Origin of the sequence: Thalassolituus maritimus, from assembly GCF_900156675.1 — a bacterium.
GTDB classification, from domain to species: domain Bacteria; phylum Pseudomonadota; class Gammaproteobacteria; order Pseudomonadales; family Oceanobacteraceae; genus Thalassolituus; species Thalassolituus maritimus.
The window spans coordinates 461,371-507,362 of the sequence record NZ_FTOH01000002.1; the positions used below are offsets into that span (position 1 = coordinate 461,371).

Consider the following 45,992-nt stretch of genomic DNA (forward strand, 5'->3'; position numbering starts at 1 on the left):
ATTTTCCAGGACTTTCGCGTTATTTGCCTGGTCGCCTTCACCGGAGTAGCGAGCGCTGTAGATTCCTGGGGCACCGTCAAGTGCATCAATTTCAATGCCCGAATCATCGGCCAGAGCGGGCAGTCCAGTGACCTGACAGGCGTGACGTGCTTTTATGATGGCATTTTCAACGAAGCTCAGGCCTGTCTCGTCGGCGTCAGAGACATCCAGTTCTGTCTGCGGAATCAGCTCAACGTTGTCATTCGCAAAGTGCTCTGAAAACATGGCTGAAAATTCACGCAGTTTGCCTTTGTTTCCACTGGCAAGAACGATTCGGGTCATGATTATTCCTGATAAAATTTCTGGCTGAACTTCACGTCAAAAGTACGGTTGCTACTGTCTGGGGTGACGTCCAGATCAATGCGATATACTTCATTTTTATCGAAGCGGAAGGTCGATACGTAATAGACCGCATTGGTTTCTTTGATTTCCCGGAATTCGATACTGCGGCTCTGACCAATAAGATTTTTGATCGTGCCCGTCAGTTCTGCGGTGACTGGAGCTGGCACATCATTTTTGACCTTCTTCAGTACCGAAATGCTCAGGTACGCCAGCGAACGGGAGCGCGGAATATCATAGGCTTCGGCAACATCTTCAGGCAAAAAGCTGGAGTTGAGGCCGATATAGTGAACCTCATAGTCGCCGAACACCTGCTTCTGTTCACCGCGATCTGCAGATACCTGCAGGGACACGATAGAAAGAGCCAGTATTAGGATAGCGTTGATCTTACTCAGTGCGTTCATACTTACCTCCTGGTGATGTGGTAAACCGCGATTTCACCCAGCATGGCTGGCCAGAGGCGAATGCTCCAGTGTTCGCGGTGTTGATCGTCGACTACGGTTTTATTAAGTATACGTATGCCTTTTTCACGGCACAGAATTTCAAAGTCGCGGAAGGTGCACATATGAATGTTCGGCGTGTCGTACCAGTTGTATGGCAGCGTATCCGACATCGGCATGCGACCTTTCAGTAAAAGATAGAAACGTGTTTTCCAGTAACCAAAGTTCGGAAACGTCACTATGGCTTCTTTGCCGATACGCAGCATCTCGTCGAGCAGTTCATCCGGTCGCTGCACCGCCTGCAGTGCCTGAGTCATCACAACGGTATCGATGCTCTGATCTTCAAAGTTACCGAGACCATTATCCAGGTTCTGTTCGATGACATTGACGCCATTACGGATGCAGGCTGTCAGCTTCTCCGGATTGATCTCCAGACCATAGCCGTGAACGTTTTTCTCATTCTTCAAATAGCTGAGTAATTCTCCCTCGCCACATCCAAGGTCAAGGATTTCACTTTCTGGTCGAATCCACTGCTGAATAATACTCAGATCAGGACGCAGTTCACTCATGACTTACCTCCGAAACTACGTGCTGCCACACCTTCCATATACGCATGAAAGATATCCAGGTAGCGCGGAATAGGAAGCAGGAAGGCATCGTGGCCGTTGTCAGACTCAATACAGGCATAGCTGACGTCTTTGTCGGCGTGGATCAGTGCATTCACGATTTCTTCCGAGCGCGCTGGGGCAAAACGCCAGTCGGTTGTGAAGGATACGACCAGAAAACGACATTTCGCCTGACTCAGGCATTTACGCAGATCATTATCGTGGTCGCGTGCCGGGTCAAAGTAGTCCAGTGCTTTGGTCATCAGCATGTAGGTGTTGGCATCGAAGCGTGTACTGAATTTCTCGCCCTGATAGTGCAGGTAGCTTTCTACCTGAAACTCAGGAGCAAAACTGAAGTTCAGCTTACCCTCACGTAATTCCCGGCCAAATTTCTGCCGCATTGCATCGTCTGAAAGGTACGTCAGGTGCCCAAGCATCCGCGCTTGCATCAGGCCTGCTTTAGGCAGTGTTCCTTTCTCCTGATACCAGCCATCGTGAAAGTCGGGGTCTTTGGCGATGGCCTGTCGGGCGACTTCGTTAAAGGCGATATTCTGCGCTGAAAGTTTGGGGGCAGAAGCAATAACAACGGCGTGTTTCAGGCGCTCGGGAAACTGTATAGACCAGCGAAGCACCTGCATGCCACCGAGAGAGCCGCCGACAACGGCAGCCCAGACATCAATACCAAGAACATCGGCAAGGCGAGCCTGGCTGTTCACCCAGTCACGGACCGCCATGATAGGGAAGTCGGGCCCGTACGCTTTGCCGGTTTCAGGGTTGATACTGACCGGGCCAGTGGAGCCAGAGCAACCACCGAGGTTGTTCAGCGAAACGACAAAGAATTTATTCGTATCAATAGGCTTACCGGGGCCGATGCAGGTATCCCACCAGCCGGGCTTTTTGTCGTCCATGCTGTGATAGCCCGCGGCGTGATGATCGCCGCTCAGAGCATGGCAGATCAGGACAGCATTGGAGCGGTCGGCGTTGAGTTCGCCATAAGTCTCGTAGATCAGGTCATATTGTTCTAACACTCGTCCGCTGCGTAATGTCAGGGGCGTGTCGAAGTGCTGAACCTTGGGTGTGATCAGTCCGACCGAGTTTTCTGGAATAACGTCCGGCATCGGAGTCAGGTATCCATTTGCAAGCTAGTAATACAGCAAGTTTATCAGGCTTAGAGCTGGCTTGGCACTGGCTGTGCCTGTCGGGAAAGGTAATGGTACGTTGGCGGGGGAGGGCCATTCGCACTGAGGTTCACGGTTGGTTATTTATACATCAGATACGCGACAACAGAAGGCCTGTTGCCGCGTAGAAAATCTTAGCTTACAGACCCATGATCAAGCCCGAAGGCACCTGCAGAACCTGTTTCAGTGGGTACAGAATCAGGATCTCAGCGAGCTGAATGCCAAGGATGACTACCAGTGGCGACAGATCAAGGCCACCCATGTCCGGCATGATTTTGCGTACTGGCCGGATGACCGGTTCAAGCAATTGGTTGATCAGGATCAGCGCCGGATTATACGACCCCGGAGCAACCCAGGAGGCGATTACCATAATCAGCATGCCCCAGAAATAGATACTGATCAGCAGCTTGATAATACCGACAGCGGCCCAGCCGATCATGGCGACAAAGGGCATGCCTGTTCCGTAACCCGCGAGCATCAGAATCAGCGCCATGATGACGTACTGGATGGCCAGTGCGAGTACCAGTGACGCCATGTCGAGACCTCCAAGGCCGGGAATCACTCTGCGCAGTGGAATAAGCAGTGGATTGGTGAACTTCACAATCATCTGTGACAGGGGGTTATAGAAATCAGCGCGGACAAGTTGAAGCAGGAAGCGCAGCATAACGATCAGCAAGACAAGGCTTCCGATGGCGTTGACGAGCAGCAGACCCGCCTGTGTGAGTGGTGAACCCATGAATACTCCAGTTAAAATTGAGCGGCCTTTGGGCCGCACGGTACGATCTTGTTAACCCACTTGTTATCTCAAGTGCTTATCTTCTCAATTACTTATTACCTCAGATGGGGACGCCTGAGAAAATTTCACCCCCTGCTGAGTCAGGATTCAGCCATTGCCCAGTTCGTCGCTGAGCTCAGCGGCTCTTCTTGCGGCGGCGTCCATGGCGGCTTTAACGATATCGCGCAGGTGCGCGCCTTCGAACGTCGCGATTGCCTGTTCAGTGGTACCGCCCGGAGATGTTACCCGGCGACGTAATTCATCCGGGGCAACATCCGAACTGCTCGCCATTTTTCCTGCGCCCAGAGCCGTCTGTAATGTCAGGCGACGTGCGGTTTCTTCGCTCAGTCCGAGCTTGATGCCAGCGTCGATCATGGATTCCATCAGCAGGAAGTAGTAAGCCGGGCCACTGCCAGACAGCGCCGTGACAGCGTCAATTTCAGCTTCGGTCTGTACCCACATAGCCAGGCCTGTGGCGCCGAGCAAGGTATCCGTCAGATTACGCTGGTCCAGCGACACTTCTTCACTGGCAAACAACCCGGTAGCGCCGAAACCTGTCAGCGCAGGCGTGTTCGGCATTGCGCGTACGACGGCTGTACATCCACTCCATTCTTTAAGCGTTGGCAGACTGATACCCGCTGCAACAGAAATAAGTAGCGGCTGGCGGGTGTTCAGCGTGGCCTGCAGCGGTTCCAGTACGGCTTTCATCATCTGTGGCTTTACTGCAAGGATAACCACGGTCGCGCTGCTGATAGCGTCGAGATTGGACTCATGGGTCACAATGCCAAAATCGCGGGTGAGGCGTTCCCGTTGCTCTGCGCCTGGGTCACTGACGTGAATCAGATCCGGGCTGACTGCCCCCTCTCTGATCAGGCCGCCGATGATGCTGGTGGCCATATTGCCACCGCCAATGAATGCTATCTGTGTCATTGTTGGTTCCTGCTTCTGAATACCTTCACTGAGCGCCCGGGATGTCCCGCGCTCCGAATATGTCTGTGCCGATACGAACTTCCGTTGATCCACATGCAATCGCGAGTTCAAGATCGGACGACATGCCCATCGACAGCGTGTCTGCGTCCGGGCATAGTTCCTTTAATTCCTGCCACAGCCTATGCATTTTGAGGAACTGATCTCGCAGTCGCTCCTCATCGCTGGTTGCTTCCGGGATACACATCAATCCCCGAACTTTCAGTCTAGGCAAGGATAGGAGAGTCTGCGCAAAACTCGTGACGCTGTCTGTCGCGATGCCACTCTTCTGCTCTTCGTTACTGATGTTGACCTGAATAAGTACGTTCAGCGGCGGCAGATCGTCCGGGCGCTGTTCATTCAGGCGACGGGCGATCTTTTCGCGATCCAGCGTTTCCAGCCAATGAAAGTGCTCGGCGACCGGGCGTGTTTTGTTTGATTGCAGCGGGCCGATAAAATGCCACTCGATATCGGTCAGCTCCGACAGCGCTTCAATCTTGTCGAGTCCATCCTGCAGGTAATTCTCGCCGAAGGCGCGCTGACCCAGTTCATAGCAGGTGCGTACCATACTTGCGGGCTTGGTTTTACTGACCGCCAGCAGGCGAACGCTGTCAGGCTCGCGTGAAGCGTTTGCACAGGCCGCGTTAAGACGCTCACGGATCCGTTGATAGTTCTGTTCGACAGTAGACATTACGCTTGCTTGGTTTAGGATTAACTTGATTGTTGCTGTAGTGACGCTGTTCATAGAAATTTGTTCAACAGCGATTACATTACATCATACACCAGTCGAGGGATTGACCGCTTCATCCGACTGGTCACATCACTAATATTTTGGCATTTATAGGGCTGTCCGGCAGAGCTGGCGCATCTGGCCCAGGATCATAGAGAGGATCACATGGATATTACCGAGTTATTGGCCTTTAGCGCGAAGCAGGGGGCCTCTGACCTCCACCTGTCGGCAGATATGCCTCCTATGATCCGTGTCGATGGAGATGTCCGTCGTATTAATTTACCGGCGCTGAGTCACAAAGAAGTGCACGCCCTTGTGTACGACATTATGAACGACAAGCAGCGAAAAGATTTCGAAGAATTTCTGGAAACTGACTTCTCGTTCGAAGTGCCTGGCGTTGCCCGTTTCCGTGTGAATGCCTTTAACCACAACCGCGGTGCGGGCGCTGTGTTCCGTACCATTCCGTCGAAAGTTGTGACCATGGATCAGTTGGGAATGGGGCAGGTGTTTAAAGATCTCGCCATGATCAGCCGTGGCATTGTACTTGTGACTGGCCCAACCGGTTCAGGTAAATCAACCACGCTGGCGGCCATGGTCGATTACATCAATGAGACCAAGTTCGATCATATCCTCACCGTCGAAGACCCGATCGAATTTGTTCACGAATCGAAAAAGAGTCTGATTAACCAGCGTGAAGTGCATCGCGATACGCTGGGCTTTAATGAAGCGCTACGCTCAGCGCTGCGTGAAGATCCTGACGTGATTCTCGTGGGCGAGCTGCGTGATCTTGAAACCATCCGTCTGGCGTTGACCGCTGCCGAAACCGGCCACGTAGTGTTCGGTACTCTGCACACGAGCTCCGCGGCGAAAACCATTGACCGTATTGTCGATGTATTCCCGGCGGAAGAAAAATCCATGGTGCGTTCGATGTTATCTGAGTCGCTGCAAGGCGTTGTGTCTCAGGCGCTGCTGAAAAAGAACGGTGGCGGCCGGATTGCAGCCCATGAGATTATGGTTGGCACCGCGGCGATCCGTAACCTGATTCGTGAAGACAAGGTTGCGCAGATGTACTCTGCCATTCAGACTGGGGCAGCGCACGGAATGCAGACCATGGATCAATGTCTGCAAAGCCTGGTCAGCAAAGGCCTGATCAGTCGTGAAATCGCTCGTGAAAAGGCAAAAATGCCAGAAAACTTCTGAGGTAACTGATTGTGTCAATGGATAAGTTTCTGCGGTTAATGGTTGAAAAGACCGCATCCGATCTCTTCATTACGGCGGGCGTTCCGCCGTCCATGAAGGTCCATGGCAAACTGGTTCCTCTCAACAAAACGGTCCTCAGTGCCGAGCAGGCGAAAGAAATTGTCTACGGCCTGATGAATGACAGGCAGCAGGCCGAGTTTGAAGAACGGAAAGAGCTGAACTTCGCGATCAACGCCACGGGGATTGGTCGTTTCCGTGCCAGTGCGTTCTTCCAGCGTAATGTCGCTGGGATGGTGCTACGCCGGATTGAAACGCGAATTCCGAACATTGATCAGCTCGGCTTACCTGAAGTTATTAAAGAATTATCGCTCGCTAAACGCGGCCTTGTGCTGTTTGTGGGGGCAACAGGGGCGGGTAAATCGACCTCGCTGGCGTCGATGATTGGCTACCGCAACCGCAACAGTAAGGGTCATATTCTCAGCATTGAGGACCCGATCGAATTTATTCATCAGCATGAAACCTGCATCGTTACTCAGCGTGAAGTTGGTCTGGATACGGACAGTTATGAAATTGCGTTGAAGAACTGCCTGCGCCAGGCACCGGACGTGATCATGATCGGTGAGGTACGTTCGGCTGAAACGATGGAACACGCGATTACCTTCGCTGAAACAGGCCACCTGTGTCTTGCCACTCTGCACAGTAATAACGCTAACCAGGCGCTTGATCGTATCATTCACTTTTTCCCACCGGAGAGACATTCTCAGATCTGGATGGACCTCTCTCTGAACCTGAAAGCGATCGTGGCGCAGCAGTTAATCCCGACGCCTGATGGTCGTGGTCGTCGTGCTGTTGTCGAGGTCTTACTGAATACACCCCTGGTGTCGGACCTGATCCGTAAAGGCGATGTGCACGAGCTGAAGAGCCTGATGGCACGCTCGACAGAATTGGGTATGCAGACCTTTGACCAGGCGCTGTACGCACTCTACGAGCAGAGTGAGATTACCTATGAAGACGCGATCGCCCATGCTGATTCGCCGAACGATCTGCGCCTGATGATTAAACTGGGTAATGAAACCAACGCTGACCGATTAGAAGGTGCAACGCGTAACCTGCGTCTGCAGGACTGATCCGATGTTTGGTTTCAGTCCGGGGCGCTCCAGCGCGCCCGGGCTGTCTGATCTTTTTCTCTTGCCTCAACCCAGTGCTCACCAGATCGGGTGATTTCTTTTTTCCAGAAAGGCGCTTCAGTCTTCAGGTAATCCATGATGTAACGGGCAGCTTCGAAAGCAGCTTCTCTGTGCGCACTGCTGACACCAACAAACACAATCTGATCTTCAACGGCCAGTGAGCCGATTCGGTGGATGACACTGATACGTTGAATGTCCCAGCGCTGCTGGGCTTGTTCTATGATGCGTTTTAATGATTTCTCTGTCATGCCGGGGTAGTGCTCTAAAAAGAGCCCGGTGACATCAGGTTGCTCACTGAACTCGCGGACACGCCCGGTAAAGGTGACGACAGCCCCGGTTTCTGGGGCTTGATTGCTCAAAAAATTATTTTCTTTTTCTATCGAAAAATCACTTTTCTGAATGGATATTTTAATGTTTTCAGTAGGTGTCTTGTTGCTCATTCTAGCCTCCTGTGACTGGAGGGAAAAAAGCAACTTCATCATTACTCTCTACACATTTTTTATCATCAGATAATTCCTGATTTACTGCGCATATCGAATAGTCGATGCTGAACAAATATTTGTGACTGTTAAATTCAGAAATCAATGAATTTCTGATTTCAGAAACGCTGCAGGGTGTTTTTATATCCAGATCAAAAAAATCAAGAGAAAGTTCTTCTTTAATTTTTGCAAAAAAATATATACGTATCATCAGGATCTCTCCCAGTGACCGGTCTTTCCGCCTGATTTTTCAAGTACTTTTATGCCTTCGATGATCATTCCGGGGTCGACGGCTTTACACATATCAAATAGGGTCAATGTTGCAACTGAAACCGCAGTGAGCGCTTCCATTTCAACGCCGGTCTGCCCTGTTAGCCGACAAAGACTATGGACCCGTATTCGCGAGTTATCTGGCTCTACGTCAAAATCCACCGCCACTTTGCTCAGCATCAATGGGTGGCATAACGGGATAAGCTGACTGGTCTGCTTTGCCGCTTGAATGCCTGCGATACGCGCTACGCCAAACACGTCGCCTTTGTGATGATTACCCTCGACGATAGCCTGCAATGTGGCCGGCTGCATGGTGACATAGCCCTCTGCTCTGGCTTCGCGAACGGTGGGTTCTTTGCCCGATACATCGACCATAGAGGCCTCTCCACGGGCGTTGACGTGGGAGAACTCAGTCATCATTGGGTTACCTTTTTCAGGCGCATGGCGAAGTTGCACGGCTTGTGGCGGCTATCGAGTTGCTGGCAAATGATCTGCTCCCAGGCCTGACGGCAGGCGTTCGTTGAGCCTGGCACGCAGAAGATCAGAGTGTCATTGGCTAAACCGGCCGTTGCCCGGCTCTGAATGGTCGAGGTGCCGATGGTTTCGTAGGAAAGCTGGCGGAACAGTTCTCCAAATCCGTCGATCTTTTTATCGAAGAGAGGTTCTGCGGCTTCGGGTGTCGAATCCCGCTCGGTGAAGCCTGTACCTCCCGTGACGATAATGACTTGTGTCCGGTCATCGGCGATCCATGTAGAAAGCGATTCGCGAATTTTATAAATATTATCGACAACGATTTTTTTCTCAACAGAGTTGTGCCCTGAACTCTTGATTGAATCGACTAAAAAATCACCGCTTGTATCATTTTCTTCTGTTCGTGAATCAGACACTGTGAGCACAGAAATATTAAGACGCATAAAATCATCGTTGAACATTTTTACCATCGTTTAATTCCTATAATTATTTAGTAAATTGCATGCATCATTCCAGGATTCTGGTGTATTGCAGCTCTTGAGTTGGACTGTATTTTTTGAAGATATAAAATCGCATTTCATATTTTTCAGAAAAGAACGGACTGAAGGATTCTGGTCACTCGATAAAATATTTTCAGCGACTTCTTTTGCTTGTTCCAGATTGCGAATGATCAGTGGGAAAAAGCTCTGGTCAAATGCAGTCGATTGACTACTCTTCAGCAGGCTGGAGAATACATCGCATTTCAGCAGGGGCATGTCGCACGGAACAACGATCAGGGAGTCTGTGTCTGGCTTGCAATGAGCAAGGGCTGAGTGAATGCCTGCCAAAGGTCCTTTTTCAGGGTAAATATCCTTGATGCTTTTCAGTCCGTTTAAACCGGCACCACTGACTAAAATATCTTCGATGCCAGCTTCTCTCAGGCAATCGGCGGTAAATGACAGCTGCGAGCGGCCGTCAGGCCGAATCAGCTGCGCTTTGTCGCGTCCCATCCGCTCTGACTTTCCACCTGCAAGGATAACGGCGGTAATCTGCTCGCTGGCTGCAGTTGCTGTTTGTTTCATTAGTGGGCCCTCAGCTTAACTGGCAATTCAGCCACCAACTTAGCCACCAATGCCCGCGAAGTGCGTTCGCACTCCGGTATCACCATCGTGCAAGGCATGTGTCGCTTTCTTCTCGTTCAGGCTGTCCTGAAGGAATGCGATGACGTCGGTGATCTGCTCGTCCCTGCCGAGCAGGTGACGGAAGTCGTAGCCCTTGTCACCAAAGAGACATAGATGAAGCTGTCCGTTCGCTGACACCCTGAGTCGGTTGCAGCTGGAGCAGAAGTCTTTGCTGTAGGGCATGATCAATCCGATGCGCCCGGCGTAGTCCGGGTGCCAGAACTCCTGAGCGGGGCCATCGGTGGACTTACGAAGTGCCGCCTGCCAGCCAGAATCGAGCAGTTGAGCTTTGATGCTGTCACCGCTGATATGGTTCTCTTCGAAGAACTCCTGATTGTCGCTGGTCTGCATCAATTCGATAAAGCGCAGTGACACAGGGGTCGTCCGGATCCAGTTCAGAAAGTGCGGTAGCTGGTCGGCATTGTGGCCACGCATCAGTACGGCGTTTACTTTGATGTCGTCGAACCCCCTCTCATGAGCCATCGCCAGTCCATCGAGCAGATCCTGAAGGCGGTCGTGACCCGTAATGGCTTTGAACTGCCGTGGGTCGAGACTATCGATACTGACATTAAGGCGTGTCAGGCCAGCATCAATCCAGCCGGGAAGGAAGGTGGGTAACTTCCAGCCATTGGTGGTCAGTGCGATGTCGTCGATACCCGGCACGGCTGCGACTGTGCGGATAATCTCTGGGAGATCGCGGCGCACGGAGGGTTCTCCGCCGGTAATGCGGATCTTCCGGGTGCCCTGGCGGGCGAATGCGGTCACGACGCGACGTATCTCATCCACCGACAACGGGGGCGTGCTATCGCTGCACTGGTAGCCGTCTGGCAAACAGTAATTGCAGCTGAAATTGCACACGTCCGTCACCGACAGGCGCAGATAGTTAAAGCGCCGACCGTGATGGTCCTGCAATGTCATGGGTACACCTTTCCAAGCGCGGGAGGCCCGTCAGTTTCCCAACGAACCCGGCGAACCTGCAGAGCTGAGGCGGATTCCTCAGTCCGGGTCGCGGCCCGTCAACCATATCCATATGGGATGAAGGTTGCCGGGCTTCGGCGTAAATCTGGGATCAGTGTACGCCTTCCATGCACTACGGACAATTGTTGGCCGGTGCACATGTTCGTTTCACCGAGTGATCCGGTCAGGGTGACATCCAAGCGGATATGCTTAGTTCGTATGAGACATATGCATGATTGTGGCGTAACAGGGCTTTGTGTCGTGGTGGATATCGCATCGCAGTGGACAATCGTCATCTGTCGTCCATTGACACTCTCAGTCGTAGTGCGTCTGATACCTGTGTTGTGTTTTACAGGACGTATTTATGGAAGCAATCACATACGACTCAATGGAATCTCTGCTCGGCCAGCAAGTGACTTTATCGGACCAGGCTGACAATTCCGTGCGCCTGACCATCTCAGAGGTTGAGCGTACTGCGCTGGATGGTGATGACTGGGAAGCGTTTGCGGTCTCGCTTGAGGGGCAGGATGATTTTCGGGTACCGCAGGGTATGTATCGGCTCACGCACGAGGCGATTGGCAGTGGCGAACTCTTTATTACTGCGCACGGCCCGACCGAGTATCAGGCAGTGATCAGCAGGAAGCGTTAGGAATCATCTATGCATGGATGCAGATCAGACAGACATCAATTCGGGCGTCGTCTCCATCAGAACATAGACCTCATTAAAGCGGCTGACCTCCTTGAAGCCCAGGCGCTCATAGAGTTTTTTCGCCGGATTATTCTGCTCAACGTGAATTCTCACCGGCAGGCCTTTCTCATTACCTTCTTCGATTATGTTCTGCAGCAGGTAGCTGCCTGCGCCAGAGTCCTGGTGTTCTGGAAGGATGGCAATATCAACAATGCGGATTTCATTGCTCCAGTAATCAATAAAGAAACGACCGGAAGGTCGACCATCAATTTCAATAATACAGAAATGATCGCTGCAGTAATGACTGTGGTAGTGCTGTGTCTGTGCCGAAAACTGCTGCTGAATAAAAAGGTTTTTTTGTTGTTCGTTAAAGGGCGTCATCGCCAGTTCCGCTTCGCGGGTGGTGCGGTACAACGACTCCATAAACGAATAATCACTGTCGCGGACAGAACGGAGTGTGATGCGGCTTTCCCAGGCTCGGTTGGTCATTGGTAGTTCCTTGATTACCAGGATCATTCTTAGGAAGAAAGTGTGGGTAAAACCACGAATAAAGTAAACAGAGGGAGATCAGAATGGCAGAACCTTTTTTGAGTGAAATCCGCATGTTCGGATTCGGCTGGCCGCCGCGTGGCTGGGCCGAATGCGATGGCCAGATTTTACCTATTAATCAAAATCAGTCTTTGTATTCATTGCTGGGTACGACTTACGGAGGCGATGGGCGTACGTCATTTGCACTGCCTGACCTCCGTAGCCGGACACCAGTGGGGATGGATGCAAGCTTGCGCCAGGGTCAAGGTGAGGGGGTAGAAACCGTGACCCTCACGGGTGCCAATATGCCAGCACACCGACATCCATTGAATGCGACGACAGAAGGCGGCACGACCAAGTCCTTTGATGGCAATATATTAGCGTCCGCAGTCGATGATGGTTCACCAACGGATTACTATGCAGAGCCTCAGAACCTGGTCTCGTTCGCATCGCAATCGGTGTCTTATATTGGTGGTTCTATGTCGCACAATAACGAACAGCCATCCCTCGTCGTTAATTTCTGCATTGCGATGCAGGGCCTTTTCCCATCGCGTAATTAAGGAGCCAGTTATGTCAGAACCATTTGTTGGCGAGATTCGTATGTTCGCCGGAAATTTCGCTCCGCGTGGCTGGGCTTTCTGTGATGGTCAGCTGCTGGCTGTCAGCCAGAATGATGCGCTGTTTTCATTGATCGGGACGATTTATGGCGGTGATGGCCGCACTACATTCGCTTTACCGGATATGCGCGGTCGCTTGCCTGTACACCAGGGGCAAGGGCCGGGGTTAAGCCCGCGCCGCCTGGGTGCGCGTTACGGCAGTGAGAAGGTGAACCTGACCATCAATCAGATTCCCAGTCACAATCACGAATATCTGGGGTCGGCCAATATCGCTGATAGCAACAACCCGGCAAGTGATGTTGTAGCGTCTCATAATGATGGTGACCTTCCTTACGTTGAGGTGCCATCAGTCGACAAAATCAAAAGCCTCAGTAGCGATGCAGTCAGTGCGACGGGTGGCTCACAAGCGCATGAGAATATGATGCCGTCACTGTGCATTAATTACATTATGGCCCTGGTCGGTATTTATCCCTCGCGGCACTGAAAAGGAGTTTTATTATGTCTGAACCATTTATCGGAGAAATCCGTATTTTTGGCTGCAACTTTGCCCCTCGTGGCTGGGCCTTCTGTCAGGGGCAGTTACTACCCATTGCTCAGAATACGGCATTGTTCTCAATTCTGGGTACAACCTATGGTGGTGACGGTCGTACGACACTTGCCTTGCCGGACCTGCAGGGCCGTGCGCCGATGCATCCGGGGCGAGGTCCTGGTCTGACGGCGCGTCGCCTGGGAGAAACAACCGGCGTTAATGAAGTCACGCTCACAGAGGCCGAACTTCCCAACCATAAGCACGTCGTCTACGGGGCTCAGACAGTGGGTACAGAGGCGTCACCATCGAATACCAGAATGATGGCGATAGACAGACCGTCGACTGGCGACAATATCGTGTACCTGAACACCGCATCGACGAAAAATACAGTGATGGCAACCGAGGCCATCGGTTCGATGGGGGGGAGCCAGGCGCACGAAAACCGTCAGCCTTTGATGGGCATGAATTTTTGTATCGCGCTGGTGGGGCTCTACCCAAGTCGCAGTTAATCGCCAGAGTTAACGGTAAGGATTAACGGCGAGGCTTAATCGCGATAAGTGATGTGTGTACGAGTGAGGGGCAGGGAGGCCCCTCTTTCAGTTTGATTGGTTAGAGAAATAATGCGTAGTTTACTGTTGTTGCTCGTTATATTTTCGTCCCCTTCAATGGGGTGCGAATTGCCATTCCCGAATCTCGGTAAGGTCTGGTGCTTAGTGCCTTCCGCCAATGACTCCCAGGCAGGCGTGTACCGGGTCAGTGGCAAAGATTTGCAGGTAAGTTTGTCTGATCGCCTGATTGTTCGGGCAAATGGCTTTACTCGCGAATCCCTGCAGGCGCTTGATTCGCGTATCGAGGCTGTCAGTGAGCTTTACCTCATGGACGACGCCGTCTACTACTCCGTTAATGTCGGAATAAAAGACCGCCTTCCCGGAGTGATCCGTTCGTTGTCTAAGGTTCAGGGCATCAGTCTGGTGCAGCCAGATATCCTGCAACTGCGGGAGAAGCATGCAACAGACGTCCCGGCGCCGACTCCTCCCGCCTATCTCACTCAGCTCGGTATACCTGAGTTGTGGCCGGCGACTCCTCAAGGGCGAGGGGTGCGCGTTGCCGTTATTGATGATGGTTTTGATCTGGAGCATGAGGAGCTCACGCACACTCAGGTGATTTTCAGTTACGACACGGCCAGCCGTTCACAGGATGTAAGCCCAGGGGGAGGGGATGACTCGCATGGAACCAGAGTCGCGGGCACGATATTCGCTGCTCATAATGGCGTCGGCATTGACGGAATCGCGCCGCAGGCGAACCTGATAGCTATCCGTCAGCCGGATACCTGGACGAGTCATACGATCCTCAGTTTCTACCTCTCTAAACTGTCTCAAGCTGACATTGTTAACGCTAGCTGGCGCTCTCAATGGTTATTGGAGCCTGTCGCTGATATTGTTGCAGACTTGGCGCAAAATGGCCGCAGAGGAAAAGGCTCTGCTGTGGTATTTTCCGCCGGAAACAGTGGCGTGGAACTGACTGGGGATGACTCGGAATCCCAGTTGCAGGTCGCTGTGGTTATCGGCGCAGGCAACGGACAGGGACAAAGGACGAGGTTCAGCAACTATGGACAGTCAGTGGATGCATACGTTTATGGCAAGACCGCACCTGCAGTGGTGCCGGGCGGCTATGGACGTTTCAGTGGCACTTCCTTGTCTGCGGCTGTGGTCAGTGGCTATTTTGCCCTGCTTCTCTCACAAGACCCGTCGCTTACTCTTGATCAGTTGGTTGCGCGACTGCTCCAACGCTTGTCTCAATATCAGTCCAGTCTGCAGGGGCCAGAATCATGACTGATACGCCCCAAACGCAGAAGCCGCAGGAAGATTCTGCACAGAAGGACACTGCGCAGAGCGCGACTGATTTCTCGTTTACGTATTCGGGAAATATCCCCGCGATCCTTAAGCATCTGAATATCTCTCTGGCGTTTACTTCCTATCAGGCCGGTCGTCTGATGCTGGTTCGTACAGACGGAGAAAGCCTGGAAATCAACTTTAAAGAATTCCCCCGACCAATGGGCCTGACGGCAACCGATCAGGGGCTAATACTCGGTACCTTTACTCAGATTATTCAATTCCAGCGAGAAGACGGCCTGCTTGAGCAGATTAAGAAACCCCTGCCGGATATTGCTCAGGACATCACTGCGCCCCGAGCCCATAAAAACGACGAAGAGAAACAGGCCGACGCCGAAAAGCGGCTGGCGAATAAGATCTATGTTGAAAAACTGAAACCGGTCGACGCACGCGTCGATGCTTGTTTTATTACCCGTTCAACTCACTACACCGGCATGATTAATATCCATGACATCGAATGGGGAAGCAGTGGTTTGTGGGCGGTTAATTCAAGTTTTTCATGTCTCTGTACTATCGATCCTTCCTACAGTTTTGTGCCTCAGTGGAAGCCCCCCTTTATTGAAACGCTGACGCCAGAAGACCGTTGCCACTTAAATGGCATGACGCTCCGCGATGGTGAACCTGCGTATGTCACCACCTTCTCCCAATACGAAGACCGCAAACAGTGGCGTGACAGCGACAAGCATACGGGCACGCTGATTGACGTAAAACGCAATGAAGTGGTGGTCAGTGGACTGGCAATGCCTCACTCACCGCGTTGGCACAATGGCCGGGTTTATTTCTGTCATTCGGGTCTGGGTCATCTCAATTGCTATCACCCTGACACGGGTGAAATGGAAGTGATTGCAGAATTGCCGGGCTTTACCCGGGGGATCGATATTTACGGCAGCATTATGTTTGTCGGCCTATCCCGCAAGCGTCAGAGTGATGTGACCAGCCCCGGTCTGGTGACCGAAGACTCCGAGAAAACCTGCTCAGGTATCTGGCTGTTTAACCTCGATACGCACGAAGTGATCGGCACCATTAAATTTCAGGGCAATGTTGATCAGATATACGACATCGCCATCTTATATAACACCAGCTTTCCGGAAGTGATCGAGCCTGATCACCCGAGAATGCGGAACCACTTTTCTCACCCAGGCCTCCCAACCTGAAGGATTTATTATGGATAACAATCCCAATAAGAAACGACCAGGAACGTCGGCGCCATTGAAAGCTATCGCGCCTGTGATTGCCATGGCTGTGCCTTTCTCTGCGCCTTTTTCTGCATCAATGGCCAATGCATCTTCGCGTTTAGCCAGTGTGAGTCGGAATGGCCTTAATAAGCGCGCTGTTGTTTCTCAGGTTGAGCAACACCATCGTCCAGAGGCGGCAGGAGCATTCTCCGCGTTTGGGGGCGGTGCAAATGCGCGGGCTGTTTCTCGAACGGTTGATCAGGACGCGCTCGCTTTTCTGGCCAGCAATGATTTGTTATCGGTTGGCGATGAAAGGGTCGGATATGAAAGTGGCGACCTGGATGATCTGACCGGCAGAAAGGATTTTCTTAGCTGCACGAAAAGTGGAGCACCGTATTACTTCTCAACCGGTTTCCCTATTACTACTTCGTTTTTTTGTACCAGTATTTACAATGCCAACTGGAATCCTGGTCAGGACACTCAACCCCCGTTTTTCAAATTCCGCCCTGAGCACGAGAAGCTGGAGGACATGACGATACTCCCTGGTAACTCTGGCTCTCAGCTTTTTGAAGTCGTTGATAAAAACCAGTCTTCTGTCGGTTTTTCAGTTGCATCCAGTAATGAGGCAGCGGTTCGTGCTGAGGATATATCGGTAGCGCGAATTGGTACGGGTGCTTCCGATGATTATCGTATTACTATCAGTAATGTGGTCGGTGGAGGTGGCGCGACCATTACCGTAACGGCTACCGATGGCAATGGTAATTCCCGGAGTGACACTTTCTTTATCGACACGGGTGTAGCGCCAGATCCACTGGAAATGACTGGCGGTGACAGCGCAGTGCCGCTGAGCATTCTTGAGGATGCCGGGCTTACCGCACTCAGCGCTGCGGATTTCGCTGCGGCAACCGGTGCAACAGGTACGCTGAGTTGGTCAGCGAGCGGGGCAACAAAAGGCACCGCCAGCGCAACGGGGTCAGTGTCGGCGCCGACGACCGGTGCTTCACCTACGTCGGTCACATACACACCGAACGCCAATGCCACAGGCAGTGATACCTTTACCGTTACCGTCAATGACGGATCTGCGACCGACAGTCGTGCTGTGAATGTCACTATTACTCCAGTGAACGATGCACCAACGCTGATTGTTCCGTCGACGCAGCGTGTCAGTGGCACAGGAGGCTCACAGCGGTCCATTCCGGGGTATGCGACAGCGCAGCCGGGAGGCGGTTCTGATGAAGCTGGCCAGACGTTTACCTATTCGGCGGTAGAGACACTTGATGCGAATAATGTCGTGTCTGGTGTATCCATTACGCCGGCGGGAGAACTTCACTTTACTCCCGCAGCAGATGCGGAAGGCTACGCTTACTACTCCGTCACTGTGACCGATAGCGGTGGTACCGCTAATGGTGGGGTAGATAGCTCGGCACCTGTTACTGTGACTTTGAGTATTGATACTCTGGCTCCGGAACTCACTCTGGTCACCCCAGTTACATCACCGACCACTGATCACAGTCCGGAAGTCACCTACTCCTCGAACGAAGCCGGCTACCTGTCGGGGGGCGGTTCGTGTGGCGTGGCGGATGCCGGGCTGAAAACGCCCGGAACTTACACTGTACGCCTGACGCAGACCGACAATACCACGCCATTGGCTGACGGCACCTACAGTGACTGTACCTTGATAGTGGAAGACACCAAGGGTAATGCCAGTACATTGGCTCTGGGCACCTTCGTTGTGACGTCTGATCTGACGCCTCCAATGGTCACCACCGTCGATGTTCCCGCCTATGGCACCTATGGCCTTGGCGACACGCTGACCTTCACAGTGAACACCAACGAGGTCGTTAATGTGACCGGCAGTCCGGCAATTAACCTGGAGGTTGGTCATTCGACCGTCAAAGCGACCTACAGCAGTGGTTCTGGTACACAGTCGTTGGTATTCAACGCAGTTATCGGTCCAGGTCTGCTGGATACCGATGGTGTTGAAGTGCTCCAGCTGGTGTTGGACGGCGGTACCATGACGGATGCCGCAGGCAATGCGATGCAACTGGCGCTGAACGGCCGTGACCCGATGTTCGGCATTCTTGTCGATAGTCTGGCGCCCGTTGTCAGCAGTGTCTCTGTGCCGGCGGCGGATACGTACACTGTGGGTGATGTATTGACCTTTACGGTCACGGCATCGGAAGCGCTGACCATTTCGGGCGGTACGCCTTCTCTTGAACTGGTCATTGGCTCAACCGTCCGGCAGGCATCAATGGTTAGTGCTTCGGGCACAGATATGACCTTTACTTATACCGTCACTGCAGGTGATCTGGATAGTGACGGCATCTCCGTTAGCACTGTTGTGGCTAACGGTGCGACCCTGCAGGACGCCGCTGGAAATGATCTGGCTCTGGGAGTGGGTGCGGTTGATAGCAGTGGCGTGCTTGTTGATGCGGCCGGGCCGGAAGTGCAATCGGTCAGTTCGCCGGCCGCTGCCAGCTATATTGAAGATGATGTATTGAACTTTACGGTCAGCCTGTCTGAGGCAGTGACGGTATCGGGCGGAACGCCAGTGCTGAGCCTTATGATTGGAGGAGTAGCGCGTGAAGCCGCACTTGTCTCTGGCAGTGGTTCATCAGACCTGACATTCAGCTATACCGTCGACACAGGTGATCTGGATACTGATGGTATTACTGTTTCCGGTATTAATCTCAAGGGTGCTTCAGCCGTCGACGGTTCAGGTAACTCATTGGTGACAACGCTCAATGGCGTTGCTGATACGTCTGGCGTTATTGTCGACGCGGTAGCTCCGACCGTGACAACCGTGCAGGCTCCGGCGGACGGGTCTTACTCCACAGGTGATGAGCTGCGAGTCAGCCTGACGTTCAGTGAAGACCTGTTGATCAATACTGCTGGTGGTACCCCAGCGATTTCTCTGACGATCGGCAGTACTTCACGCAATGCAGCCTATGTGGCGGCGGAGAGTTCGGGCAGCACTGCTGTATTCGTATACACAGTCCAGACGGGCGATAACGATTCTGATGGTATTGCCATCGGATCGCTGAATCTGAACGGTGCAAGTATCAGAGACGGCGCCAGCAACCCGGCGAATCTCAGTTTCATGGCGCCAGACACCTCTGCAGTCACTGTGGACGCGTTGGCTCCGGAGATCAGCAGTGTGTCTGTTCCGGCAGATGACACTTATGGCGAGGGGGATACACTCACCTTTACGGTAAACACCAACGAAGACGTGACGGTTTCAGGGACGCCTGAACTGGCGCTGACTGTGGGCTCCACTGCGCTCAATGCGGTTTACTCAGGCGGTGACGGCACCTCTGCTCTGACCTTCAGCGCAACCATACCTGTGGGCTTGCTTGATACAGATGGCATTAGTGTGGAAACGCTCAATCTTGCGGGTGGCTCGCTCGTTGATGCGGCTGGCAACCCTCTGAATCTGACATTGAACGCGGTTGCTCCAACGACGGACGTGCTGGTGGATAGCCTGGCGCCTGTGGTCACTGCTGTTGCGGTGCCTGCGGACGGCACTTATGTTTCAGGCACGACGCTTGAATTTACTGTGAATACCGACGAACCGATCACGGCAAACACCGCAAGTGGTGTGCCATCACTGGAGCTCTCAGTGGGTTCTGTTACGCGCTCGGCAGGTCTGAGCAGCGTCAGTGGAAATGCGATGACCTTCAGCTACACAGTGCAGAATGGCGATTCTGATACGGACGGTGTCAGCGTCGGGGCACTGGCCCTCAACGGTGGTGCACTGACCGATGCGTCAGGCAATACACTTAACCTGACGTTGAATAATGTTGCTGATACTTCTGCAGTACTGGTCGATGCTATCGCGCCAGAGGTTCAGTCGGTCTCCGCACCAACGGCAGGAACTTACGTAGCTGATGACACGCTGAACTTTACGATGACTGTTTCAGAAGCGGTCAACGTATCAGCCGGAACGCCAGCTCTGACTCTCGATATCGGCGGGGTCACGCGTGAAGCGGCACTGACCGCAGGTAGCGGCACTGCCAGCCTGACGTTCAGTTACACCCTGGTGATCGGCGATCTGGATACCGATGGTATTTCTGTGGTGGGTCTGAATCTGAAAGGTGCCAATGCGCTGGATTCTGCAGGTAATGCAATAGTTACCACGCTGAATGGCGTTGCGGACACATCCGCTGTACTGGCCGATGCAGTGGCACCGACGATGACAGCCCTGACAGCGACCTCCTCAGGCGTGATCACCGAGGGAGATTCACACACCTTTGTACTGACCTTCAGTGAAAGTGTGAGTCTCAACAGCGCCGGCGGAACCCCGCGTCTGGTGCTTGATGTCGGTGGCGTCACGCGCTACGCAATGGCGTCAGCGCCTGTCGCAGCCAATATGACCTTTACTTATACCGCTCTGGCCGGCGATCTCGATGCCGATGGCCTCAGTGTTACGGGCATTGAAGCCAATGGTGGTGTTATCTCCGATGCGGCGGGGACTCTTGCCGATCTGAGCGGCCTGCCAACGGCTGACACCTCAGCTATGACAGTCGATGCCATACCGCCTTCAATTACAGCACTTGAAGTGACGGCGCCGAGTTATGCGATGGCGGGCGAAACTATCACCATCACCGCGGTTGCCGGCGAAGCAGTAACTGTCTCCGGAGCGCCTTCCATTGCTCTGGACATCGGTGGCTCAACCGTTGCTGCGGTGTACAGCGCTGGTACTGGCTCTGACCGTATCGCCTTCAGTTACACGGTACAGCCGGGAGATAACGACAGCGACGGTTTTGCTATCGGAGCGATCAGCCTCAACGGCGGAAATATGACTGATGCCGCAGGCAACGCGCTGGATCTGACGATCACGAGCGTGCCTGATACGTCAGCTAATCGTGTGGACACCACGGCACCGGTAGTGCAATCGATCAGTCGCTATAACCCGCTGGCCGAAACCACCGCCAGTGACTCTCTGACCTGGCGGGTACAGCTCAGTGAAGCAGTCTCCGGTGTTGGAGCAGATGACTTCTCACTCGCCGGTACAACTGCAGCGATTGCTGTTGCACAGATCTCCGACAGCTTGTATCAGGTAACCGCCAGCGGTGGTGATCTTGCAGCACTCGATGGAACGGTTGGGCTTAACCTCGCTGCAGCGTCGGGGATCACTGATTTAGCGGGCAATGCACTGCCAGCGACTGAGCCTGCGACGGATGAAACCTACACCGTCGATAACACGGCTCCTGCGGTGAACATTCAGGCGCCATCGGCGACACTGACATCGAATACCGCCATCACCTACGTGGTTCAGTACACCAATGCTGACAGTATCAGTCTGAGTGCGGATGACATCGCCCTGACGTCCACGGGAGATGCGGCCGCCGGAACAATTACCGTGACAGGAAGTGGACCAGCGTCGAGAACCGTTACTCTGAGCGACTTCAGTGGCGACGGTACTCTTGCTATTGATATCGCCTCCGGTAGCGCCGAGGATAGTGCGGGCAACGCCAGTTCAGCTCCGGCCACGTCTGCCGCCTTTACGGTCGATACTACAAAGCCAACCGTCAGTATTACTGCACCGACGGCGTCACCTGACCCATTCGATATTACGGTGACCTTCAGCGAGGCAGTGTCTGATTTTGTGGCGGGGGACATCACGATAGCAGGCGGTAGCCTGAGTGAGTTTGCCGGTTCTGGCACGACCTATACTGCGAAAGTCACCCCAAATGTAGTCGGTTCTCCGGTGAACCTGAGTATCGCTGCAGATGTGGCAGAAGACGCTGCGACCAATGGCAACGAAGCCTCCGCGTCTGTCTCTGTCGATACTAATAACGTACCGACGATTGCGATTAGCGGTGATGAGATTGAAGGCCAGACTCTGGCCGCTCAGCTCTCAGACAGCGATGGCGTCAGTGGAGCCGTTACCTACGACTGGGTGTCTGACGGAAACAGTGTTGGCAATGCCGAAACCTACACACTGCAAGCCAGCGATGTGGGGAATCAGTTAAGCGTTAACGCTGTATATACCGATGACGCAGGCTATGCCGAAAATGTCACATCTGCTCTGACCGGTGTGATTATCAGCATCGAGCAGAACGCCTGGAACAACATCGGCGACAGTGTTGGCTCTCCGTCGACGCCAGCGTCGTTTGATGACTACCGTAATGTTGGTCTGAGTGGCCCGACGGATGACGAACTGAACCGCATTATGTCGATTCTGAATCGTGCCGTCAGTCAGCAGGTAACGATGACCGATATTGATGAACTCAGCGAACTGGAAGCGTTGGTCGATACCATTATGGAAGGTCAGGACGATGACGAAGACGGCCTGCCGAATCTGGTTGAAGACGATGGCCTTAAGGACACCGACCGTGACGGCATCGATGATCGCGACGATGTCGATGCCGATAATGACGGTATTCGCGATAACCTTGAAATCGATGCTCTGGTGGAAATGGATGACGATGATGCCGACGGCATTGTAAATCTCTTCGACTTTGATCGGGACGGCGATGGCTATCCAGAGTCAGGAGACTTCAGCGATGCCAACCTGGATGGTGTGATCGACGAGCTGGATACTCTGGAAGAGCTGGTGGATTACTTCGCGGCTGATACGACAAGTACACCAGTAGCTCCAGGTGCGGTTTCCGGAGCGGCCTCGGTTCTCGCAGCCAAAACTGCCGAAGTCGACACCGACGGTGATGGCCTGATCAACTCTCTGGATATCGATTCGGACAACGACAGTGTGCCGGATGTCATAGAAGCCGGCCTGAACGACAGCAATGACGATGCCCTGGTCGATGATGGCACTGCCCTTATTGAGGATGCCAATGATCTGCCGGATACAGACAGCGATGGCCGTGCAGACGTCCTGCAACTACTGAGTAATGGTACAGACCGTGATATCAGCCAGTCTGCCGTTTTCACAGCAACCATGATCGCGGCACTGGATCAGGACGGTGATGGTCAGCTCGATAGCACAACGGATGTTGATCTCGATGGCTTAATGGATGTTGTTGATAACGCGATCGGCGCCTTTGGCTCTGCCAAAGACTTCGATGGCGATGGTATCCCGAATCACCTTGATCCGGATGATGACAACGACAATATCTCAGACATCGAAGAAAACGCTGAGCTTGCGCAATTCTTCACTGGCGAAGATGCCGACGGTGACGGTATTGATGACGGCTTTGATGCCGAAATCAATGGCGTGACCTATGGTACCGACACCAACAACAATGGTGTGCGTGATGATCGTGAACTACCCGACCTCGATGGCGACGGGCTGGTCGATTATCTTGATGACGACGCAGACAACGACGGTATTCACGACAGTATCGATGATGATATCTCGTTGCCGGTTGATCCGGGACCAGGTAATGGTCAGGCACCGGGCAACAATGATGCCGACGGTGATGGGGTGGATGACGATGTTGATGCTTCAGTGAATTCTGATAACGACGTTGAAGTATCGACTGGTGTCGGCAGTGCTGGTCTGGCCACCTTGTTTGCGCTGGGCTTAGTGCTGGTAGCTGTGCGTCGTCGCCCAGTACTGGCTGCTACTCTGCCTCTACTGCTGGCTGCTCAGGTTGCCAAAGCAGAGCCGGACAACAGCCATTGGAGTATCGGTACTGCGGTGGGTCTGAGTAAATACGATACGAACATCGTTGGTCCTGATCTTGACCTGACCGACCGCGAAGGCCTCGGGTTTCAGCTCAACGCCGGTTATCACCTGAACAGCGAGTTGAGTGCTGAAGTTGCTTATACCGAACTGGGTGATGCGGGTGTTGGTACTGGCTGGGTCAGTTATCAGAGCCAGGCGGTGTTCGTCGGTTATCGTCCAGAGGCGATTCAGTACGCTGGCTTCCGTCCTCAGGTAAAGGTGGGAATGAACCGAATGAAATACGAAGGGTACAAAGGCCTCAATATTGATAAAGAATCTGCCACGATGCCGGCCTGGAGCCTGGGGGCCGATTACCCTCTTGGGCGAGAGGGGTTCGTGGAGTTAATGTTCACAGCATTCTCGGAAGAGGTGAACTTTTACAGTGTTGGCTTCCGTCAGCGCTTTTGATCTGAACGCGGAGAAAGCGCCTGCCCAAGGGCGGAGAAATAACAAGCGAAGGCCTGGTTGATTCTCTGCCGCTGGGGGCCGGAGGGGTATAAGCCCAACTCCGCCTCACGTGACTTTATTGTGCCTTTGACCAGAAAGTTATTCTTGATGGGCGCGTCCTGAACGAAGGCTTCAAACGCTCTGGCAGTCATCTCCTCTGGGCGGGAGTAGTAAAGAATGCCTGATGAGCGGTCGGCTTTTGCAGAGGCGCTGAAAAGATCGCTGGGGGCGTCGCCGGTAGGGTCGAGGATGACCGCCCGGAAGCAAGCGAATAACAGGTCGTTGAGAGGGTGAGCTACTGGTGTGGCTTTCTGGTTGAGCCATTCTGGTGATGCGAAACTGTTCGTCGGCAGGTCTGAGAAGGCCTGTTGTGCAATGTAATGGTCGAAGGCGTGAAACCATTCGTGGGCGATACTGCCCGGCCCGGCATTTTTGGCCAGAGCAAAAGCACGTTCCTGAGGGCTGTAGTGTGCTGCAACGCCGGGGCGACCTCCGGTGCCGAAATGCAGCGCAATGGAGCCCCTCAGAGAAATGACAGGCTCGGGAACTCTTAGGATATGCATCAGGTCACAGAGTGCATCGTAAAAATGCACCGCGGCTTGCCCCTGTTCTTCAGCAGTGACCCATCGACCCGTTTTTACCGCATAGAAGCCGAACCTCTCGCGTACCTCGCGAAACGAAATGTACTCGTCTAAGGAGCGATGTAGCGGGCCGTTACGGGTGATCGGGTACTTCATGGTAGTGCCAGGTTAGGTTGATCGGAATTTGGTATAAGTTATACGATAGTTGTACGGAGTTTAATGGCCTCTCTGGACATGTTGTCAGGGGCGTCTATAGTTCATGGGCCGGGTGCGAGCAACCCAGAAGGAATTTGATCCCCACCGAGTGAAAGGTGGCCAGCAGGGATAGTGCTATAAGGGATGACTAATGTGAACCGTAGAACTGACCATCAGTTGAGGCAATCCATCTCAAACCTAGAGAAGCTGCTGTTGAGCTCTCAGGGCGCTGATACTATTTTGTCTCGTTGCCTGCAGGAGCTGGGGCACTTGCTGAAAGCCGAATTTGGCTACGTCTATGAAGTGCAGCCGATGGAAGGGGGTGATGTTCACTGGGATCTTGCTGGCTATGGCAGCCTGGATACCAATTTTGAACTTGAACCGGCCATCACAACCGCCCGGACTATTCCTCACGCGTTGTTATTTCAGTTTCGGAGTGGACGCTTTATCGCATCCGATGATGGTCTTCCTGAGGGTCACCCGATGTTAAGTGGTGATCATCCCATTGATAACGTTTTATGTATTCCGCTCGCTGACGTGCGCAATTTATACGGAGTAGTGTATCTCTGTAACCTTCCCGAGAATCCAGAGAATCTGGTCACAGAGCGGCTAAGACCGTTCGTCACGGCTGCCTGCTGTCTATTGAGAATGAGCTGGTCCCAGACGTTGAAACAGAAATGCCCTGAACCTGTGGCCAAGTCGTCTGAAGTGTCGATGGAGAAGTTGTTTAATTCACTCTTTAATGGCGTAGTTCTGGTGGACGGACATGGCAAGGTTATTCGTTGTAATCGGGCGGCATCAGAGATTTTGCAGCTCCCGCGGGATCAGGTCAGCGGGCGCTCTGTAGAGGAGTTTTTTGATTACTCTGTCGTGAGTCTGGTCAATGGCACGGGTTTGTTAAAGGCCAGCGCGAAAAGTAAGGCTGCTCTTTCGGTGATCCGTGGTGTTACCGTTCGGTCGGCGAATGGATCGAAGAAACTGGCGGATTTACGTGTATTTCCGTGTGGGGTTTTTGGGAGCGACTGCCGTGGGATCGTTATTGATGATATTTCGGAGCAGATGCGATCGGCGTCTGAATTCCATGAAGCTCAGCAGCGCTTACGTGCCCTGACGACGCTTGCACCCGTTGGAATTCTGCAACTTAACCGAGCCTGGGAATGCACCTACGCCAATGATACCTGGTGTGATTTCGTTGGTATGACCTCAGATGAGGTTATGGGGGTGGGTTGGGTAAATGCGATACATCACCTTGATTGTGATCGTTTTCTGGACTGTGTGCGAAAAGAAGCGGCCGGCCATGGGCGTTATACGGGGGATATACGCTTTCAGACTCCCTTAGGCGATGTTCGCTGGGCGTCGGTCAGCGCTTGCATGCTCTACGACGAAACGGGTGGCATAGACGGCCTGTTGATGACCCAGAGTGATATCACAGACTACCTGCGAAAAGAACAACGACTGCGCGAAATTGCAGAACATGATCAGTTAACCGGCCTGACAAACCGCGCCAGCTTTCACGCGCGCCTGACCTCTGCGCTTGAAGAGTCCGAGCGCTATGGCCCCGTCGCCCTGATGTTTATCGACCTCGATAATTTTAAGCACATTAATGACACCCTTGGGCATGATGCGGGTGATGAGCTTCTTATTCAGGTTGCGCAGCGCCTGCGGGATCAGATCCGTAAAGTGGATACTATTTCGCGAGTGGGTGGTGATGAATTCACAGTGATTCTCACCCATCTGAGTAATCAGACTGCGGTGAAAATGGTTGCAGAAAAGTTACTCAAAGCGCTGGCGGAACCCTTTGCTCTGGGTGAGAAAAATGTCTATGTCACCTGCAGTATCGGGATCGCTGTGGTCGAAGAGATGACTGATCGCAAGCAGTTTCTGAAACATGCCGACATCGCTTTGTACAAGGCCAAAGAATCGGGTCGGAATCAGTACCGCTTCTATACGTCAGAACTGAATCGCGATGCTCACATGATGATGAACTTACGGCAAAGCGTGAAAGCGAGTGTCGAAGATGACTTCAGTATCGTTTTTCAGCCCTGGTTCAGTGCCCGTAGTGGTGGAATTATTGGCATCGAAGCTCTGACCCGGTGGAATACCGAAGTCGGTAATGACGTCAGCCCTTCTGTATTTATTAAACAGATTGAAGAGTCTGGTCTGATTATTGATTTTTCACGTTGGTTGTTTGGAGAGGTGTTCAGGCAGAGTCAACAGTGGCGCGTTCAGCTTGAACATGGTCTGAAGATATCGATCAACCTGTCAGAACGGCAGTTTCTTAATGACGAATTGACCGATGAAATCATACGTCTCGCCCATAAATACAACCTGGACCCTTCCTGGTTTGTTCTTGAAGTGAAAGAGAAAGCCTTGTTAGCGGACCCTGAAAGAGCCGCACGGGCTCTGGATAACCTTAATCGCCAGGGGTTCAGTATTCACCTTGATGATTTTGGCACAGGCTATTCTGCACTGATGCATCTACAGAATATGCCGATATGTTGCATCAAAATTGATCAGTCCTGCGTTAAGGATCTGATGGCTCTTGAAAGTAAGCGGCGCATTATGCGCGCTGTATTGAGCCTGGCTGAGTCACTGGAACTGGGGATTATTGCTGAAGGTGTTGAAGATAAAGACACCAGTGAATGGTTGCTTGAACACGGCTGCGTACTGCAGCAGGGCTTTTTATTCTCGCCACCGGTTGAGCCAGTTGAAATCTCAGGTATTCTAGATGAGCTGCCAGTGCAAGAACCTGATTAACTGAACCTCCCGGATGGACCCAGATGAGCAACTCCCCTGACGCTGTATCCCCAACTCATTATATCGGAATCGGCGCATCGGCCGGGGGGCTTGAGGCACTTCAGGATCTGTTTGCGAATACACCCTCAGACACAGGGGTGGCCTATATCGTCGTGCAGCATCTGTCGCCAGACTACAGAAGCATGGTCCCTGAATTACTGAGCCGCTACTCTGACATGCCTATTCAGCAGATCTCTGACACTACTGAGATTTACCCTGATCATATATATCTGATGCCACCGCGTAAGAATATGATGATCGCCGATGGTAAGCTGTTGTTGACGGATGCGGTGCCAGAGTCACCACCGCAGATGCCCATCGATTTCTTCTTTAAGTCACTCGCAAAGAATTATGGTCATCGTGCGGTAGGCATAGTTCTGTCGGGCACGGGGAGCGACGGCACGCGTGGCATTAAAGCGCTGAAAGAAGAAGGTGGCCTGGTTATTGTTCAGGAACCAGACTCCGCTAAATTCGATGGTATGCCGCGCAGCGCATTGAATACTGGCCTGGCTGACCTGATTCTACCGGCTAAAGAGATCGGTGAAAATCTGGTTCGCTTCTTTCAGCACCCCTATATCTCAGGTAGCCAGCCTCAGCGAAGTGAAGATGAGGAAGACAATCAGGTCTACTCGGATATTTTTAAACTTCTGAAGCGCCAGTCATCAATTAACTTTTCGCAATATAAAGCTTCTACCGTTGCCAGACGTATTGAGCGTCGTCTTGGGATTAACCAGCTTAATGGTCTTAATTCTTATCATCGACTATTGGTCGAATCACCTAAAGAGCTACAGATTCTGAGTAAAGAGCTGCTGATTGGTGTCACCCGATTTTTCCGTGATGAAGAGATTTTTGATTACATCAATGGACGGGTGATCCCTGATCTGGTCGCCAGTGCTATGGGGCGAGACCAATCCTTACGTATCTGGGTTGCGGGCTGCTCTACCGGCGAAGAAGCTTACAGTCTGGCAATCCTGTTCAGAGAATATATTGAGAAAGAAGAGCTCGATTGCAAAGTTAGTATTTTCGCAACAGATGTAGATTCCAACGCCATTGCAGAGGCCAGTACAGGCTTCTACTCAGAAGATATTCAGTTCGATGTGTCTGAAGATCGCCTCGAAAAATACTTCGAAGTTCGCCCCGGCGGTTTCCAGATTGTGCGCAGTATCCGTGAGTCAGTGATCTTTGCGACCCATAACATGCTTGAGGATCCTCCGTTTTCAAATATTGATCTGGTGACTTGTCGGAACGTACTGATCTACTTTCAGCAAGGGGCTCAGAAACGCGTACTGTCGTCGCTGTTTTTTGCACTTCGTTATAAAGGTTATCTGTGGCTTGGTCCCTCTGAAAGTATGGGCGACCTTAAGTCTCACTTTGATCAGGTCAGTGATCGCAATAAACTATTTCAGAAAATATCTAACCAACGTGTTCCTATCGGTAGCTCTCCTCCGGGCATTACTCTTCCAGGAAAATCTCCGGGTCAGGTTGCAATGCAGCCTTTTAATAATGTTGCTCGTGCAGCTAAGACTCTTTCTGGGTCGCTATCTCTGGTCCAGGACCGATTGTTAAAAGAGTTTGTACCAGCCTGTATTGTTCTTAACGATACTTTTGACGCGGTTCATGTCTACGGTGATGTTAGTCGTTTTGTACGCCCAATGGGTGCAGGAAAAGTCAGTAACAATATTAATGACATTATTCATGAAGACTTATCCGTTGCCGTATCTACGGCATTATATCGATGCGAAAAATGCCAGGAAGACATCTTCTATACCGACGTTATTCTGCATAACGATAACGGTGACGATTTTAACCTGAATCTCTCGGTGTTGATCGTTCGCTCGGGGGAGCGTGAATCACCTATGGCATCAACAAATTATGTGATCCAGTTTCAGGTTAATGAAAATGCCGGACGGGTTGTCCAGAAAACTGGTGTTTCTTTCGATGCACAGGAAAGTTCGCGTCAGCGCATCATGGACCTCGAAGCTGAGTTAGTTAAAAAACAGGAGCATCTGCAGGTCACCATTGAAGAGTTGGAAACCACGAATGAAGAGTTGCAGTCAGCGAACGAAGAATTGATGTCCGCGAATGAAGAGCTGCAAAGCACTAATGAAGAGCTGCAGTCAGTCAACGAAGAGCTTTATACCGTTAACAGTGAATACCAGGAAAAAATCACTCAGCTCACCGAATTGAATGATGATCTTGATAGTGTGATTAATGCGACGAATATCGGCATTGTTTTCCTTGATGAATCATTGTCTATCCGTAAATTCACATCGGTTGCGAACCAATATATTCATCTGATGGATAGTGATGTCGGTCGTCCTCTGCACCATATTTCGCATGATTTGAAGTACGATGAACTGATCAATGATGTCGCCTCAGTCAGCACGAACGGTGAGGCAATCGAACGGGCGGTTTATACCCGTTCAGATAGCGCCGTTCTGGTTCGTATTCTTCCTTATCGAAATTCAGGTGGCCGCATCAGTCGCGGTGTTGTTATGACGTTGACGAATATTTCGCGTCAACGTTTTGTTGAGGCTGCTCTTGAGCGCGCTCAGAGTCAGCTGCGTGATGTTGTTCTGGATGGCGGTGCTCCATTAATGATCGATAGTGACCGTGATGAACTTTCCATCTTGTTACTGGAGGACGATGAGGTCGATCAGCTCCGTATTCAAAGAATGCTGACCGATATCGGCGAGCGTAGTTACAGAATACAGGTGTGTGGTCAGATAGACGAAGCAGTTAAAGCCGCGAGCAGTTCAGAGTTCGATGTTTGCTTGCTGGATTATCGCTTACCGGGGGGAACTGCCAAAGATTTCCTCGAACGGGCGGGTGAGCATATTCAGGTGACGCCATGCATATTGATGTCGGGATATTCTGAAGACGATGTTGATCCATTTTTTCTTGAGCCTGGAGTCTTCGATTTCCTTAATAAAGATGAATTGACTACACAGCTGCTTGTAAGAAGTATTGATTACGCTATCGAACGGCGAAAAGTGCAGGCTTCTATTGAGGATATGAGCACGTCGAGCGATACCTGATCTTTATGAACAGGTATTTCCCAGGGGCCAGGTAAACGAAAATACGTTGTTGTATCTTATATTCGTAATGTCTTGGTCCGTAGGGGCGGGTCGGTAAGTCAGAGATCCTCCCATGCCATTGACGATCCTTTCTGCGATAGCCAGCCCCATGCCGCTGCCCTCGACCTGGTCCCGGGGACGTAAGGTCTGAAACATCTCAAAAATGCGCTGGCGATACTCCTCGGGTATCTGCGGGTTCTGATCCATTACCTCAATACTGACGCGACCATTTTCTTCAGCGGTTGTTACAAGTAAATGTTCTGAATTATCACCCCTATGCTTTATTGCATTACTTAACAGGTTCTGTAGCACCTGAGACAGTTTGACCGGCGACGGTACCTTCTGTGCTCTGATGCCGGTCATATTCAGTGTAAGAGTATCGTCAGGGCAAAGAGAGTCGAACATTTCGCGAATGAGTGAGTCAAAATCTACTTCTTCAATCGGGTCGTGGGTGTCAGAGCCAGACCGGGAGTAGGCGAGGATATCCTCAAGTAGGTGCTCCAGGCGAGCGACTCGTTTATTCATCATGTTGATATGATTTCTGACGGTTTCCGGTGGCTCCGGAAGATCTTCTTCTATCCAGGATGCAAGCTGGCGAATGCCACGTAAGGGGGCTTTAAGGTCGTGAGAGGCGACATAAGCGAATCGCTCGAGATCGCGGTTAGAGCGCTCAAGTTCCTGTTCCCTCAGCTTTTCTTCCGTGATGTCCCAGTTCGCACCTCGCATTCGCAGTGGCTCGCCAGCGTCGGTATAGAAGATCTCTGCGGCAGACTTGATGTAGCGCATGCTGCCATCACGGAGTGGCACTCGAATCTCTGTTTTGAAGTAGCGATCGCCATGGGTCGCAGCTAGCATACGCTGTTCGATGTCTCCGATATCATCGGGGTGGACCGCACGTCGCCAATCTTCGTAGGTTAGCGGCTGCTCGCGCTTTTCCAGCTGGTAGAGATCGATCATGGTGTCATCCCAGACAATCCCGTTGGTAGTCAGATCCCAGAGCCAGATGCCGATGCCAGCAGTTTCTAACACAACCTTGTTGGTTTCACTGACGTCTTCGAGACTGGCCTCAAGTTCCTTACCAACGGCAACCAGCTGTTCCCGAGCCTGCATCAGCTCAGTCAGATCAGTATGAGCGCCAAGCATACGTGCTGGTTCGTTGTTGTCGTCGCGGATGATCAGCCCGCGACAGCGTATCCAGACGGTGTGACCATCCTTGTGGCGGTACCTGACGACCTGATCGTAGGGATGGTTTGGATCGGCTTTGTGCTTCTCAAAATTGTCCAGAACGCCAGGCAGATCGTCAGGAAAGATGTTTGCTTGCCACCAGGCGGAGGTATGCGGGATTTCGTCGTTTTTATAACCAAAGACTTTTTTAAACTGCGGGCTAAGCCATTCGTGCTCCGGGTCGGTCAGATCCCAGTACCAGAGGCCATCCGTAGCGCCCAGTTCGAACCAGTCGAACAGGTCTGCATCTTCTCTCAGTTTATTTGAGAGCTCTGTATAGAGGTAATGGGTTTCCTTTGGCATGGCGACTCCCTGTAGCTTCTTCCTGTGAACTCTTTTATCAGGTGACTCTTATCTCATGTGAGTCAGGCGCTGGCTTCTTGTAGTTTTACGCGGTGGTAAGCTATTGTGGTGTAGTACTCTGAGGGTGACAACCGGATGTCTGAGATAGATGAAATTTTTCTGGTCGATGACGACGACGTTGACGTTATGGCGATACGCCGCGCGCTGCTGCGTATCAGTAATCCGCCAAAGCTCATCGTTGCGAACGATGGTGAAGAGGCGCTCAACATTCTTAGCGAAGGTCGTTTGAGTCTGTCAGCCGTCATTGTGCTGGATATCAATATGCCGCGCATATCGGGATTTGAGCTTCTGAAGAAGCTCCGTTGCAATGATGAGCTGAGGTCCTATCGGGACCTGCCTGTCTGGGTAATGACGACATCGGAGGCCGATCGCGATCTGGAACGCGCCGATGAGTATGGTGTGGCTGGTTACATCCGTAAGACGTTTCAGAGCTCGGATGTGAATATGATTCTGCATCGAATATTGGGTGAGGGATCAGCAGGTGCAGGCTGAGAGGTAATGCGAGTGACAGGTTCAGATCCCCATTTTTCCACAGAAGATTTATCACGAATCATTGAGATGGCCTGGGAAGACCGAACACCTTTTGAGGCAATTGAAGCACTTTTCGGGTTGCCTGAAAAAGAGGTTATTACTCTTATGCGCAGAGAGATGAAACCCTCATCTTTCCGCATGTGGCGCAAGCGAGTAAGTGGCCGGGCCACCAAGCACCTTGCATTGCGGCCGACAGGTATCGACCGGGCGTACTGCCCGACTCAATACAAGCATCGCTGACAGATATGCGCGGCGTAGAGTAGTAGTTTGAATAGTCTTTCAATCTTTGGTGCCAGCTTCCCTCTGATTCCTTTCCTCGGGCTGAGCGCATTATTGCTGATGGCCGTTGTGAATCGTGTTTTGCCTTCCGGCGTCCCTGGTCTGGTTGATCGCATTATCTCAAGGGTGTTTATCGCACTGGTGATTTCGCGCATGGTATTCGTGGTCCAATACCGTGATCAGTACTTTGCCGTAGAAGCCCCCGCATTCGCCATTGTTGATATCCGTGACCGAGGATTTGAACCTGTCGCATTTGTCGTTGTGATAGCACTGGGTCTCGGCCATATGCTGTTGAGAGAAGTGGCCTGGCGCAAGCCACTGACCGTAATGGTGGCGATCGCTCTGCTATGGATGGGCGCAGGATTCAGCTTGTTTAAATTTACTCATAGCTCGCCAGAAATGTGGCCGGAATACAGTTTCAAAGATCTGACGGGTAAGTCTCTACCGCTCAGATCTGATGTTACCAATGTCACGGTTGTGAATCTGTGGGCGACCTGGTGTCCGACGTGCAGGGCTGAGATGGAAGTGTTTGAACAAGCCCAGCAAGCCTACCCACAGGTGCGTTTTGTTATGCTCAACCAGGGCGAGAGTAGGGCGGACGTTCTTCGTTTTATAGAGAGTAAGGGCTACCAGTTCGATAATTTGTGGTTAGACCCTCAGTCCCAAATGGGGCGATGGTTGGGGCAAAGTGCACTGCCCGTTACCCTGGTTTTCGACCGGCGCGGTGCGCTGATCTCGGGACATATGGGAGCAACTTCAGGAGCGGTTATTGCGCAGCTGCTTTCTATCGGTCTGAACAGCGAGCCCGTAAAGTAGTGTCATTCTCGCAATGCACACATTGAAGATGATAAGTATTATCATTAATATCCGCCTCCTTGTGATCTGCTCTGACAAGGGGCCTCCATGTTTTCTCTCTCCGAACCTTGGTTTCTGACCGCCCGCATACTCGCCGCCACCGTCGGTGGATACCTGTTATCAATGGTGATATGCCTCCTGCTACTGATGCTGACTGGTGTTGATGGGCGTGATGCACGCATGCTCACTGGCATGGTTTTCTTTGTTTCCTACCTCGTGATCGTGGTGATTCTTTTTTCAGTATCGACTCATCGTCGGGCAATACTTCTGGCGCTTGCCAGCAATAGTGCGCTCTGGACTCTCTGGTACTTTATGGGAGGCCAATTATGAAAGGTGGGTTTCGCAAGTCGATGACCTGGCTCCATACATGGAGCAGCCTGGTTGTTATCTGGGTGTTATTTGCGATATTCCTGACTGGCACACTGTCTTTCTTCCGAGCGGAGATTACCCATTGGATGACCCCGGAGCATCATATATCTGCTCGGGCTGAAAGCCCTGTGCTTATGGCAACCAGTTATCTTCAGTCGGTCGCGCCCTTTGGTGAAAGTTGGCAAATCAGCCTGCCAGACTCCCGCAGCCCTGTGCTTGGTGTGAACTGGCTGGCGGAAGGTGAAGAAAGGCAGCGTCGGCGGGGTGCCCGGGCTGTTATCGATCCCGTGAGTGGAACAGCGATAGAAGATGCCCGTGAAACCGCGGGGGGTAATTTCCTATACCGCTTCCATTTTGAACTCTACGGCATCCCACGAAGTGTGGGGCGATGGATAGTAGGTATTGCGTCCATGTTGATGTTTATTGCCATCATCAGCGGCGTCATCATACACCGTAAAATCTTTGCTGATTTCTTCAGTTTTCGTCCGGGAAAGAAGACGGCATCCTGGGTCGATGCCCACGTACTTGGCAGTGTGTTGGCGCTTCCTTTTCACATCATGATCACTTTCACCGGGCTTTTTCTGTTGGCTGGCACACTTCTCTTCTGGCAGGGAGGAAATGAGCGCGGCGGGCAGCAGGGGCAGAACGCGAACAGAGGGCATGCAAGCGAGGAGCAGCGAGAAGAAAGGGCGCAGGCTGAGAAGCCTTCCTCTCAGCGCGAGATTGTTTCTCTTAATATGAATGCCATTTATCTGGAGGCTGAAAGCTTACTTGGGCAGCCGATCTCAGATATCACGATTTCAAAACCCATGACCCATGAGGCGGAAGTCACCTTTCGAGGCTCAGAAAAAAGTAGCCTGAGTCACTTCAGGGGAGGTACTCCCGAAGTCACCTACAACGTAAAGGGTGAGTTGATCAAAGAGAACTTCCCTGCGGGTGCTGAAGGCCCAATTGCGACTACCTATGGTGTTTTACGCTCTCTTCATGAAGGCCATTTTGCTGATGTTCTGACACGCTGGTTGCTGTTTTTCTCTGGTGTGCTTGGCACCGTTATGGTGGGAAGTGGCGCTCTGTTGTGGAGCCAGAAGCGGGAGCGTCAGCAAGTCGGTAAGCCGGGCTACGAAGTAGTCAGTGCCCTGAATCTCGCAGGTATTGCCGGGCTTTTCGTTGCTCTGGGTGCTTACTTCTGGGCCAATCGCCTGGTACCAGCTGGCATTGATGGGCGCGCTGATTGGGAAATCATTATCTTCTTCTGCAGCTGGCTTGCCTGCATTTTACATTCAGTCCTTCTGCGTCAGAGACATGGGTGGCTATTGCAGTTAGCGGCAGCTGGCCTGATGTTTCTCCTGTTGCCTGCTCTTGATGCATTAACGTCTCCGGTGGGATTGGTCGCAGCTACGACCGCAGGTGATTGGGTACGACTGAGTTTCGATTTTGTCTCACTTCTGACCGCAGCTGGTCTTTGGGCTGCTGCGTATTTTGTACTTTCAAAAGGGCGCAAATCACGAGCCCGACGAAATTCAGTATCCAACAAAAAGGGGAAGGTATGACGCTTCTTGCTTTGCTTCTGATTATTCTTGGCTTTATCCATTTCTCAGCGTCGACCCGTGCTTCCTTCAAGGTGTTCTTCGGACGAGGTCGCCCACAGACAGATTTACGTAACTGGTTACATATTGTCGGTTATCTGTATCTCATTGCGGCACTTCTACCCTGTCTGGCCGGTTGGAATTTTCAAATGGCGATTGTGGTTTGGCTGGGGCTGCTTCACGTGGGGGCGGTTGGTGTGACTCTGATGCTGACGTATTCTCCGGGGCTTGTGCGCCGTCTTTGGTTGTGGGGTTGTCTTGGTAGGCTCGGCAAGCCGTTTCTTCCTAAGGCGTCGAATTAATAGCGCCAGCGTTATCCTCAGAGAAGCCCGGAATGATCCGGGCTTCTCTTTTTGGTGCATCTGGCCTGTATCTTGCTCTGTTAGTGCACAATAAAGTGAATACAATCGTGGATACATAATTCAGACCATGTTGCAGGCTGTAAAAAACGTTCGACCCGGATGGCAAGCCGAGATGAATATGCGCCTTGAAAAGCGAGGCGAGCGAACCGTGATGGCTGGTCTGACGCACCGAGGCCCCCTCCGCGTGCAGCGCCCCTTCTACCCTGAGGGCGAAACCAGTCACATTTATCTTCTGCATCCACCGGGCGGCGTTGTGGGCGGAGATGGCTTATCGATTGATATTGAATGCTGTCAGAACGCTCATGGTTTGTTTACTACGCCGGGAGCTACCAAGTTCTATCTTAGTGCAGGCGCGACCGCTGATGTGACACAGATGCTTCATATTGGTGCAGGCTGTGCACTGGAATGGTTCCCTCAGGAGAGCATTTTCTTTACCGGCGCTAAGGTAAAAGCAAAAACTCAGATCGACCTTGAAGACGACGCTCACTTCATGGGCTGGGAAATCAGCTGCTTCGGTCGGCCGGTTAATAAAGAACGCTTTCTGCATGGCAAGGTGCACTCGAAGTTTTTTGTCCGACGCAACGGACGTCCATTGTTGAGTGACCACCTGTTGGTCTCTGATCCTAAGCATCTCAGTGCGGCGGCAGGGTTGCGTGACTATCCGATGCAGGGGCTGTTTGTGGCGACTGGTGGTACTGAAGAGTTACTGGAGGCGTGCCGTGATGTTCTGGCTGAGGCGCAGACAAAACTTACAAATTCACTTCCTGCTGGGCTGACCCTGCTGGATGATCTGATTGTTCTGAGAGTGCTGGGCATCAGCACTGAAAAAATGCAGTCGTTAATGATTCCGGTGTGGCAACTGCTGCGCCAGAAAGTATTGAATAAAGGGGCGGAAATTCCGCGAATCTGGAATACCTGACAGGCAGACTTATGGAACTGACACCAAGAGAGAAAGACAAGTTACTTATTTTTACCGCTGCTCTGTTAGCCGAGCGTCGTATGGCTCGGGGAGTAAAACTGAATTATCCGGAAGCCGTCGCCTTTATTACTGCAGCGATTATGGAAGGCGCTCGTGATGGTCGGACTGTCTCTGAATTAATGGGGCATGGCCGGACTCTCCTTACCCGCGATGACGTGATGGAAGGTGTGCCAGAAATGATTCACGAAGTGCAGGTTGAAGCCACTTTCCCGGACGGTACTAAGTTAGTCACAGTTCATAACCCTATTGTCTGATCACGGCAGTTTAACGGATTGAGGAGCACGCAATGATACCTGGTGAAGTTAAGGCTGCAGAAGGCAGTATCACACTCAATGAAGGTCGTCAGACGTTAGAAATAGAAGTGGCGAATACAGGCGATCGCCCTATTCAGGTTGGATCTCACTATCACTTTTACGAAGTGAATAATTCACTGACGTTTGATCGTGAAAAGACCCGCGGATACCGACTCAATATTCCTGCCGGAACTGCAGTACGCATTGAGCCGGGACAAACACGTACTGTGGAACTAGTTGAGTATACCGGTGCACGGAAAGTGTATGGATTCCAGGGCAAAGTGATGGGAGACCTGTAATGACTGACAGCAATAAAACGATTTCGCGTCAGGCCTATGCCGATATGTTCGGGCCCACAAAGGGCGATAAAGTGCGCCTTGCGGATACTGAACTCTGGATTGAAGTTGAGAACGACTATACGACGTACGGCGATGAAGTAAAATTCGGCGGTGGTAAAGTAATCCGTGACGGCATGGGGCAATCACAAAGCACCTCAGAAAAAGTCATGGATTGTGTCATGACGAATGCTCTGGTCATCGATTACACCGGAATTTATAAGGCAGACATCGGTATTAAAGGTGGGCGTATTGCCGCCATTGGTAAAGCCGGTAATCCAGATGTTCAGCCGGACGTCACCATTGAAGTTGGTCCGGGTACCGACGTGATTGCCGCAGAAGGTAAGATCGTCACGGCGGGTGGTATCGACTCTCATATTCACTTTATTTGCCCACAGCAGATCGAAGAAGCACTGGCATCCGGTGTCACGACCATGCTGGGAGGTGGCACAGGCCCGACAACAGGCACCAACGCAACAACGGTAACGCCGGGCCCCTGGAATATGGCGCGCATGCTTGAAGCTGCTGACGAATTTCCGATGAACCTTGGTTTTCTGGGTAAGGGTAATGCCAGTCAACCGGAAGGTCTGCGCGAGCAGATCGCAGCGGGAGCCATTGGTCTTAAATTGCACGAAGATTGGGGAACAACGCCAGCATCCATTGACTGTGCACTTACGGTGGCAGAAGAAACCGACACCCAGATCGCGATTCACACCGACACCCTGAACGAGTCGGGCTTTGTTGAAGACACCATTGCTGCATTTAAAGGCCGTACCATTCACACCTACCACACTGAGGGTGCGGGTGGTGGTCACGCGCCGGACATTATTAAGGCCGCCGGGCTGTCTAATGTGTTGCCGTCGTCAACCAACCCGACGCGCCCGTATACTGTAAATACAGCAGACGAACACCTCGATATGCTGATGGTGTGTCACCACCTTGATCCAAGCATTCCAGAAGACGTTGCCTTTGCTGAGTCACGTATTCGTGTTGAAACCATTGCTGCGGAAGATATTCTTCACGACCTGGGCGCATTCTCGATGATTTCGTCAGACTCTCAGGCGATGGGGCGTGTTGGCGAAGTGGTGACCCGTACCTGGCAGACCGCGCACAAAATGAAAGTACAGCGTGGTAATCTCCCTGAAGACCCGGAAACTCATGATAACTTCCGGGTAAAACGTTACATCGCGAAGTACACCATTAACCCTGCCATTGCCCACGGTATGTCGCACGAAATCGGTTCCGTCGAAGTCGGAAAACTTGCTGACCTGGTGATCTGGAGCCCGGCATTCTTTGGTGTTAAACCCGACCTGATTTTAAAAGGCGGGTTTATTGCGATGGCGAAAATGGGTGACCCGAATGCTTCAATCCCTACGCCACAGCCTGTCCACTACCGTCCGATGTTTGGTAGTTATGGTAAAACCCGTAACGCAACCAGCATGACCTTTATTTCTCAGGCGGCGCTGGATGCCGGTGTGCCGGAGAAGCTGGGTCTGAAAAATCTGATTGGTGTGGTGAAAGGCTGCCGTACTGCAACCAAGGCGAGCATGGTTCTGAATGACTGGCAGCCCGATATTTCGGTCGACCCTCAGACATACGAAGTACGTGCAGACGGTGAGTTGCTGACCTGTGAACCTGCGGAAGTATTGCCGATGGCGCAGAGATATTTTTTATTTTGAGTACAGGCGCAGCCGTTTTGTTTTAACTACAGGCGCAGCCGCTTTTTAAAAAGCTTTTCTAAATTGAAGAAAAACATGATTGAACTGATTAAAAAATTAACGAAAGATGAAATGCAGAGCACAGACCTTTCTGCCAGTATCGAGCTGAGTCTGCCGATTGATCTACGCATTAAGAGTCGTCAGCGCGTGAGTTTGTCGGATGGCCAGGAAGCAGGCCTGTTTCTGGAACGCGGTACTCTGTTGCGTGGTGGTGACATCATTACTGATGGGCAGGGCACCTTGGTACGAGTAGTGGCTGCCGATGAAACAGTATCCACCGTTCGCTGTGCAGATCCTCTGTTACTGGCAAAAATCGCCTATCACCTGGGCAACCGTCACGTCCCTCTTCAGATCGAGTCTGGCTGGTTGCGCTTTCAGCATGATCATGTCCTTGAAGATATGGTGCGTCAGCTACCGGGTGCCGCTGATGTGGCTGAAGTTGTCTGTGAGCAGGCGCCTTTTGAACCTGAGTCGGGCGCCTATCAGCAGGGCGGTGGTCACCACCACCATGGACACGACCATGATGACCATTCACATACACATAGCCACTCGCACTGAAGGCGAGTGGTTGAAATATCGATTGGAGATTTGAAATGAAAAAATTAATGGCAGGCCTCGTAGCCTCTGTAGTGTCTACTGTCGCGTTCGCGCATGAAGGCGATCACTCCGGCGAATCTTTGGGTGGTCTGGTGCATCACTCTTTATTTGATGCCGACCACCTGTTGATGTTGCTTGGCGCTGTACTGGTCATCGGTAGCGGTGTGGCAATGTTTGTACGCAGCCAGAAAGCGCGTGCCAATGCTGAAAAAGCAGACAAGTAATACGCTATGTCCGCAGCCTACTTTCGCTTGCAGCAACTGATCAGTCCGTCATTGCCTATTGGTGCATTCACCTATTCGCAGGGGATGGAGTGGGCGGTAGAGAGCGGCTGGATTAAAGATGCAGAAAGCTTGTATGCGTGGTTGGACTCTGTGCTCAGTGGCACCATGGTGACGATGGAATTACCCCTGCTTATGAGGATCGCAGACTGCATTGAATATAAAGATGCGCAGGGTTGCCATGACTGGTCGGCTTATCTTCTTTCCTGTCGGGAAACCAGTGAATTGCGCGCGGAAGAACAGCAGCGGGGGCAGGCATTTTCTGCTCTGCTGGATAAGCTGCCTGAAGCCGCTGTCTGGCCAGAGTTAAGTGACCCGGTCTGGCGCGGTGCAATGGATATCAGTCAGCTCTCAGGCTTCGCACTCGCTTGCCACAAGTGGAATATATCCCGTGAAGATATGCTCAGAGGGTACCTCTGGAGCTGGCTTGAGAATATGGTTATCGGAGCCGTTAAGTTGATCCCACTCGGGCAGAGTGATGGGCAGCGTGTTCTGTTTCGCTTTACGGATTATCTGAGCACGGCCTGTGAAGAGGCGTTCGATGTTGAGGATGATGACATCGGGGCGTCATCACCAGCGCAAGCGATCGCCAGCAGTCTGCATGAAACACAATATTGTCGTTTGTTCCGCTCATAAGAATAGCGGGAAAACCAGAATTAAAGAATTGATAAAACAGGAACTAAAAATGGCTGATTACAAATCTCCACTCCGTGTTGGTATTGGCGGCCCGGTGGGCTCAGGAAAAACTGCACTGTTAGAACAGCTCTGTAAAGCCATGCGCGACGATTATCATATTGCCGTGGTAACCAACGATATTTACACCAAAGAAGACCAGCGCATTCTGACCCAGGCTGAAGCGTTGGAGCCTGAGCGCATCGTAGGTGTTGAAACCGGTGGCTGCCCTCATACGGCTATCCGTGAAGACGCATCGATGAACCTCGCAGCGGTAGAAGCGCTGGCAAAGAAATTTGGTAATCTGGATGTCGTGTTTGTTGAAAGTGGCGGTGACAACCTCTCTGCAACCTTCAGCCCGGAACTGGCGGATCTTACTATCTATGTGATCGACGTAGCTTCCGGCGAAAAGATCCCGCGTAAAGGCGGCCCGGGCATTACCAAGTCCGACCTGCTGGTGATTAATAAAATCGACCTGGCTGAGCTGGTGGGTGCGAATCTTGAGATCATGGACTCCGATACTAAGCGTATGCGTGGCGAGAAGCCTTACGTGTTCTCAAACCTGCGTACTGACATCGAAGGACTTAACGACATCATTAGCTTTATTACCCGCGAGGGGATGCTGAAGAGTCATGCGGAGAAGATGGCCGGTTAATTGTCTTCAGTCTCCAAATACGCGAACAAACAGATGGTTCTCTGAGCCATCTGCGGGTTCGTAAAGTGTTGCAGGGCGACCTTTTCCACCCTCAGGTACACCTTCCCCTACTTCTTTGAGTAGGTCAGCATTCAAAATTCTTCGTCGGAAGGATTTCTTCTCAAGCTGGGTATCCATAAGTAATTCAAATGCCTTTTGCAGTTGGGTCAGTGAAAAAGGGCGCTTGAGTACGTGCATTGGAAGTACGGTGTAAGCTGTTTTACTCTTAAGGCGTTCACGCGCAAAATAGAGTAGTTCTTTGTGATCAAAAGCTAGCTTTAGCTGATCAGTCTCGTCGATTGGTACCCAGCGGGCTTCATTAACAGCTTCAATAAATGCAGATGTCGGGGCGTATGGAATTAACGCCATATAGAGTGTAGTAATACTCCAGTGTCTGGGATCGCGTTTAGCGTTACCAACCGTGGTTACCTGTTCCAGCAGCGGGGCATTTACTCCTGTTTTCGAAACCAGCTTCCGGCGGGCTGTTGCGTTAATGTCGCTATCTTTTTTCAGGTCAACAAAACCACCCGGCAGTGCCCAATAGTCTTTGTAAGGGTATTCGTTGCGCTCCACCATAAGCACTTTCAGTTGGCCCTCATGGAGGGTGAAAATAGCTATATCGACCGAGTAAATTGGGGTATCGAAATCTTTCGGGTTATAGCTGTCGAGGAATGACTGCTCGGATGATTTGGACATGAGAGTGACTTGACAATAGTGGCGATTAGCCAATAATACAGCGCTATCCACGAGAAGATCAATTTAGATGGTGGATTCATTTGCCGGATAGACCGGCAGTAAGATTATCAACGGCAAGGAGCTTGCTGTATGTCCATTGACAAAGAATTCGATTTTGCGGTCTTTATTGGCCGCTTTCAGCCCTTCCATGAGGGGCACTTACAGGTCATCCAGTCCGGATTAGAACAGGCTAATAAGCTGATCGTGTTGATTGGCTCGTCCTGGCAGGCACGGAATCCGCGTAACCCCTGGTTGCACAGTGAGCGAGAACACATGATTCGTGCCTGCTTGTCAGACGATGAGAACCAGCGCCTGATCTGTGTTCCTCTGATGGATGTACCGTACAACGATGAAGTCTGGGTGCGTAATGTGCAGACCACAGTTTCAGGGTTGGTAACCGCTCACTATTCGACGCCTCATAAGCCTGCAAAGATCGCGCTTATCGGCCATAAGAAAGATCAGACGGGCTTTTATCTCAGTTTATTCCCGCAGTGGCAGAGCATTGGTGTGGATAACTATCGAAGCATCAGCGCAACCCCTATCCGCGAAGCATTCTTTTCTCAGGGGAAAGAGCAGGAATTGGGTGCGATGATCAGTGACGGGTTGCTGCCAGCCCCTGTGGTCAGTTGGTTGGATGAGTTCAGCCGCTCCTCGCCAGGCTACACGCAGATCTGTGAGGAAATAGCCTTCGTTCGCAAGTATAAAACGGCCTGGGAGGCAGCCCCTTACGCCCCTACCTTTGTAACTGTGGATGCCGTACTGGTGCAGTCCGGGCATATTCTTCTGGTTGAGCGACGTGCGAATCCGGGCAAAGGCTTGTGGGCACTGCCAGGTGGATTTGTTGATCCGCATGAGCGCTTGCTGGATGCTTGCCTGCGAGAGTTGCGTGAAGAAACGCGTCTTAAAGTTCCTGCGCCAGTGTTGAAAGGCTCTATCCGTAAGCAGGCGGTGTTTGATGATCCTTACCGTTCTGCGCGCGGACGCACTATTACCCACGCCTTCTACATCGAGCTAGAGCCCAGTGCATCGCTACCGAAAGTGAAGGGCAGTGATGATGCCCGTCAGGCCCGCTGGGTGCCTCTGGGAGACCTGAAACCTCAGGATATGTTTGAAGATCATTATTTTGTGATTCAGGACATGCTGGGTACTGGCTAAACACTGCTTCGGCACTGCCAACGCGGGGTTGTGAAAAGATCCGGAAACGTTTTCGGATTTTTTTGTTGACAATATAGTGGCTGTGCGCCACTATATTTTCATCGGCAGCGGGAACCGCTACCTGACAAAGAACAACAACACTGGATAGACCGGCGTTGTTTCATAAAACGACTGGAGGAGCTCCGTCATGAAAAACCTGATTCTGAATACCGATTCTTACAAGGCCTCTCACTTCGCTCAGTACCCACAGGGTGCCGAGTTTGTTTCCAGCTATATCGAGTCCCGTGGTGGCGTATATAGCGAGACTCTCTTCTTCGGCCTGCAGGCGTTTATTAAAGAATATTTAGCCACGCCATTTACCGACGCAGATATTGATGAGGCTGACGCTATCTTTACTGCACACGGTGTTCCGTTTAACCGCGCTGGCTGGGAATACATCCTGAAGACGTATGACGGTTACCTGCCGCTCGAAATTCAGGCGGTCAGAGAAGGCACTATGTTGCCAACCGGTAACGTCATGGTTCAGGTAATCAACACAGACCCTGAATGTGCCTGGTTGACCAGCTATATCGAGACAGCGCTGCTCCGCGCTGTCTGGTACCCAACAACGGTTGCCACGGTATCTAAAGAATGCCGAAACATTATTGCCCGTTACATGGACGAGACCGCCGGCAATACTGATGGTATTGAATTTAAACTGCATGACTTTGGCGCCCGCGGAGCGAGCTCTGAAGAAACAGCAGCGTTGGGTGGCGCTGCACACTTAGTTAACTTCTCGGGTACCGACACGCTTTCTGGGATCATCGCAGCACGTCGCTCGTATGGAGCAGATATGCCGGGTTTTTCGATACCTGCGGCGGAGCACAGCACTATCACGAGCTGGGGCAAAGACGGCGAATCCGACGCGTACGCCAACATGATCGCGCAGTTCGGCGGCGAAGGGCGCTTAGTCGCCGTCGTTAGCGACTCCTACGATATCTGGAATGCCATCGACAATATCTGGGGTGGCGAGTTGAAAGATCAAGTTGAAACCATGGGAGGTACCCTGGTGGTGCGCCCTGACTCTGGTGAGCCGGTGGAGATTGTTCCTGAAGCCATTGAGCGTCTAATGGTGAAGTTCGGTTGTCGAGTTAATGCGATGGGATACCGGGTATTACCAGATTGCATTCGCTTGATTCAGGGCGATGGTGTCAATGCGGCATCAATCGAGGCAATTCTTGAAGCACTCAAATTACGAAAAATCAGCGCCGAAAATATCGCTTTTGGTATGGGGGGAGAGTTGCTTCAGAAAGTAAATCGGGACACTCAGAAGTTTGCCATGAAGGCATCAGCGATCAGCATCAATGGCCAGTGGCGAGATGTATACAAAGATCCGATTACTGATCCCGGCAAACGCTCGAAACGAGGTCGCCTTGCCTTAATTCGTGATAACGAAGGTTTTCGTACTGTTCGTGAGTCTGATCTCGGTGACCGGACTAATGAGTTAGTCACCGTTTATCGTAACGGTGACACGCTCAATCAGGTCTCATTTGATGAAGTCCGCGCACGTGCAGCGCAGCAATAAACAGTAAAGGAGTGCTGATGATGTTGAATATCCGATGTTACAAAGCAGAACCAACGACTTATGTTTTTCGCTATCGAAAAGGTGCAATAAAACAACAAGGGCGGGAGGGTGTTCTCAGATGGCATAGTGCCAGTTTAATGCAGGGATCTATGTGATTATTCGACTTGCGAAACAGCAGGGTTATTTAGTTTCGCAATGAAAAAAGGAAGCTGGAATGAGGGTAACTAATGTCACAACAAGAAAATAATCGCGCATCAGTATCGCGTGTAAAGAACTTGGTCGATCAGGGTTTATGGTTCCCTGACTCCGAGTATTCAGTTAATGACGATAATAAGAAAATTAAACTTTCCGACATAACAAGCGACTGTGGTTCAACCGTAGCTAAATAATTATTCATAAGACCACTCCTGACCATTCCGGATCATCGCATTCAGGATGGTCAAAAACTT

General features: G+C 51.8%; 44 protein-coding genes and 1 riboswitch (1 of these 45 running past the window's edge). Of the genes, 27 read left to right on the forward strand and 17 right to left on the reverse strand.

Translation table 11 applies throughout. From position 1 onward, the window contains the following. From rdgB to BW941_RS04840, 7 genes are all read right to left on the reverse strand, one after another. On the reverse strand, positions 1-324 hold the 5' portion of the coding sequence (gene rdgB / locus BW941_RS04810; protein WP_217693568.1) for an RdgB/HAM1 family non-canonical purine NTP pyrophosphatase. It extends 276 nt beyond the left edge of the window; 324 of the gene's 600 nt are visible here — the first part of the coding sequence; its start codon is at positions 322-324; the stop codon falls past the left edge of the window. Beyond that, entirely contained in the window at positions 324-782 is a 459-nt protein-coding gene (locus BW941_RS04815) for a DUF4426 domain-containing protein (protein ID WP_076514501.1), read from the reverse strand. Before BW941_RS04815 ends, rdgB begins: the two co-directional genes overlap by 1 nt. Before the next feature lie 2 nt (positions 783-784). Then, complete coding sequence (metW, locus tag BW941_RS04820) at positions 785-1,378, reverse strand: methionine biosynthesis protein MetW (RefSeq protein ID WP_076514567.1); 594 nt, start codon at positions 1,376-1,378, stop codon at positions 785-787. Between the two features lie 5 nt (positions 1,379-1,383). Continuing rightward, complete coding sequence (gene metX, locus BW941_RS04825; RefSeq protein WP_076514502.1) at positions 1,384-2,541, reverse strand: homoserine O-succinyltransferase MetX; 1,158 nt, start codon at positions 2,539-2,541, stop codon at positions 1,384-1,386. 199 nt (positions 2,542-2,740) lie between these two features. Continuing rightward, complete coding sequence (locus BW941_RS04830; protein ID WP_076514503.1) at positions 2,741-3,337, reverse strand: YggT family protein; 597 nt, start codon at positions 3,335-3,337, stop codon at positions 2,741-2,743. A 147-nt stretch (positions 3,338-3,484) separates the two neighbouring features. Continuing rightward, the gene (gene proC, locus BW941_RS04835; protein ID WP_068436323.1) at positions 3,485-4,306 is read right to left on the reverse strand and encodes a pyrroline-5-carboxylate reductase; all 822 of its coding nucleotides are present in this window, start codon (positions 4,304-4,306) and stop codon (positions 3,485-3,487) included. 25 nt (positions 4,307-4,331) lie between these two features. After that, positions 4,332-5,033: a YggS family pyridoxal phosphate-dependent enzyme gene (locus BW941_RS04840; RefSeq protein WP_076514504.1), complete on the reverse strand. Its 702-nt coding sequence runs from the start codon at positions 5,031-5,033 to the stop codon at positions 4,332-4,334. 204 nt (positions 5,034-5,237) lie between these two features. On the opposite strand from BW941_RS04840, the gene BW941_RS04845 reads away from it, so the two are divergent. Both BW941_RS04845 and BW941_RS04850 read left to right on the forward strand, forming a co-directional pair. Next, positions 5,238-6,272, forward strand: a complete 1,035-nt coding sequence (locus tag BW941_RS04845; protein ID WP_068436327.1) for a type IV pilus twitching motility protein PilT — start codon at positions 5,238-5,240, stop codon at positions 6,270-6,272. 17 nt (positions 6,273-6,289) lie between these two features. Continuing rightward, on the forward strand, positions 6,290-7,399 hold the full coding sequence (locus tag BW941_RS04850) for a PilT/PilU family type 4a pilus ATPase (RefSeq protein WP_076514505.1): 1,110 nt from the start codon (positions 6,290-6,292) through the stop codon (positions 7,397-7,399). Between the two features lie 14 nt (positions 7,400-7,413). Here the strand turns inward: BW941_RS04850 and moaE are convergent, their stop codons facing one another. The 6 genes from moaE to moaA form a co-directional block, all read right to left on the reverse strand. Continuing rightward, a complete protein-coding gene (gene moaE, locus BW941_RS04855; RefSeq protein WP_076514506.1) occupies positions 7,414-7,899 on the reverse strand; it encodes a molybdopterin synthase catalytic subunit MoaE in 486 nt (161 codons plus the stop codon). Position 7,900: 1 nt separating this feature from the next. Next, positions 7,901-8,149 (reverse strand): MoaD/ThiS family protein, encoded by a 249-nt coding sequence (locus BW941_RS04860; RefSeq protein WP_076514507.1) that lies wholly within the window; start codon positions 8,147-8,149, stop codon positions 7,901-7,903. Further along, positions 8,149-8,625 carry a cyclic pyranopterin monophosphate synthase MoaC gene (moaC, locus tag BW941_RS04865; protein WP_076514568.1) on the reverse strand — a complete coding sequence of 159 codons (477 nt, stop codon included), beginning with the start codon at positions 8,623-8,625 and terminating at the stop codon, positions 8,149-8,151. The genes BW941_RS04860 and moaC overlap by 1 nt, the downstream gene beginning before the upstream one ends. Next, entirely contained in the window at positions 8,625-9,149 is a 525-nt protein-coding gene (moaB, locus tag BW941_RS04870) for a molybdenum cofactor biosynthesis protein B (RefSeq protein ID WP_076514508.1), read from the reverse strand. The genes moaC and moaB overlap by 1 nt, the downstream gene beginning before the upstream one ends. Before the next feature lie 3 nt (positions 9,150-9,152). Beyond that, a complete protein-coding gene (mobA, locus tag BW941_RS04875; protein WP_076514509.1) occupies positions 9,153-9,740 on the reverse strand; it encodes a molybdenum cofactor guanylyltransferase in 588 nt (195 codons plus the stop codon). A gap of 39 nt (positions 9,741-9,779) precedes the next feature. Then, entirely contained in the window at positions 9,780-10,757 is a 978-nt protein-coding gene (moaA, locus tag BW941_RS04880) for a GTP 3',8-cyclase MoaA (RefSeq protein WP_076514510.1), read from the reverse strand. After that, positions 10,747-10,909, reverse strand: a riboswitch (molybdenum cofactor riboswitch). It overlaps the preceding gene by 11 nt. A 251-nt stretch (positions 10,910-11,160) precedes the next feature. Between moaA and BW941_RS04885 the strand changes: the two genes are divergently transcribed. After that, on the forward strand, positions 11,161-11,445 hold the full coding sequence (locus tag BW941_RS04885) for a DUF6916 family protein (protein ID WP_076514511.1): 285 nt from the start codon (positions 11,161-11,163) through the stop codon (positions 11,443-11,445). 24 nt (positions 11,446-11,469) lie between these two features. Here the strand turns inward: BW941_RS04885 and BW941_RS04890 are convergent, their stop codons facing one another. Further along, positions 11,470-11,973, reverse strand: coding sequence for a GNAT family N-acetyltransferase (locus BW941_RS04890; protein WP_076514512.1), 504 nt, complete (start codon positions 11,971-11,973; stop codon positions 11,470-11,472). 83 nt (positions 11,974-12,056) lie between these two features. Here BW941_RS04890 and BW941_RS04895 point away from each other — a divergent pair, with 83 nt between their 5' ends. The 6 genes from BW941_RS04895 (at position 12,057) to BW941_RS04920 (ending at position 24,263) form a co-directional block, all read left to right on the forward strand. Further along, positions 12,057-12,572 carry a phage tail protein gene (locus BW941_RS04895; RefSeq protein ID WP_068436344.1) on the forward strand — a complete coding sequence of 172 codons (516 nt, stop codon included), beginning with the start codon at positions 12,057-12,059 and terminating at the stop codon, positions 12,570-12,572. 10 nt (positions 12,573-12,582) lie between these two features. Further along, positions 12,583-13,113 carry a phage tail protein gene (locus BW941_RS04900; protein ID WP_076514513.1) on the forward strand — a complete coding sequence of 177 codons (531 nt, stop codon included), beginning with the start codon at positions 12,583-12,585 and terminating at the stop codon, positions 13,111-13,113. Positions 13,114-13,127: 14 nt separating this feature from the next. After that, positions 13,128-13,667 (forward strand): phage tail protein, encoded by a 540-nt coding sequence (locus tag BW941_RS04905; protein WP_076514514.1) that lies wholly within the window; start codon positions 13,128-13,130, stop codon positions 13,665-13,667. Between the two features lie 111 nt (positions 13,668-13,778). Next, positions 13,779-14,990 carry a S8 family peptidase gene (locus BW941_RS04910; RefSeq protein ID WP_084188637.1) on the forward strand — a complete coding sequence of 404 codons (1,212 nt, stop codon included), beginning with the start codon at positions 13,779-13,781 and terminating at the stop codon, positions 14,988-14,990. Then, positions 14,987-16,204 (forward strand): TIGR03032 family protein, encoded by a 1,218-nt coding sequence (locus tag BW941_RS04915; RefSeq protein WP_076514516.1) that lies wholly within the window; start codon positions 14,987-14,989, stop codon positions 16,202-16,204. Before BW941_RS04910 ends, BW941_RS04915 begins: the two co-directional genes overlap by 4 nt. 10 nt (positions 16,205-16,214) lie before the next feature. Next, on the forward strand, positions 16,215-24,263 hold the full coding sequence (locus BW941_RS04920; protein ID WP_076514517.1) for an Ig-like domain-containing protein: 8,049 nt from the start codon (positions 16,215-16,217) through the stop codon (positions 24,261-24,263). On the opposite strand, the gene BW941_RS04925 is transcribed toward BW941_RS04920, so the two are convergent. Next, positions 24,251-25,039: a CLCA_X family protein gene (locus BW941_RS04925; protein ID WP_076514518.1), complete on the reverse strand. Its 789-nt coding sequence runs from the start codon at positions 25,037-25,039 to the stop codon at positions 24,251-24,253. The two genes, BW941_RS04920 and BW941_RS04925, sit on opposite strands and share 13 nt — an antisense overlap. Before the next feature lie 192 nt (positions 25,040-25,231). Here BW941_RS04925 and BW941_RS04930 point away from each other — a divergent pair, with 192 nt between their 5' ends. Both BW941_RS04930 and BW941_RS04935 read left to right on the forward strand, forming a co-directional pair. Further along, the gene (locus BW941_RS04930; protein WP_175607866.1) at positions 25,232-27,835 is read left to right on the forward strand and encodes a sensor domain-containing protein; all 2,604 of its coding nucleotides are present in this window, start codon (positions 25,232-25,234) and stop codon (positions 27,833-27,835) included. A 23-nt stretch (positions 27,836-27,858) separates the two neighbouring features. After that, positions 27,859-30,912 (forward strand): chemotaxis protein CheB, encoded by a 3,054-nt coding sequence (locus BW941_RS04935; RefSeq protein WP_076514520.1) that lies wholly within the window; start codon positions 27,859-27,861, stop codon positions 30,910-30,912. A gap of 3 nt (positions 30,913-30,915) precedes the next feature. Here BW941_RS04935 and BW941_RS04940 read toward each other — a convergent pair whose 3' ends face one another. After that, positions 30,916-32,478: a PAS domain-containing sensor histidine kinase gene (locus BW941_RS04940; RefSeq protein ID WP_076514521.1), complete on the reverse strand. Its 1,563-nt coding sequence runs from the start codon at positions 32,476-32,478 to the stop codon at positions 30,916-30,918. A gap of 135 nt (positions 32,479-32,613) precedes the next feature. Between BW941_RS04940 and BW941_RS04945 the strand changes: the two genes are divergently transcribed. The 14 genes from BW941_RS04945 (at position 32,614) to ureG (ending at position 42,050) form a co-directional block, all read left to right on the forward strand. Next, positions 32,614-33,030: a response regulator gene (locus BW941_RS04945; RefSeq protein WP_076514522.1), complete on the forward strand. Its 417-nt coding sequence runs from the start codon at positions 32,614-32,616 to the stop codon at positions 33,028-33,030. A 12-nt stretch (positions 33,031-33,042) separates the two neighbouring features. Beyond that, the gene (locus BW941_RS04950; RefSeq protein ID WP_281251172.1) at positions 33,043-33,309 is read left to right on the forward strand and encodes a TIGR03643 family protein; all 267 of its coding nucleotides are present in this window, start codon (positions 33,043-33,045) and stop codon (positions 33,307-33,309) included. 27 nt (positions 33,310-33,336) lie between these two features. Further along, on the forward strand, positions 33,337-34,164 hold the full coding sequence (locus BW941_RS04955) for a TlpA family protein disulfide reductase (protein WP_076514524.1): 828 nt from the start codon (positions 33,337-33,339) through the stop codon (positions 34,162-34,164). 87 nt (positions 34,165-34,251) lie between these two features. After that, positions 34,252-34,533, forward strand: a complete 282-nt coding sequence (locus BW941_RS04960) for a hypothetical protein (protein WP_076514525.1) — start codon at positions 34,252-34,254, stop codon at positions 34,531-34,533. Beyond that, positions 34,530-36,122, forward strand: a complete 1,593-nt coding sequence (locus tag BW941_RS04965; RefSeq protein ID WP_076514526.1) for a PepSY-associated TM helix domain-containing protein — start codon at positions 34,530-34,532, stop codon at positions 36,120-36,122. The genes BW941_RS04960 and BW941_RS04965 overlap by 4 nt, the downstream gene beginning before the upstream one ends. Beyond that, positions 36,119-36,460, forward strand: a complete 342-nt coding sequence (locus tag BW941_RS04970; protein WP_076514527.1) for a DUF3325 domain-containing protein — start codon at positions 36,119-36,121, stop codon at positions 36,458-36,460. Before BW941_RS04965 ends, BW941_RS04970 begins: the two co-directional genes overlap by 4 nt. Before the next feature lie 178 nt (positions 36,461-36,638). After that, entirely contained in the window at positions 36,639-37,439 is an 801-nt protein-coding gene (locus tag BW941_RS04975; protein ID WP_175607867.1) for an urease accessory protein UreD, read from the forward strand. A gap of 11 nt (positions 37,440-37,450) precedes the next feature. Continuing rightward, complete coding sequence (gene ureA, locus BW941_RS04980) at positions 37,451-37,753, forward strand: urease subunit gamma (protein ID WP_068437063.1); 303 nt, start codon at positions 37,451-37,453, stop codon at positions 37,751-37,753. 32 nt (positions 37,754-37,785) lie between these two features. Beyond that, positions 37,786-38,091, forward strand: coding sequence for an urease subunit beta (locus BW941_RS04985; RefSeq protein ID WP_068437061.1), 306 nt, complete (start codon positions 37,786-37,788; stop codon positions 38,089-38,091). After that, positions 38,091-39,806 (forward strand): urease subunit alpha, encoded by a 1,716-nt coding sequence (gene ureC, locus BW941_RS04990; RefSeq protein ID WP_076514529.1) that lies wholly within the window; start codon positions 38,091-38,093, stop codon positions 39,804-39,806. Before BW941_RS04985 ends, ureC begins: the two co-directional genes overlap by 1 nt. Before the next feature lie 75 nt (positions 39,807-39,881). Then, positions 39,882-40,403, forward strand: a complete 522-nt coding sequence (gene ureE / locus BW941_RS04995; protein ID WP_076514530.1) for an urease accessory protein UreE — start codon at positions 39,882-39,884, stop codon at positions 40,401-40,403. Between the two features lie 35 nt (positions 40,404-40,438). Then, positions 40,439-40,666, forward strand: coding sequence for a hypothetical protein (locus BW941_RS05000; protein WP_076514531.1), 228 nt, complete (start codon positions 40,439-40,441; stop codon positions 40,664-40,666). Between the two features lie 6 nt (positions 40,667-40,672). Further along, positions 40,673-41,359 (forward strand): urease accessory protein UreF, encoded by a 687-nt coding sequence (locus BW941_RS05005; RefSeq protein WP_076514532.1) that lies wholly within the window; start codon positions 40,673-40,675, stop codon positions 41,357-41,359. A gap of 49 nt (positions 41,360-41,408) precedes the next feature. Further along, positions 41,409-42,050, forward strand: coding sequence for an urease accessory protein UreG (ureG, locus tag BW941_RS05010; RefSeq protein ID WP_076514533.1), 642 nt, complete (start codon positions 41,409-41,411; stop codon positions 42,048-42,050). Positions 42,051-42,056: 6 nt separating this feature from the next. Here the strand turns inward: ureG and BW941_RS05015 are convergent, their stop codons facing one another. Continuing rightward, positions 42,057-42,785 carry an NUDIX hydrolase gene (locus BW941_RS05015; RefSeq protein ID WP_076514534.1) on the reverse strand — a complete coding sequence of 243 codons (729 nt, stop codon included), beginning with the start codon at positions 42,783-42,785 and terminating at the stop codon, positions 42,057-42,059. Positions 42,786-42,914: 129 nt separating this feature from the next. Here BW941_RS05015 and BW941_RS05020 point away from each other — a divergent pair, with 129 nt between their 5' ends. Continuing rightward, positions 42,915-43,979 (forward strand): bifunctional nicotinamide-nucleotide adenylyltransferase/Nudix hydroxylase, encoded by a 1,065-nt coding sequence (locus BW941_RS05020; RefSeq protein WP_076514535.1) that lies wholly within the window; start codon positions 42,915-42,917, stop codon positions 43,977-43,979. 187 nt (positions 43,980-44,166) lie between these two features. Beyond that, positions 44,167-45,543, forward strand: a complete 1,377-nt coding sequence (locus BW941_RS05025) for a nicotinate phosphoribosyltransferase (RefSeq protein ID WP_076514536.1) — start codon at positions 44,167-44,169, stop codon at positions 45,541-45,543. Positions 45,544-45,992: the final 449 nt, after the last annotated feature.

Coding starts and splice junctions, on each gene's coding strand:
- BW941_RS05015 (WP_076514534.1), bottom strand. CDS start 42,785: ATGTCCAAATCATCCGAGCAGTCATTCCTCGACAGCTATAACCCGAAA.
- BW941_RS04965 (WP_076514526.1), top strand. CDS start 34,530: ATGAAAGGTGGGTTTCGCAAGTCGATGACCTGGCTCCATACATGGAGC.
- moaC (WP_076514568.1), bottom strand. CDS start 8,625: ATGACTGAGTTCTCCCACGTCAACGCCCGTGGAGAGGCCTCTATGGTC.
- moaE (WP_076514506.1), bottom strand. CDS start 7,899: ATGAGCAACAAGACACCTACTGAAAACATTAAAATATCCATTCAGAAA.
- BW941_RS04920 (WP_076514517.1), top strand. CDS start 16,215: ATGGATAACAATCCCAATAAGAAACGACCAGGAACGTCGGCGCCATTG.
- BW941_RS04900 (WP_076514513.1), top strand. CDS start 12,583: ATGTCAGAACCATTTGTTGGCGAGATTCGTATGTTCGCCGGAAATTTC.
- BW941_RS04895 (WP_068436344.1), top strand. CDS start 12,057: ATGGCAGAACCTTTTTTGAGTGAAATCCGCATGTTCGGATTCGGCTGG.
- BW941_RS04860 (WP_076514507.1), bottom strand. CDS start 8,149: ATGATACGTATATATTTTTTTGCAAAAATTAAAGAAGAACTTTCTCTT.
- moaB (WP_076514508.1), bottom strand. CDS start 9,149: ATGGTAAAAATGTTCAACGATGATTTTATGCGTCTTAATATTTCTGTG.
- BW941_RS04960 (WP_076514525.1), top strand. CDS start 34,252: ATGTTTTCTCTCTCCGAACCTTGGTTTCTGACCGCCCGCATACTCGCC.
- BW941_RS04905 (WP_076514514.1), top strand. CDS start 13,128: ATGTCTGAACCATTTATCGGAGAAATCCGTATTTTTGGCTGCAACTTT.
- BW941_RS05020 (WP_076514535.1), top strand. CDS start 42,915: ATGTCCATTGACAAAGAATTCGATTTTGCGGTCTTTATTGGCCGCTTT.
- BW941_RS05025 (WP_076514536.1), top strand. CDS start 44,167: ATGAAAAACCTGATTCTGAATACCGATTCTTACAAGGCCTCTCACTTC.
- BW941_RS04830 (WP_076514503.1), bottom strand. CDS start 3,337: ATGGGTTCACCACTCACACAGGCGGGTCTGCTGCTCGTCAACGCCATC.
- mobA (WP_076514509.1), bottom strand. CDS start 9,740: ATGAAACAAACAGCAACTGCAGCCAGCGAGCAGATTACCGCCGTTATC.
- BW941_RS04945 (WP_076514522.1), top strand. CDS start 32,614: ATGTCTGAGATAGATGAAATTTTTCTGGTCGATGACGACGACGTTGAC.
- BW941_RS04985 (WP_068437061.1), top strand. CDS start 37,786: ATGATACCTGGTGAAGTTAAGGCTGCAGAAGGCAGTATCACACTCAAT.
- ureA (WP_068437063.1), top strand. CDS start 37,451: ATGGAACTGACACCAAGAGAGAAAGACAAGTTACTTATTTTTACCGCT.
- ureE (WP_076514530.1), top strand. CDS start 39,882: ATGATTGAACTGATTAAAAAATTAACGAAAGATGAAATGCAGAGCACA.
- BW941_RS05000 (WP_076514531.1), top strand. CDS start 40,439: ATGAAAAAATTAATGGCAGGCCTCGTAGCCTCTGTAGTGTCTACTGTC.
- BW941_RS04970 (WP_076514527.1), top strand. CDS start 36,119: ATGACGCTTCTTGCTTTGCTTCTGATTATTCTTGGCTTTATCCATTTC.
- proC (WP_068436323.1), bottom strand. CDS start 4,306: ATGACACAGATAGCATTCATTGGCGGTGGCAATATGGCCACCAGCATC.
- ureC (WP_076514529.1), top strand. CDS start 38,091: ATGACTGACAGCAATAAAACGATTTCGCGTCAGGCCTATGCCGATATG.
- BW941_RS04915 (WP_076514516.1), top strand. CDS start 14,987: ATGACTGATACGCCCCAAACGCAGAAGCCGCAGGAAGATTCTGCACAG.
- moaA (WP_076514510.1), bottom strand. CDS start 10,757: ATGACATTGCAGGACCATCACGGTCGGCGCTTTAACTATCTGCGCCTG.
- BW941_RS05005 (WP_076514532.1), top strand. CDS start 40,673: ATGTCCGCAGCCTACTTTCGCTTGCAGCAACTGATCAGTCCGTCATTG.
- BW941_RS04910 (WP_084188637.1), top strand. CDS start 13,779: ATGCGTAGTTTACTGTTGTTGCTCGTTATATTTTCGTCCCCTTCAATG.
- BW941_RS04940 (WP_076514521.1), bottom strand. CDS start 32,478: ATGCCAAAGGAAACCCATTACCTCTATACAGAGCTCTCAAATAAACTG.
- BW941_RS04890 (WP_076514512.1), bottom strand. CDS start 11,973: ATGACCAACCGAGCCTGGGAAAGCCGCATCACACTCCGTTCTGTCCGC.
- BW941_RS04925 (WP_076514518.1), bottom strand. CDS start 25,039: ATGAAGTACCCGATCACCCGTAACGGCCCGCTACATCGCTCCTTAGAC.
- BW941_RS04815 (WP_076514501.1), bottom strand. CDS start 782: ATGAACGCACTGAGTAAGATCAACGCTATCCTAATACTGGCTCTTTCT.
- BW941_RS04845 (WP_068436327.1), top strand. CDS start 5,238: ATGGATATTACCGAGTTATTGGCCTTTAGCGCGAAGCAGGGGGCCTCT.
- ureG (WP_076514533.1), top strand. CDS start 41,409: ATGGCTGATTACAAATCTCCACTCCGTGTTGGTATTGGCGGCCCGGTG.
- BW941_RS04850 (WP_076514505.1), top strand. CDS start 6,290: ATGGATAAGTTTCTGCGGTTAATGGTTGAAAAGACCGCATCCGATCTC.
- BW941_RS04975 (WP_175607867.1), top strand. CDS start 36,639: ATGCGCCTTGAAAAGCGAGGCGAGCGAACCGTGATGGCTGGTCTGACG.
- BW941_RS04840 (WP_076514504.1), bottom strand. CDS start 5,033: ATGTCTACTGTCGAACAGAACTATCAACGGATCCGTGAGCGTCTTAAC.
- BW941_RS04935 (WP_076514520.1), top strand. CDS start 27,859: ATGAGCAACTCCCCTGACGCTGTATCCCCAACTCATTATATCGGAATC.
- BW941_RS04885 (WP_076514511.1), top strand. CDS start 11,161: ATGGAAGCAATCACATACGACTCAATGGAATCTCTGCTCGGCCAGCAA.
- metX (WP_076514502.1), bottom strand. CDS start 2,541: ATGCCGGACGTTATTCCAGAAAACTCGGTCGGACTGATCACACCCAAG.